Consider the following 57,671-nt stretch of genomic DNA (forward strand, 5'->3'; position numbering starts at 1 on the left):
CGCGCCGGACACCGTGGCGGCCGCCGTCGCCGCCCATCATCTCGAGATCAACCGCAACGACCTGCTGGTGGGCGGCGTGCGCCCGCACCTGTATTGCCTGCCGGTGGCCAAACGCGAGCAGCACCGGCAGGCGCTGCGCCGGGCCGCCACGTCGGGCAGCGCGAAGTTCTTTCTCGGCAGCAGACACCGCCCCGGACGCGCGCTCGACAAGGAAGCCCGCCTGCGGCTGCGCCCGGCATCTTCAGCGCCCCGGTGGCGCTGGAGAGCTACGCCGCCACCTTCGAGGCGGAAGGCGCGCTGCAACAGCTCGAGGCCTTCGCCTCCATCAACGGGCCGCGCTTCTGACGATCTGCCCGTGAACGAGGACACAGTGACCCTGCAGCGCCGGGAGCAGACCGTGCCCGATATCTGCGGCATGGGCGAGACGGCGGTGGTGCCGTTTCGCGCGGGCGAGACTCTGGCCTGGCGGCTGGCAGACTGATCGTGCCGGCGGTACGCCGCTCGCCCCAGGCGTTCTACTCCAGGCCCTTCACCATCGCTATGCTCGCCTGCGACCCCGCGAAGCGATGCTGCGCCAGGGCCTGGTATTCCTCGGAGTCGTACCACGCGCGCAAGCTGTTTTCATCGGGAAACTCGAGCAGCACGGTGCGGGTCCAGGGCCACTCGCCCTCGAGCACTGTCGGCGCCTCGTCCACGGCGAGCAGCGTGCCCTGGTATTTCGAGAAGATGTCCATGAACCCCTCTTCGTAGCGCTGGTGCCGGTCTCGATCATGGATCTCTGAAGTCACAGCGCTGCGCGCGTCCAGTCACTACGTCTGTGCCGGTGTCCGGTAATAGCAGGATGCACCGTGACTGCGTGGCGACGGTACAAATAGTGCTGCCGGTCATGCTCAGAATCCATGGTGGCCAGGTCAAAAGCAAATCCATGAGCATCAAAGGTGCAGTTGCCGGTTGCAGACCAGAACGCGGAGAATAGTCGTGTAAAGTATATGTGTAACTGTAGCGATGATGACGAGTATGGCCAGAGTGGAACTGGTGATGCGTGACCAGGATCGTGAGCGGTACGTGCATCAGGCACGCCGTGAAGGCCTGTCCTTGAGCGCGTGGCTTCGCGCCGCAGCGGAGGACCGGTTGAAACGCCAGGCACAAGCCGGGAAATTCGAATCGGTGGAAGACCTGCAGGCATTCTTCGTCGCCTGCGATACCCGAGCTGGGGACGGTGAGGAACCGGATTGGGCGGAGCATCGTTCGGTGATCGAAGCCGCACGGCGACGGGGTGCATCAGAGACTTGATTCTGGAAGCGGTGGCAGTCGACCCGTCTCGCCTACCCCGTATTCCGCAATCCGCTGGCAATCCCCGCCATGGTCACCTGCAGCGCCTGCTCCACCGCCTCCCGGTGACTGGGTCTCGCGTGGCCAGCGGGCCGGGCGCGTCCCGCCTGCAGCAGGTGCAGCGGATCCAGCAGCAAGGCGTCACGCACGTACAGCGATTCCGCCAGCTCCGGGTCGTTGGCCAGCAGGTTGCGCGGAACCGGTGGTGCGTAGCAGGTCGTCGGTGAGGCCGGCCAGGCGATTGCACAGGCCGTCGACAATGTGCTGCTGCTCGTCGTCCGTGAGTCGTTCGGCGTAGTAGCGCGCCAGGGTCGCGTCGGCCTTGGCCAGCACCATCTCCAGCATGTCGGTCTGCATGCGGTAGAACGGCCACTCCAGCATGTCGCCGAGCACCGGCCCTTCGCCGCGTTCCAGGGCCTCGTGCAGGGCGGTGTCGGTGCCGCAGCCACGCCGGCAGCATCAGCCGCACCTGGGTCCAGGCGAACACCCACGGAATGGCGCGCAGGCTGTCGATTCCGGCGCTGGGCTTGCGCCGCGCCGGGCGGCTGCCGAGTGCCAGGATGCCCAGCTCCTGTTCCGGGGTGAGGGAGCGGAACAGCTCGACGAAGCGTTCGTCCTCGCGGACTACTGCGCGGTAGGAGGCGAGCGCGGTGCTGGGACATGCCGGCAATGCTGTCGCGCCAGGCCTGGGTGGGCGCCGGCGGCGGTTTCAGGGTGGCTTCCAGCGTGGCGCTCAGGTAACGGCGCAGGGTCTGCACGGCCAGGCTCGGCAGGCCCAGCTTCCAGCGGATCATTTCGCCCTGTTCCGTCACCCGCAGCGATCCGGCCACGGAGCCCGGCGGCTGGGAGAGAATGGCCGCCTGCGCCGGGCCGCCGCCGCGGCACCCACGGCTCCGCCGCGGCCGTGGAGCAGCGCCAGCCGCACGCCGTACCGCTCGGCCACGGCCACCAGCCGGTCCTGGGCCCGGTACTGGGCCCAGGCGGCGGCGAACTGACCGGCGTCCTTGGCGGAATCCGAAGAGCCGATCATCACCTGCCAGGTAGCCGCCGGCGTAGCCGTGGATACCAGGGCAGGGACAGCAGGGCGTCGACGCTGGCGGCGGCGCCCTCGAGGTCGGCCAGGGTTTCGAACAGTAGGCACCACGGGCAGATCGCGCTCCAGGCCGCATTCGCGCAGCAGCAGGATCACCGCCAGCACGTCGCTGGGCGCGGCGGCCATGGATATGACGTACTGGGCGATTCCGGCGCCGTCACCGTGGGCGATGGTCCGGCAGGTGGCGAGGACTTCCTCGCTTTCGGCGCTCAGCGGCCAGCGGGCCGGGGAACAGGGGCGGCGTTCCAGTTCGGTGAGCAGGAACCTGCTCGCCGCTCCGGCTCCGGCCAGTCGGCGTAGCTGGCGTCGTCGCGCAGAATGTTCAGATAGCGGGTCAGGCTCGTCGAGCACGGCGGCGTGGCGTTCGGCGTCCTGGCGGATGTCCAGGCGCCACCAGGTGCGCGCCGAAGGCGGCCACGCGGGCGCGGGGTATCCAGCAGCGGGCCGTTGGCGACGGTCGCCATGCCGGCATCCACCAGCGAGCGGTGGCACGGTGCCAGGGGCTCGAACAGCTCGCCGCTGGTCAGATAGACGGCATCCGCCTCGCCGGGCGGGTCGGGATGCAGGGCGGCGGCCCACTCCGGGCGCGCAGCAAGCCGGTCGCGCACCTGCTCGAGCAGGGCGCGGGTCGGGTTCGCCCGGTCTCGCCCACCCGCTCGGCCAGCTCGGCGCTGCAGCGGCGCATGGACGGGGACGACCGCAGGGCTTCCACGTCGCGCAGGAACAGATCCGCCGCCATCCAGCGCCCGAGCATCAGCACTTCCCGGGTCACCGCGGCGGTGACGTTGGGGTTGCCGTCGCGGTCGCCGCCCATCCAGGTGGCGAAACGTACCGGCGCGGCATCCAGGGCCAGGGGGTCCAGGCCCCGTTCCGCGAGGGCATATGCATCGACCTCGCGCGTCAGCGCCGGCAGCGCGTCCCGCAGAGATACTACTCCACCACCGGCGAATCCCCAGCGCGCTTCGTCCTGGGGGCTCGGCCGGGTCTGGCGGCATTTCGGTTCGGTGCGCCAGGCCTCGGCGATCAATCGCGCAAGGTCGCGTTCCGTGTATCGCCGCCGGCGCCTTCCTGGTCGCGGGTGGCCAGGCGCGCGCTGCGGCGATGGCGTGGCATGTCCTGGATCAGCGCGCGCCGCAGCACTTCGGTGGGGTGGGCGGTGAGCACCAGCTCGATGTCGAGGTCCGCCAGGGTCTCCGCCAGGCGCGCGTGGTCGGGCAGCGACAGCAGCACCGTGCGGTCGCGGTGCGGCCGGGTCAGATGGTGCTGCTCGGCGATGTTGGCGAGATTGAGGAACTGGTTGAAGGCCCGCGCCACGTCGGCCATGTCGTCGGCGGGGACGTCGGCGAGGTACGGCGCTCAACCGTTCCCAGTCGGCGGCGTCGCCGTTGCGCGCGTCTTTGGCCAGCGCGCGGATGGTCTCGATGCGTTCCAGGAATGCCTCGCCGCGGGCGTCGGCGATGACCCGGCCGAGGATGTGGCCGAGCTCGCGGACGTCGTCACGCAGCCGCGGCGCTTCCAGGTGCCGGAGCTTGCTGGCCGGGTTGTCCGGGCTCCGCGCTCATGGCTGGAAGCATACGGCGGGCGGCGGCAGGGCGCTGACGCGGGCGGCGGGCTGCCCTGCTCGGGGGCGTGTAGGTGAAGCGCTGGCCGCCCGCGCTCGCTTCCAGCATCAGCCCGCCGGTGGTGATGATGAACGCGGCCATACTCCTTCGTAGCAGCCGCCGGCGAAGCCTGGCCGCCATTGCGGCCGCCGCCGGCGCCGGCCCCGGCGCCCTGGGCTGCGCGCGCCGGCCTGGGCGCTGGCCGTGATCACGGTGGCGTTCATCTGGCCGCTGAACTCGAAGCCGCCGGCCGCTGAATTCCTCGAACGCGCGCCGGTCCTGGAAAAAGATGATCTGTGAATGGGCCTGAGCGCCTGCCTGAAAGCCGACGGTGAGTTGCGTCAAGGTGGCTCACTCCACGGCCTGCCGTCGACATAGACCGCGGCCGGTGCCGCGTCTCCGCCGACGACGAACCCGGCCTTGGCGACGCGGGGGAAGATGGCGTAGCCGTACGAATCGTCGAAGAACCTGCGCGCTGGCCCCGGCATCGCGGAAGCGGTCGGCTGCTTCGGAAAACGCGTCTGCCTGGGCGGTTCGGGCGATCAGCAGCAGAATGGCGGCGGTGGCCGTTCGAATGGTGGCGGATGCTCCGTGGGTTGCTCGGCCTACTGGCGGATTGCTCGGGCGGCATCATGCTGCTGTCCATTGTTCGGCGATAACCGCCTGTCGGACAGGAACAGGCGGATGCGGCGGCGCCCCGCGCCCTACGGCCGGAACTGCAGGGCCCGCGGGCCCAGCTGTCCCGGTCGGCGTGCCACGATCCGGTAGGCGGTGGCCACCCACTTCGCGAACCAGCCGACGTGTATCCCGCGGGTCGATCCATCTCTTCCATCTGAAACTTCGATAGCGGGCCGGTGGGGCCGCGCGCACTCTCGATCCGGGCCATGGGCCTCGGCGCGCAGCGACTCCGGGTCTTCGGCTTCGGCAAGCTGGCGTTTGTAGGCTGCCTGGACGCACGCCTTCCGGCGGTATGGCCGCCCGCGTCGGCCGCGGGCCAGACCACCCGCACCGACGGCGCCGCCCGCGGCGGTGTGCGTAGTTGTTGCCGGCTGACGCCGAAGCTGCGCCGCATGATCACGGTGAAAATGGGCACTGCGGTATCTTGGGCGAAGGCGATCATCCACTGGCCGCCGGCGCGGATGGTGCCGGCCTGTTCGTGCTCGACGCCTACGGCGAAGCCGGGGTTGTCCACCAGGTTCAACAGCGGGATGTGGAACAGGTCGCACAGGTCGAGGTGCCGGGTGAGCTTCCTGCCAGCCATCCGCGGTGAGCGCACCGCCGTTGGGGTGACGGGAATCCGAGGCGATCACGCCCAGGGTGTGGCCGTTCATGCGCACGAAGCCGGTGATCTGGTCCGTCCCCCACAGGGGTCCGATCTCGAAGAACGAATCGGTATCGGCCATCAGCCTGATCGCGCGGCGCATGTCGAAGGTGGTGGTGCGTTTACGCCGGAATGCAGGGTGAACAGTTCTTCCTCGCGGCGGCCGAACGGATCACGGGCCCGGCGTTCCGGCGAGTCGCCGGGGTCCGACGGCAGCACCGGCGGCGCTTCCTCGGTAGACGGAGCCCGGCAGGTAGGACAGAAAGCGCCGGGCACTGGGCGAGGGCATCGGCTTCGGTATCCGCCGGATTGTCCACCGAGCCGCTGGCGGCAACTGGACGCGCCAGTCACCCAGGTCTTCTTCGCTGATGTCGTAGCCCATGGCGTGGCGGACCACCGGCGGGCGGGCCGCGAACAGCTTGCGCGATGTCGCGGACCATCACCGAGAAGTGGCCGAGCACGGCCTACGGCGGCGCCGATGCCTACCACGCTGCCGAGCAGCAGGTTTACCACCGGTACGTGGTGGCGAGTTGTTGCTGCGTATTGGGTGCTGCCCAGGTGCCCGGGCAGGAACGGTCTCCGCCCGTACCCGCCACCCGCGGGCGTCCGGCGGCGACGTGGCCGCTCGACTCCTGAGCGCGGCTGGCCCCTTCCCGCTGGCCGAGGCACCCCACTGGCGGCCACGCTGCCGCCGCCCGACGGAGCCGTCCAGCAGCCGCAGGGACGGTACTTCCATCTGCACGGAGAGTTCTTCCAGATAGCGGCTCTTCTGGCCCGATGGCACCGTCGGCATGGCCGCCCCGCGGGAGGTGAAGTGCCGTCGGCGCAGTACGACGGCCATGCGGCCGTCGATGGTGCGCCAGCCGCCCACGTGATTGGCGGGGGTGAAGGCCGCCACCCGGCCGTCTGCGTCATGGGAGGCGAAGCCCGCGGATGCTGCCCGCTTCGCGGAACGACCCGGCGTCGAGCACGGCGTCGATGCGCTCCCGGCAGGTGAGTTTGCCGCGGTCGCGCTGGCGGACCACGCCGGGTTCGGTCGAGCCGGCGGCCAGGCGTTCGTGGGCCAGCCGCTGGAGGGTGTGGACTTCATCGAGCACATCGGCCCAGGTGTCCTGCGCCGGGCGTTCGGCGGAGGATCGGGCCTGGCCGTCGGCGGCGGGCGTGATCAGGGCGATGACCTGACCCGCGGAGACATGGGCGCCCGGTTCCAGGGGCAGCATCGCGGCGATCTCGCCCCCGGAGTGCTCGGCGTTGATGACCGTTTCCATTTCATGGCACTGATGATTACCGGGTCGCCGGCGTTGACCTGGTCGCCCGGGCTACGCAGAGCTCTATGACATGACCATCCATCGGAGCGCATATGGGCTGCTGGTTTTCTCGGGAGCAGGCTGGAGGTCGCCGAACTGCAGGACAGGACTCCGCCCGCCCCGCGGTGTCCGCGAGAGCCAGGAGTTCCAATGCCCGGCCGTTCGCTGTCGGCGCGTTCTGCAGGGGCATCGCCGGCTTCGTCGAGCAGGTCGACGCGGGCGTCACCGTCGCGCACGGCTGGATGGTCGAGGATGGCGCGCAGCTCGGCCAGGTTGCGGGCAGCCCGGCGATGTGGAACTCGTCCAGAGCCCGCAGCGTCCGGTCGAGGGCGCCGTGGTAGGCGGTCTGCATGGCGTCGGCAGCCGCCGGGCCCAGGGCGCTGGACGTGCCGATGACTTTGGCCAGCAGCGGGTCGAACTGAGGCGGGGGCGTATAGCCCGGATAGCCGCAGGCGTCGACGCGATGGCCGGACGGCTCGTAACCGCTCGACAACCCGCGCCCCGGCCACCACCCTGGCTGCACGGCGAAACGCCGCGGCGCGGCTATGGCGTCCTGATCGGCCAGGCCGAGATCGGCGAGGCCTGGCACCGCAGCGATGCGCAGTCGCGCTTCCACCAGATCCACGCCCATGACCTGCTCGTGATCGTGTGCTCCACCTGATGCGCGGATTGCACTCGATGAAGAAGTGCTCGCCGCTTTCCGGCTCGACAAGAAATTCAACGGTGCCGGCGTTGACCAGAGCGGGCCTCGCGGACCAGGGCCACGGCATCGTCCAGAAGGCGCCGGCGCAGCGTCTCGGCAGGTTCGGCGCCGGGCGATTTCCAGGACTTCCGGCGACGCTGTTGCACGGAGCAGTCGCGTTCGAACAGGTGCACCACATTACCCGACGCATCCGCCAGCACCTGCACTTCGATGTGCGGGACGGGTCAGCAGCCGTTCGAGGAACAACGCTCCATCCGCCAAGGCGGCGGCTGCTTCACTGCGGCAGCGGGCGAAGGCATCGGTCATCTCGTCACCGCCGGACACCCGGCGCATGCCGCGCCCGCCGCCCCCGGCCGCTGCTTTCAGCATCACCGGATAGCCGATCTCGTCGGCCAGGGCCATGGCCTTCCGGCGAGTCGAGGGGTTCCCTGCTGCCCGGATCACCGGAATGGCCAGCGTATTGCGCCAGACCGCGGGCGCGCGCATTGTCGCCGAACAGGGCGAGCACTGCCGGCGGCGGGCCGACCAAGGTGAGGCCGGCGGCTGCACAGCGCTCGGCGAAAGCCGCGTTCTCGGCGAGAAAGCCGTAACCCGGGCGGCACGCAATCGCAGCCGCTGGCCTGGGCCGCCGCGACAATGGCGGCGGCGTCCAGATAGGCGCGCACCGGGTCGCCGTCTGCGGCGATTTCCCGGGCATTGTCGGCTATGCGCGTGTGCAGAGCAGCGCGTCGGCAGCGGCAAAGATTTGCCGCTCTCATGATGATTTTTGTGGATGATAAAGCTGCCCAGGAGCTGAATGATCCAGATGCTGTTGTGCCTGCAGAATGACTGGTTGCCTTACTCGATGGTGTTAGTGGATAAGAAAATGCGTTATTTATCGGAGTTACGTAACGAGATTTAAAGTATCATTTTATCTGGTTTCGTTCCTCTTGTGCGGAATCAATATTAAGCAGTGGCAGGGCAGCGGGGAGAAGAACTAAATCTACTATCTGTAATTTCTTGTCTCTATCCGTAGCTCTGCTGCGGATTGTTTATCCTTTATCTATTCAATTTAGCTAAAATAAACACCCGGCACTTTAAAAGTGCCGGGTGTTTTGATTCTATTATTCTTTAAAATCTAAGCTTTTCCATCCAATGTCTGGGTTTGCCCTCGTATCCAGATTGATAAAGGAATATTAAATCCTACCGATGCCTCGGTAGTCTAATCAAGATTAAAGCTCACTTTGAGTGAGCTTAGTAAATCATAGCCTGATGATTCATTTGGCAATCAGTTTAAATATCATTCTAAAAATAAATGTCCTCCACTTTAAAAGTGAGGGACATTTCTTATAAGTCTATTCCAGCTCCAGTATAAGCACCGAACGCGCAGGAATCTCTAAATTATCCAGCGAGTAGGTTTTGCCGGTAATAATATCAGTTCCTTCAGAAAAGCCATCTAACCGCTCGTAATAATAATCAGTATTTAACAACATAGCCTCTTCGTTTTTATTGAAGGCTACCATCACCGATTTTTCTTCATTATAACGGAAATACACGTAAATACCGTCATGTTTGGGCGCGTAATGAATAAGCTCACCTGTATGAATAACGGGATTATCTTTCCGCCAGTTGACCAGCTTTTTTACAAATGATTGAGCTTCTTTCTGTTTGTCAGAAAGCCCTTCACCGGTAAAGCCATTCTTGGTATCACTTTCCCAACCGCCCGGAAAGTCTTCGCGGATCTGCCCGTGATCATGTTCCTTTTCGTTACTCATTAACAACTCTGTCCCATAATAAAATTGGGGGATGCCGCGCATCGTCATAATGTATGCCAGGCCCATTTTATAGAGATCTAAGTCTTCATTAACCTGTCGATAGAAGCGATCCATGTCGTGGTTTTCGGCAAAAATGACGAGGTTATATGGATCGGGATAGGCATAATCGAAGGTGAGCGTTTCATAGACATCAATAAAGCCTTGATCCCAGCTTTCTTCTGCTGTCAATGACTCTATAAGAGAGGTTTGTAATGGGAAGTCCATCAGGCTGGGCAGACAAGAGCTAAAGTTGTTAGGTTTGTCGCTGCCTCGCTGCCATTTAGAAAGAACAAGCGGATCAACGCCCCATTCCTCACCTACAATATTAAAATTCGGATACTCTTCCATAATGCGACACGTCCACTCAGCCATGAACTCTTGTCCTGCATAGGGATGAGTATCATGCCGAATGCCTCTAAGTCCGGCATATTCAATCCACCAGAGACTGTTGTAAATCAGGTAATCAGCCAGCAGGGGATTGTCTTGATTCAAATCAGGCATTGATTTCACAAACCATCCGTCCGTCATTATTTTTTTGTCAATTTCAGCAGCGTAGGGATCATGCAGGGTCGTACGCCTGTGATTGGTTTGCTGATATTCATCGGGATAATGTACCCAGTCGTCGGTCGGCAGGTCATTCATCCACCAGTGGTTAGAGCCTGAATGGTTCATAATCATGTCCATGATCAGCTTTATCCCTCGCTTTTCGGCCTCCTTGCTCAGTTTTTTATAGAGCTCATTACTTCCAAATCTTGGATCTACTTTATAGTAATCTGTAGTGGCATATCCATGGTAGGAAGAACTCTTCATAGCATTTTCAAGTACCGGATTCAGCCAGATAGCCGTAAAACCCATCTCTTCGATATAATCCAGATGATCAATGATACCTTGAATATCACCGCCGTGACGCCCGTAGTCGTCATCTCTGTCGAGGCTATCAACATATCCTGCTACGCTGTCGTTATCGGGATTTCCGTTGGCAAAGCGATCAGGCGTAATCAGGTACATGACGTCAGAAGAGTTAAAGCCTTCTCGCTGGGCAGAATTCTTTTCCCGCTCTTTGAGCTCGTAGGAATAACTTAATTCCTGCTTGCCATCTTTTGATAAGGTAATATCAAACTGACCGGGATTAGTATCTTTGGAGATATTCAGGTAGACAAAAAGGTAGTTATCGTTTTCTACTTTTTGGATGCGTTTAATAGAGACGCCCTCATAGTCTACGCCAGGAGAGAGGTCGCCAATATTTTGGCCGTACATCATAAGTTGCAGCTCGGGATTTTCCATCCCAACCCACCAGTGGAGGGGTTCCACGCGTTCAATGGCATAATTTTGGGCGCTAACGGATCCAAAAAGAAAGAGCGAGAAGATAAAGGAAATAAATAACGATCGAATATTAGTCTTCATAATAATGCCAGATAAAATGATGGTCAATTTTTTTAGTGATAAAAACTACAATCGCTTTATATTCAATTTTTAAAAGAGAAATAGAGAGTGTTAACAATCTAAGTTAAGTACATAATTAACTAGGTCGGTCGGGTGGATCCGAAAAAGGAGTGATCTCCAATTGAGATGACGTACTGCTTTCATTGTTATTTTCATCAACGGCGGTAAGGCGATAGTAGTAGGTGGTTCCGTTTTCCAAATCGGTATCAGTAAAATTAGCATTCTGTATCAGATTTGATCCGTTGACGGGGTCCATACCCGAGATACTTGAGATGTTGCTGGTAGAACGATATAGATGATAGCCTGCCAGGTCATCTTCACTGTTGGCATCCCAGGTAAGCACTACTTCCTGGTCTCCGGAAGTTCCATCGAGATTCGACGGAGCCGCAGGAGCTTCATTATTGCCGTTTCCGCCATTGCCCGGGCCGGTCGATGAACCGCCACAGGATGTGAGCACCAAGAAGCCAAAGAGTATTAAAACAATTGATGGTATTAGAAATGTCCGTTTCATAAAATTCCTGGTTATTTGATTAACGTCATCTTTTGGATAAACCGTTGGTTTCCAATCTCAAAAACAGCAAAATACAATCCGCTGGCGCGCTGACTCCCATCAAACGTAACGGTATGTACACCGGCTTGACGGGTTTCATTATTGATTAACGTGCTGACCCGCTGGCCCAGAACATTAAATACCTGCACTTGTACCTCGGTTTGTTCCGGCAGCGAAAACCGCAGGGTAGTAGACGGATTAAACGGGTTGGGATAGTTAGGATTTATTGATATCTCCTTGGGAAGAAGTTCTTCTTGCTGTTCGTTGATGTAACGGGTATCCCCGATTACCAGCAACATAGAGGTTTTTTCTTTGTCGGGGATAATGGTTATTTCATTTTCATTACTCAGATCGTATTTACGACCGGATTCCGTATTTAACAATGCCATTTGTATGCCGGGATTATTGTCCCATCCCTTAGCGCTTATTGAAACCGGTTCTTTGGGCGTGGCCAATAAAATAACTTCCAATCGGTGTTCTTCCTTGTTTTGATTTCGGAAAACATGCGCTAATGAGCTGGTCCGTGACGACTTTTGTTTGTTATTATCGGCAGCAAACCGCAGTGATGTGCCTTCAAACCTCGAGGGTGGAGCTACTACATCAGCAGGCGGTTCTTCGGAGTCAACAAATGTCAAACTGCTTGACGATGTTTTCTCACCATCCTTTTGGGTAATGAGTTGAACTTCGTTTTGTTTAGCCTCTGTTTTGTTCTTGGATGAAGTTTCCTCGTATGGTATCAGCAGTTCATTTAATCCCTGATCATTTAAGAAGTAAAAAGCTTCTCCGGAACGAGCCGATATAAAGTCGGCAGCTTCGCTGTAGGATCCGTCAAATCTCCATAGAGGCTGCAGGTTACCGCCGTTTGCTGCCGATACTTGACTCCATGCCACATCGGTATGCAGGGGATTTGAAATAATATTCCACCCGTCGTGCAGCGGTATGGAAGCCTGATTATTCTCATTTAACTCTACAGTAGGGACGGTCTGATCGTAAGTGAAATCTTCTTTGCTGGTGACCCAGAAACCGTTACCGGAATTCATATTGAATGTAGAACTGCCATCATATTTAACCCAGTAGTTTTCTTGCTGACCATTATCCCAGTATGCTTGCCAGTCAACACTTGGGTCGCCATTTAATACATCTACAAGGGGTTCAACAGTTTGGCCGGGCAGGGCAATCAATCGGTAATCCTGAGGTGAAGAAGCGGCATCGAACGATTGCGAAATGTCCAGGTTTATCTGCGTGGGAACAAACCTAAGCAGATCCTCAGTAGGAGCTTGAAACTTCTGGGTGGTGTAAATATGAAATTCGCCGGCACTCATGGCAATCGTTGTATCGGTGTTGTTTACCGACAGCGTATCACCGGAAAAGAAATCATACCAATCGCCGCTTTGTGTAAACTGCGGCTGCATCTCAGTATCAGTAACGCCAAAGTTACCGGCTATACTTACTTCTAAATTCGGATGGCTGATTGTTATACGTTTTGTGGTTCCATTTACATCCATGGTAACATTGGAGGTTTCAGAAGTAAATGCTTCGTGCGAATTGCGAAGCCGGATAAGTGCTTTATAGGTATCGTAAAGTTTTTTACGATTCTCATCCTGGTAATATTCCCAGCGAATTGGTTTTTCACCCGTACGACCGCTTTGATTGATATCAACCTCGTAACCCAACTCACCAAATTGCCAGAGCATTTTAGGGCCTGGTACGGTGAAAAAGAAAGCAGAAGAGAGTTTAATGCGATTCAGAGCGGTATTTAATTCAGTAATATCATAGGAGCCGCTACTGTTACTATTGCCAAAATTAAGGTTTTCGTACATAATACGCTGCTCATCATGGCTCTCCATATATCCCACTAAATGAGCATTATTCCAGCTTCTATTTTCATGATAAATCCCCGAGAAATTACTTTCACTCTGATATCCCATAGAGGCTTGTTTGTAACTGTGATGCATATTGCCCCAGGTCATCATTCCGTAATTAGATAACTCTTGCTCTTCCTGATTTTCAGCAAAATGTTCCAGTATTACATATGCAGAATCGTCAGTCGCCCAAATTTTGTCGGCCATGCGTTTTAGTATTTGAACTCTGGAAGCATCATACTGTCCCCAAGCACCTACGTTACCCAGCGTATTGTTTTGGGTAAAACCTTTAGAGAGATCAAAACGGAAGCCATCGAAGTTAAATTCTTCAAGCCAGAACCTATTTACCCGATCAACAAAGTATTTCGTAGCCTGACTTTCGTGATTAAAATCGTAGCCAACATTAAAGTCATGCTTTGGTTCTCGATTGAGATAGGGATTTTGGGCTGTTGGTTTACCATAGTCCCCATCATTCCACAGTCTGGCAAGGGGAGAGGGGCCCCAGGCGTGATTGAGCACCATATCAAGTATAACGGCCATGCCACGGCTGTGGGCTTCATCAATCAGCCTTTTGAGATCCTCAGCCGGTCCGTAATATTTATCGGTAGCCAGATGAAAAGTGGGATTATAGCCCCAGCTGCTGTTTGCATCAAACTCCATGATAGGCATCAGTTCTATAGCATTCACGCCAAGTTGCTGTAGATAATCCAGGGAGTCAGTTACCGTCTTAAAGTCGTGGTTTGCAACAAAATCACGAACCAAGAGCTCGTACACTACCAGGTTTTCTTTGTCAGGGCGATCGTAGTTATTGTGTTGCCAGTTGTAGTCCTGCTTACCGGGCTGCAGTACGCCTACAATTTTGTCAGTTTTTCCCTCGGGATAGGGATTAAGATTGGGATAGGTTTCTGAGCTGATGTATTGATCGTTGAAGGGATCAAGAATCTTCTCAGAGTAGGGATCAGCCACACGAATTTCTCCATCCACGAAATACTGAAAGCCGTATTCTTTATTGGGATCGGGTATATCAAATTCAATCCAGAAGTAGCTGCTGTCGGCATTGACCTCCTCCTTATTCATAAAATAATTAGGATCAATTTCCCAATTCGTAAAATCTCCGATTACGTAGACAAATTCTTTATTGGGAGCAAAGAGCGAAAGCCGGACCGTATTGTCATCCACATAAGTGATACCATCTTGCAAACCCTGCGGACGTGCTTGCTGGGTGACTTCAGGGTTCACAACCAATTGCTGTGATACTTGGTCGGTATTTGTGCCGTCTGTGCCTTCAAGCCTGACTTCATAGTTGCCTGCATTTTGAGCGTTATAATTGTATTGCAGGCATTGTCTATTAGAACTTGTTGCTACCTGCTGATCTGTCTGATATAAAGGGTAAGTTGCTCGTTACCGGTATTTGTTGATGCCGTACCCTCAATGGTAATCGTACTGTCTTGTGATATAAAAGCGGGATCATCCGAGGGGGCCGTAATACTTACGTTAAATTCGTTTTGATAGACTTCGGCAAAGATATCTTCGCCGCCTGTCGGCTTTGCCTTCTCGTGATCCGTCAGCTGCTTCGAAACACAAACGCCATTTGTCTCGATCGTTTCGTCCCTCAGGGCACAGCCATAATATTCACGGATAGAAGGGGTTATCTCGAGAGTATAAAGATTCGGATTATCAGCATCGCGTTCCATTTTCGCTTTGGGAATATTTTCGTCCCATTCAGCCACTACATATTTCCAATCAGAGCTACTGGTGCTTTGATCAGTAATAACACCGGTATGAGCATAGACGTCCCCGGTATAGCCTTCCAATCCTCCGGTACCTTCGGTAGCGTCAAACGTAATAGTTACCGATTCGCCCGGGAGCGGAAATTCGGGATCCGTTGTAATGACTTGTGCCTGGGCGGTGATAAATAATCCCAGTAAAAACAGGAGTGTAGTGGAAATGCGCCGCATAAGAGAGACCATTAATTAATAAAAAGCCCACCCATCAATAGGATGAGTGGACTTTTTATCTGAAGGTTAATGAAAATATTGCATTAGTTCTGAATGATGGTGTAAGTGTATGGTGAACTGTTTAGATCAAGCTCAATAGTGTAATTGCCAGCAGAACCGATGGGAATTACTGTCTGAACCGCCAGCATTTTCAAGTAGTTCGTCAATCTGTCACCGTTGATCACCAATAGATTTATAGTTCCAAGCGTCATTAGGCCCGGAATTTGATTGTCGCCAGAACGGACAAGCATCATGTTGATAATCGACCATAACCTCTCGTATGCGTTCTGGATCGTATGTCATTAGTACTTGCATCAGAATCCCAGCCGTTTGATGTAGCAGAACCGATAAGACCCCACTGAGTATCGGTTACAGAATAAGCCATGCTATTGATGTCTACATTTATTTTATAGTATCCAGAATTAGAGGCTACGATATTACTACCCGGGGCTTCAAGTTCATCCTTGCTGTCGCCATCTTGGTATCCGCCAGTTGGTCGTCCATGTTATCGCCATCTAGCTAGTGAACTTGAATTGGTTACGTCGGAAGCTAGCCATGTAAACATAACCTTCATAAACATCTTGACCACTTACTGTAGTGAGGGCAGGAGCATCGCCTGGTGTCCAGTTACTGCCATAGCCACTTGCTGACTGATAACCACCCGGTACGTAAATAGTAGGGCAGTATTGGCAGACGGAATACGCCTGAATTTCCAGAGTAATTGGATCTGAGACTTGTTGACCCACAGAATCAGAAAGTGTAGCAATAACCCGGAAGTCAAGGCTTAATGGTTCCCCAAATGGATAACCCGCGCCTAACAATGTACTGTTCATTTCACCAACGGTGAGGGAAAATGAAGTTCTCGATGTGTTAGCTATTTGAACAGGATCTTCAAAGTTATGCCCAGTCGAGTCCATATGTATCTTAAATGATGGAGCTGATTTGAAGCCATAGTCCGGCTTGCTCCACTCTATCGTTATCAAGGTATCATTGGCATTTTCTTCCGTAAGTGTATAACTCTGTCCGGATTCCGGAGTTGTAATAGAAGGAGAGCCGGGATTTGTAGTATTTGCAACCGGACCAAGTTCACTCTTATCACAGGAGTTAACCACAAAGATAGCCAATAGTGCTATTGATAGTATACTTAGTTTCTTCATGATAATTCACTTTTTAGATTTAAAATCATTTTAACAGACTGGTTAGTATCCTGGGTTCTGTTCGAGGTTCAGGTTAGAGTTCACATCCGAAGCATGGAATTGGGAAAATCTCAGTATTTTTCATCGGTTCCGGCTCCTGCTTGGATCCTTGCCTTTCCATAGCCCAGACATAATCATCACCGGTGTACTGGCCAAACCTTCTCAGATCAGTTCTGCGATGCGCTTCCCAGTGGAGTTCTCTAGCGCGCTCGTCAAGAATGAAATCGAGCGTTAACTCACTGGAGCTGATGTTTGCTATGTCTGAACCATAGGAACGTTCTCTAAGGTCGTTGACTAAAGTCAAAGCTTTGTTTTCATCTCCGGAATTCCCGCGAAGGGTAGCTTCGGCATACATTAAGTAGACATCAGCTAGACGGAACATGGGGAAGTCGATATCAACAAAGGTCAAGTCAGATCCTGTCTGACCATTTTTGGTTATATTTTTCCATTTGCTGAGCGCATACCCATTGGTAAATTCAGCTAATTCTTTAACAGATGGAATTTCTTTTTCCTGGCCATCGGTGTATAATGAATTCTGCTTGTTCGCTATTTCAACCTCATAGGTCAAATCGTTGAGATTAACGGTGACTTTATGAAGACCGGGTTTTTGTGCTACTAAGTTATCACCGCCTAATTCAAGTGTTCCGTCGCCTTCATTGTCTCCCCAGTTTTCTGTCCAGTCATTAGGATCCTGATTAGCCTTAAATTTAAATTCAACTCCTGCACTGTTCACATAAAAGTAACCAGTATAGATGTCATCATTGTTATCAGAAACCAAGGGTGGAGCATCAGCAGGGCTCCAGTCGTTAGTATAACCACTGCCTGATTGGTAACCGCCGGGTATATATATTTCATCATCCCCATCAGGATTTTCAGTCATGTATCCATTGAAGCGGTCGCCGTTGTCAAGCTTATCAGCGAATTGCGGTGTAACACGGTGACCGGCCCAAGCGGCATCAAGTCCAAAGTTTTGGATGTTCATGCTACCGCCTACTGCTGCATGTGCAATAAAGGTCGTGCCGCCGAACGTTTGCGTATTTACACCATCAAAGGGGATGGCAAAGATTACGCCATTAGCTTCATGGTTATCTGCGCGAAACAGATTTCCATAGTCACTTTCCAATGTATACCCTCCTTGATCGATAACGTTATTTGCGTAGGTTACAGCATCATCATACCGGGCTTCGTCGATATAGACTTCCGCATTTAGGTATAATTTTGACAGAACTGTCCACGCAGCTGCTTTATCGGCACGGCCATAATCGTTTTGTTGAGGGTCCGGCAATAGTTGTGTGGCGGGATTTTCTCCGTCCCCAACAACCGCTTTAAGTTCGCTTTCTATGAAGTTAAAGAGCTCTTGGGCTCCGATGGGTTCCGGTTGAAAGGCCCCAACAGGATCATCTTCTGTAACAAAGGGGACCCCACCGCCAAACATATCAAGCGCGTGCCAGTAGCTGAGAGCTCGTAAGAAGCGAGCCTCTGCAAGATACTGCTGAACTTGCTGATTGTCATTGCCTTTTGCGTTACGAATAAACTCGTTAGCCAGAGAAATTTGATAGTAAATGCGACTGTAAAGACCCATTACAAAATCATTGGAGGCTGTCCATCCTTGATAATTATAGGAGGGAAGGCCGGGGTCATTCCATCCGACAACGGCTTCGTCCGTTGGAATTTCCTGGGCTACCCAGAGCTGACGAAGATAGCTTGAGAAGCCTTCGTCAATGCCCTGAATATCGGGATCACCAGCGGGGCCTTGCTGCCCCGTAGTGGCAAAACCTGCATACAACTTAGCCAGTACCTGACGGTACTTATCGGGCCCGGTATATACTGATTCTGATGTTTCAACATCGTCATCAATCGGACTAGTATTGAGATCGTCCGTACACGAAGTAGCAGTAACAGCCATCAAGGCAATCAGTGCTACCGAAACTATTTTAAATTTTGTGTTAAACATAATGGTCGGTTTTTAAAATATTTCAATTAAAAATTCAGGCTAAGGCCGAGAATAAAGGTACGAGGCCGTGGATATACGTTGTTATCAATACCACTGAACACCTCGGGATCAAGCCCGCTGTAATTGCTTATCACAAAAGCGTTTTGCACCGTTCCGGATACACGCATTGATTTAACCTGTTCAAAAATAGAACCAAAGCTATATCCTATTGTGATATTATCCATGCGCAGGAATGATGCATTCTCTACATAATGGTCAGACTGATATTGTGCGTTGCTAAAGCCCATAGTATTAATGTCCGTAAGGGCATTATTTAAATATCCCTGGCTGTTGAACATAAATTCATACACCGTGTGATTAGACGCTACGTTATTGTATACATAGTTGCCGACATTCGCTCGGGCAGAGAATGATGCATCCCAATTTTTGTATTCAAACTTGGATGACAATCCAAAGGTGAAATCGGGAGCGGGATCTTCATATCGGTATTTGTCATCTGCCGTAATTTGTCCGTCTTCATTACGATCAACATAAACACCGTCTAAAGGATTTCCGTTTTCATCATATACCTGCTCATAGACGTAGAACGAACTTCTTGGGTGGCCTACACTGTGAATCTGAATAGTATTGCCAACTCCGCCGGAAATTCCTCCGGTTTCTACACCAATGTAATCTTCTGATTGTACGTTTGTAAGCTTGGTAATTTCATTTACGTTATGAGTAGCGTTAAATCCTATTTCAAGATATGAATCTTCCGTAGAAATAACTCTACCCGTAACGTTTAGCTCAAGCCCTTGTACTTCCAGCGTACCAATATTTGATAGAATCCGGTTGGTAAAGTTAGTGCCGGCGGGTACGGGAATTACGTTCAGAAGATCATCGGTTCTGCGATGATAAGCTTCAACAGAACCAAACAATCGGTCATTGAAGAATCCGTAATCAAAGGCGATATTATAAGTGGTCGTTTCTTCCCACTTCAGGTTGGCATTATATCCCTCAGGTCGAAGTGTGGTTACAAATTCATTACCGAATAGGTAACGGGCCGTGGGTTGACTCGCGGTATATCGTGCCAGGTAGGGATAATCACCCTGACCAATTCGCTGCTGACCGGTTATACCGTAACCCAAACGTAACTTCAGCTCGTTGAGATCCTCAAAACCATCCATAAAGGGTTCTTCATGGATTTTCCATGCTAGAGCAGCGGAAGGGAAGAGTCCCCAGCGCTCATCTTCTGCAAAGCGAGAAGTTCCATCCTGACGCAGTGTACCTGTAAATAAGTACTTGTCATTGAAGGTATAGTTAACCCGACCAAAGAATGAAACGATGTAATGCTCAGTTTTAAAGTCGGTATCCTGATCAACAACCAAGGTATCAGAGGTATTAAAGTTCGTTACGAAGTTGGAACTTTCCTCATAATGGTGTTCCCAGGAGTAACCAGCTGTTGCATCTAACTTGCTGTTAATAGACTCTAAATCTTTTTTGTAATTCAGATAGAAGTCGAGGGTTTCATTCTCTTTCCGCTGATCATAAGATGTTCTGGTACCATTGGGTTGTCCTTGACCTACATATGCATAGGCAGCTTGGTCTGTCACGATATAATTACCGTCAGCTACATCAGAATAATCAAAACTCGTGTTTAATGTCGCTACCAGATTTTCTTCGAATGGAAGGGTATAATCAATTTTGGCACTACCAATTGTTCGATAAACAGTTGATTCATCCTGGGTTTGCTCCAGCATTGCCAATGGGTTGGATGGTGCTATCGAAATGGGATTGCCATTCTGATCAGTCCATGCGAAATAATTACCAAAGTCATTTTCTGCTGTTACTGGTTTAGTTGGATCAAAAGTAATGGCTGATCCAATAGCTCCGCGGTTTGCAAATCGGTTAGCGACACGAGATCCTTTTAAGTTAAGATCAACTTTCAGATCGTTATCCAGGAACGAGGGATTAACAGCAATCGATCCGGTTAAGCGATCCATGTTAGAAGTTTTAAGGATACCGTTATTGCCGTTAAATCCTAATGAGACTCGATAAGGAACTTCACTAACAGCACCAGAAAAACTTAGGTTATGTTCCTGGCTGATGGCATCCTCATAAATTTGACTCTGCCAGTCGGTATTTGCTTCTCCAAGTAATTGTACGGCTGAAGGGTTCAAATTTTGTTCAACAGTTGTGCTAAACTCATCAGCCGAGAGAATATCTAACTCTTTTGATTTTGTTTGATACGAAAGATTGCCGGTATAACTGGCTTCAAAACCACGTTCTACACTTCCCCGTTTCGTGGTAATAAGTACCACTCCATTAGAAGCACGCGAACCATAAATAGCCGTTGCAGAAGCATCTTTCAGAATTGAGATCGACTTAATGTCATTGGGATTAATCGTATTGAGTGGGTTTCTCATTCCTGAAATACCTCCACCATCCAGCGGAACCCCATCAATTACAAAGAGGGGATCGTTGCTGGCCGAGAGAGAAGAACCTCCGCGAATTCGTATTGTAGCACCGCTACCGGGCGCACCGTCATTTGATGTTACAGTGACACCGGCCGCCTTACCCTGAAATAGTTCTTCGGGAGAAGTAATAGCACCTTCATTAAAATCTTCAGAATTTATGGATGTAACTGATCCGGTATTGTCGTCGACATCCTGCGTTCCGTAACCGATAACAACAACATCATCGAGTTGTTGCACATCGGGTGAAAGGGCAACATCAATAGTTGTTCGACCATTGATTGGGACTTCTTGCTTCACGAATCCTACAAAAGAATAAACCAGCGTATCTTGCAACGATGGTACATTTAAAGTATAGGTTCCGTTTGCATTGGTAGCAGTTCCGCGTTCGGGCATATTTTTAACAGTAATGTTAACACCCGGCAGGGTTTCTCCTGATTGAGCGTCTGTTACCGTTCCCGATACAGAAGTCTGTGCTAACCCGGGAAGCGAGAGCCCCAGAATCAGACACGACGTAATTAGTAGCTTTTTGATTGGTATCATAGAGATTGGTTTAGATTATTGTGGATAAGTCTTGAACATACTCTTTAATAGAGGATAAAATGTGTTGACCATTGTTAATTAAAACTATAGATGAAAGCGCTTACATGCCGAATAAAAAAATTTAATTTTCAATAGGATATGTAAGCGCTTTCATATCTCCTGATATCTAACAATTTATAAGGAGAGATTCAAGTAAATACGTACTCAATCGGTAAATTTTTTATACTTTAAACAAGTCGTTTACCTTGAGAAGGTTCGTGATAAAAAATATGTCCCTTTTTAATGAAATGATTCTGCTTGTTCTTGGGTTCTTAATTGTTCAGAATTATAAAACTATTTATGAGGTCGATGGAAAAACTACGAAATACTGTTCACACGTTAGGCGATTTAAAGGAATCAGGCTGGGAGTCCATTTCGGTTAAGGAAGAAATACGACAAAACTTGATCGAGAAAATAAAATCAGGGGAAACACTTTTTCCCGATATCATGGGATATGACAAGTCCGTTATCCCACAGCTGCAGCATGCGCTGTTGGCAAAGCACGACATTATATTGCTGGGATTACGGGGACAGGCGAAGACTAAAATACTGCGCCAGCTGACTTCTTTTCTGGATGAGTACATACCCATTATCGAGGGATCGGAGATCAATGACGATCCATTTAATCCGATATCTAAGCAAGCCAGGGAGCTGGTAGAAGAAAAAGGAGACGATACGCCCATTCGCTGGATCCATCGCAGTGAGCGATATGGCGAAAAACTGGCGACGCCCGATACCGCCGTGGCCGATCTGATCGGTGATATTGACCCCATTAAGGCAGCGGCCGAAAAGTTGACATTGGCTGATGAAAACGTCATAAATTTTGGGCTGGTACCACGCACGAATCGTGGAATTTTTGCTATCAATGAGCTGCCAGATCTACAGCCGCGCATTCAGGTGGCACTCCTTAATATTATGCAGGAACGTGATATACAGATTCGAGGCTTTAACATTCGTATTCCACTGGATGTTCTGATGGTGTTTTCTGCCAATCCCGAGGATTATACTAACCGCGGAAGTATTATTACGCCACTGAAAGATCGTATCGATTCTCAGATTTTAACGCATTATCCCCAAGAGCTGGAAACGGGAATGAAAATTACCCAGCAGGAAGCCTGGATTTCGCGCGATGGAGCTGTGGACGTGACGATTCCGCCGTTGATCAAGGAATTGTTGGAACAGATTGCTTTTGAAGCGAGGGAATCAGAATATATCGATCAAAAGAGCGGTGTGTCTACCCGGATGACAATCACAGCAATGGAGCAGCTTATTTCTGCAGCTGAACGGCGGGCACTGGTGAATAATGAGTCGGAAACGGTGGCACGTATCACGGATGTATTTCATATCGTACCTGCATTGACCGGCAAGCTTGAATTGGTTTACGAAGGTGAGCAGGAGGGAGCTTTGAATGTGGCAAAGCATATCATTGGTAAAGCGATTAAGAAAACATTTGCTCGGTACTTTCCCGATCCCGCCGAACAGAAAAAAAGTGATAATAATATATATCAACCGGTGCTCGATTGGTTTGCCGATGGGCATAGCCTAAACATTAGTGATAACATGAGTCGAAAAGAGTATGAATCATTGCTTGATGATGTCGATGGGCTCTCATCATTGGTAGAGGAAAACTCGTTGATCGACAAGGACAACGATCAGTATGTACTTATGGATTTTGTTATTGAGGCACTACACCAGCATTCGATGATAGGTAAAGAGGATCTGGATAATGCTCGCAGCTATTCCGATATGCTGGGTAGCATGCTCGGATCTATTGATGATCTGGATGATTTTGAGGATTTTGAACAGTGATTATGATTGCAAGTAGGCTGCTAAGACCTTATATTTACCGACCGAATTAAGCAATAAAGAAATTATATAGTCCCATGAAAGAAGGAATTCACCCAGAGTACAAAGAGATTACGGTTGTGATGAGCGATGGTACTGAATTTAAAACCCGTAGTACGATAGATACCGAAGACGGTGTGTATCGCAGCGAGGTTGATTCGAAGAACCATCCTTTCTATACCGGCAACATGAACTTCCAGAAGAAAGCCGGTCGTATCGATCGCTTTAAGAAGCGTTACGGCAAGCAAGACGATTAACGTTTGGAAGCTCAAGGAATTTAGGGATGCATTTCATAAGGAGATGCATCCCTTTTTTATTTGATTATTCTTTTAACGCATGACTTCTTTTTATGAACGTTATTAAATATACCGTAGGACCATTTGCTGAAAACACCTACCTGATTACTGAGGGGGAACAGGCCCTGATTATAGATCCCGGTTTTTTGGAGGATTCGGAATATCAAAAATTAAAAAACACTATTGATGATCGTGATTTAGATCTATTTGCTGTAGTATTAACACATGCTCATGTAGACCATGTGTTGGGTTTGCAAAGAGTAGTCGATGATTTTGATCTTCCTGTTTATTTAAGCGAAAAGGATCGATATCTGTGGAATAACTTTGGTTCGCAGGCAGCCATGTTTGGATTTAGCTCCGATGGTTTTTCTTTTGATCCTGATATTTTACCAATTACAGACGAGTGGAACATTGGGAACTTTTCTTTTGATGTAAGATACACGCCCGGCCATGCTCCTGATCACGTTTCACTTTACAGTAAATCCGACGGCATTGTTATTGCCGGCGATGCGCTTTTTAGAGAGGGTATAGGTCGTACTGATCTTTATAAAGGAGATTTTAAGGTGTTAGAACGATCTATACGAGAGCAGCTGTATTCTCTGCCGGATGGTACGGTGGTGTATCCGGGTCATGGAGAAAAAACAACGATTGGGCATGAGAAAAAGGCCAATCCTTTCGTAACAGGATAGAGGTGAGGTGTTATTCTTCCTCGTTGTTGTCTTGCTCTTTTGTGTTTTTGAGCCGGATAATCTCTTCCTGATATTGTTCTCTTTGCTCGGGTTTCAATTCTTTGAGTCGTTCATAGGTACGGATAGCAGCATCGATCTTGCCCTGCCGTTCATGGATTTGGGCTAGCGTTACCGAGACAATATCATCAACATCATCAGCTGAGATCTTCTTATTTTTCTTATCCTTTGATTCTTCTTTCTCGTCCGGTCGTATCCGCTTTGATTCAACCGAAGCGAGTTTTTGAATGAGCGAATCCAAATTTAAAACAGGGCCCGGTTCATCTATTGATTGGCTATTTTTTTTGGATGATACCGTTTCAGCATCAGGTGTCCACGCTTCAAAGGTATTGGGATGACTCAGATAATAATGTAGTTTTTCGAAAAAGGGGCTTCCGGGAGCGAATATGCGAGCTTTTACGGCTTCTTCAACAGCCTGCTCGTTCATATCCTCTAAGTGATAAAACCATGCCAGCAAAAAATGTCCAACGGCATCAGGACCTCTTTTCTTGAGCTGCTTTTTTAATCGTTTCGTAGCTTCGATGGGCTCCTTGTCAAAATGTTCGGCATAAGAAGCCAGCGACTTTGGAATTTTAAACGGTAACTGAGGCATTTGTTAAATTTTACTGATTCCCAACCAATTTTTTTACGCCTATTATATAAATAGATTTGTGCTGCTCATCAAAATATTCTTCCACATTACCAACCACTTACGGCATCATTAAACATATTGTCAGCTATTTGATTGAGGGCTTCTACGGCAGCGTTTGTTTCTCCTTCAATAGGATTTTCGTTGGTATCATAGGTGTCTGATCCACGGAACGTACTGCTCCATTCGGCTTGCTCCTTATCGGTATATTGAAAGGTAGCCCGCACAGATATACTTACTTCGTTTAAACTGCTCTGGCCTTCGCCGGTTACACTAAAAGGTTCATTGGCATAGCTGATAATAGATCCTTCCAATACGGCATCAGCGCCATCTCGGGAATTCGAAAGCTGCAGTCTTGTTTGATTGATAAATCGATTAACCAAAGCGGTATTCAGCTGATCACTCAGATTGCCCGTGCCGCCCGAAGATTGATCAGCAAAGAAGGGTATATAGACAGAGTTTACATCATCAGGTATAGAAGTTCCCGTAAAGCTATATCGAAAACAGCCGCTTAGAACAAAAGCGATGAGTAGTACAGCAAGAAGTCCCCGTTTTTTATTGCAGATCATATTGGTCCAGCTTACGGTAAAGGGTTCGTTCGCTTACGCCCAGCGCTTCGGATGCCTTGCGGCGATTACCGTCAAATTTTCTTAGGGCTTGTTCAATTAAAAATTGCTCTGCTTTTTCTATTGAGGGAACTTCATCTTCATTAAAAAACTGATAAAATAAGTTGTCTTCGTCAGATTCCTCTTCCGAAATATCGGCTTCGGCAAAAGATTCAACGCCGCCAATCTCCTCATCTGCAGCGTCGCCGATATCTACATCCATTTCAACATCACCCATATTACCTTGGTTAAACTCATCTTGGATATTTTGGGGCAGAGCCTTCATATTTTTTTGCGAAAATGTTGAATAAAGGAAGGTTCCCAGCATCTTTTTCAGGTCGCCAATATCACTTTGAAGCTCTACAAGGGCCCGGTAAATAAGTCGCTGATCGTCATTTCCGAAGGCTCCGTTTGATCCTTCCTGGGAATCTTTACCAGCAAGAACCGGGAGGTTGTCGGCCGAGCCTTCGTGTTGTCGTCCTTTGAGATACTTCTGTAATTTTTCGGTATCGATAAATTGAGATTTTTCAAGCACTACCAGCTGCTCGGCCACATTGCGAAGCTCACGGACGTTACCGGGCCAGCGGTACGATATTAAAAGCTCTTTGGCATCATCCGAAAAGCCCTTGAATACCGAATCGTACTTAGCAGAAAATTCGGTAACAAACTTTCTAAAAATGGGGATAATATCATCGGGTCGCTCGCGGAGCGGGGGAAGTTTTACTTTAACGGTATCGAGACGGTAGTAGAGATCTTCGCGAAAATCATTATCCTGAACCAGCTGCCATAAATCCTTATTGGTAGCAGCTAACACCCGTACATCAGTTTTGCGAAAGCTGCTTGATCCAACTCGAAAGTATTCTCCTGTTTCGAGTACCCGGAGTAATTTTACCTGGATGTTAGGAGGAGTATCGCCAATTTCATCCAGAAAAATAGTCCCGCCGTTTGCTTTCTCAAAATATCCTTCGCGCGCTTCATGAGCTCCAGTAAAAGCACCTTTTTCGTGTCCAAAAAGCTCACTTTCAATAATGCCTTCGGGAATGGCCCCGCAGTTGACGATAACCATATTGTTTTTGCTGCGGTGACTTATTTCGTGAATGGCTTTGGCCGTCACATCTTTACCAACGCCACTTTCACCTTCTAACAGCACGGTAATATCGGTGTCGGCTACCTGTATAACTTTGTCGATAACCTGCTTAAGCGCAGCAGATTCTCCAATAAGTCCAAATCGTTCTTGAAATGCTTCACGATCCATAGGGGAGAAGCTCGTTTAAAAAGTATTTGTTTTAAAAAAACAATTTTGTTTTAGTAAAGGTAATAATTACTGCTTTAGATACATAAAGATTCCACAGCAATATAACAACGAGAGCTGCTTTAAAAGCGTTTCTCAGGAACTATCTGTTGACTGTTTATAAATGGACTGATTGAATAAAATAATTCAGTCAAGAAATTTATGCAGCTACTGTTTCCCGGCTAAACTCCTGAATACTGCTTTTTTTAATGAAGTCACCCATCAACGTAGCTGATGTGCAGTCCGATATTGTAACCTCAACATAATCACCTTTTTCAATGTGATCAGGTCGATCAAAAACGACCATTTTATTGGTATCTGTTCGTCCGCAAAGCTGTTCGTCGGATCGCTTGCTAGTGCCTTCAACAAGCACAAGATGTCGTCTGCCAATTTCTTTTTTGTTCAGCTCCTCCTGAATGTTCATCTGCTGTTCGATAATCTCAGAGAGGCGGCGTTTTTTGACTTCTTCAGGAACGTCGTCTTCATACTTTCTTTGTGCCAGGGTACGTCCGCGTTCGGAGTAGGCAAACATGTAGGCCAGATCGTATTTTACCTCGGCCATCAGCGACATGGTATCTTCGTGCTCTTCTTCGGTTTCTCCGCAAAAACCGGTAATAATATCCGTGGATAAAGTGACGCCCGGAATGATATCACGCATTTTTTCAACAAGATCTAAATACTGCTCACGAGTGTAGGGGCGTCGCATCCGTTCCAGCACATCATTGTTTCCGGATTGTGCCGGAATGTGGATATAGTTGCAAAGATTTGGCTGTTCGGCAATAATTTCGAGCAGTTCTTCGGGAAAGTCCTTCGGGTGTGGTGAGGAGAAGCGAATTCTCATCTCCGGATCAACTTGACTGGCTTTATACATCAAGTCAGCAAACGAGTTATCACCATCGTCGTAGGAGTTTACGTTTTGACCCAGCAGAGTTACTTCTTTATATCCTTGATCGCTAAGCTCCTGCAATTCTTCGATAATACTTTCAGCCGTGCGGCTTCGTTCACGTCCACGCGTAAACGGTACCACGCAAAAGGCACACATATTATCGCAACCCCTCATAATAGTAACAAATGCGCTGACACCGTTGTCATTGCGACGAACGGGTTTAATGTCGGCGTAGGTTTCTTCAAGCGAAAGAATAGTGTTTGCGGCCTTTTGTCCGTCCTCAACATCAGAGAGTAGCTTCGGCAAATCGCGATAGGCATCTGGACCCACAACGAGATCAACGAGCTCTTCCTTCTCCATTATTTTTTCGCGGATGCGTTCGGCCATACAGCCCAGTACGCCCACCGTCATTTCACGATCTTTCCGTTCTCTTTTGAGGGCTTTAAATTCTTTAAGGCGATTCCAGACGCGTTCTTCGGCATTTTCGCGAATAGAACAGGTGTTGATAAAAATGATTTCGGCATTGTCGGGCTCGTCAACCGGCTGCATGCCTTCCTCCATCAAAATGGAATTGACGATCTCGGTATCAGATACGTTCATCTGACAGCCGTATGTCTCGATATAAAAGTTGCGTTGATCCACTGTAAGGGGCTGTTTTATTCCTGATTATTTAGACTGATAAATATAAGAATAGATTCGCTCTTTATGAAAGTTTTGAAATGATAATATCTTAAGTCCCCGGCACTTTATAAGTGCCGGGGACTTAACAGCTTATATTGTAACCAGATGTAAATAGAAGAGGAAAAGGTTTACCAAGTTTAGAAAATTAGGTAAACCTTAGAATCAGTTCGGCCAGGTTTCGGGGGTTTTGCGCCATTCGGCCAAGGTTTCCAGATCCGATTCGTTTACGTAATCGTTTTTGCTTGCTACATCAATAAGTGTAGCATAATCGGTGAGCGTAAACATGGGTACGCCGACTTTCTTGAATCGCTTGTTGGCTTTGTCAAATCCGTAGGTGAAAATACTCAGCACGGCTTCAATTTCGGCGCCGATAAACTGCAGAGCTTCTACAACGGAGATTGCTGATCCACCGGTAGAGATTAAATCTTCGATGACGATCGTTGTTTCTTCTTTTTGGATCCCGCCCTCGATCTGGTTACCTAGTCCATATGCTTTGGCCTTGGCGCGGACGTATGACATAGGTTTGTCCATGTTTTCGGCTACCCAAGCAGCATGCGGAATACCTGCCGTGGCTGTTCCCGTGATAACTTCTACATCGGGATATTTCTGGGAAATAAATTCGACCAATTTTTTTGCAATCTTTTTGCGGATTTTAGGATATCGCATTGTCAGACGGTTATCGCAATAGATGGGCGAATTCCATCCCGATGACCACGTAAAGGGATCGTTGGGGCGGAGGATAACCGCGTTAATGTCGAGTAAATCAAGTGCAATTTCTTTGGCAAATGTTTGATCAATAATCATATACAAGTATTAATAGTTCGCGTGCTAATCAACGTTAATAATAACGAAAAGACTTTACCGATTGATTAGTATATTATTAAATAATTTCTAAAATATATAAAAGTCCCTGCATACATATCAGTGCATAAACTCCGGCCAGTAGGTCATCAACAAGAATGCCCCAACCGCCGGGAATTTCTTGCAATTTGTTGACGCCAAGTGGCTTCTGAATGTCAAAAAAGCGAAAGAAGATAAATCCAACGAGCAGTAAAAGTAAATCTTGTGAAAGAATTCCGCTAAAGGGAACAGCGATAAAGGTCATAGCCTGACCGGCAAACTCGTCCATCACCAGGGGAGAGGGATCGCCCCCCCATTCTTCTTCGCACTCTTCGGATACCCAAACAGTAATATAGGAAAATAGTATTGTCAACAGAGCCATTCCGTACCACGGGCTATATAATCCCACAAAATAGATGGGGAAAAGTGCGAAAAAGCTACCCCATGTACCCGGGGCGTTTGGTAAAAATCCGGCGTTAAAGAAACTACCGAGTATCGGTTTTAGTTTTGGCATCTTTCTGTAGTGAAAATATTTTTCTGTTAATAAAAGCATATTCTATTCCCGAATAAACGGTGATGGCCACGATGATCATCATCAGCCAGCCTAAAATTCCTGATTGCAGGAGCTGTACACAGTAACTGCTGAGCCACACATCCGTTTCGATAAAAACGCCCACCATAAGTACTATATAAAGGAAAAACATCTGGCTTAAGGTTTTTGCCTTAGCCGTAAGGCGGGTATCCATCGTAATGTTGCGGTAATCAGCCAACATGCGCATACCGGTGACAAATATATCCCTGAAAACAATAACTCCAATAGCCCACCAGGGAAATTGGGCAGTATCAATAAAGGGCAAACAGATAAACCCTGCAAAGGTCAAAAACTTGTCGGCCAGGGGATCTAAAAATACTCCGTATTCAGTTTCAGCACTGTACATGCGGGCGATATACCCGTCAAAAAAATCGGTGACCACGGCTACGGCAAAAATACCTACACTTAGGGCACGCCACACCACTTCATCCTGCACATACAGGATTAAGAAGATGGGAGCCAAAATAATACGGATAGTACTCAATATGTTGGGTATTTGACGCACGGCTCAAAGATAGTAATTGTTATAGAGAATTAAATCTTTTTTGTGACACAATAATTAGCTTCGAAAAGCTGCCAGAGTTTAATATTTTGATCAACGATTTTTGCTCAACATAAAATATCGATGCTATATGCAATGCCGGATAATATCTATAGGAAATGAATTACTTATCGGTGATACGGTAAATACTAATGCCAGCTGGCTGGGCGATGTGCTTACCGAGGCGGGAGTTGATGTGACCCATATTTATACGATTGGCGATGATCTGGATACGATGAAGGATATTTTATCGGAGGCATTATCGTCAACCGACCTTATTATTACAACCGGTGGACTTGGTCCCACCCACGACGATATTACGAAACGGGCCGTGACCGAGCTTTTTGATTGTGAACTGGTTCTAGAAGATTCTGTACTGGAGTTCATTAAAAAGGTGTTTAAGAAGCGCAACATCCCATTTAGTAAGTCGAATTATCACCAAGCCGAAGTACCTGATTGCTGTGAAGTGCTTTTTAATACACAAGGAACGGCTCCGGGCATGTGGTTCGATCGCGATTCGGTGAATCTGGCGGTGCTGCCTGGCGTACCCCACGAAATGAAACACCTGATGAATGAAAAGGTAATACCAAAGGTGAGGAGCATTAATGGGGATACGGAATTTCGTCGTTCACACTATATTACCACGGCCGGGATTGGCGAAAGTACGCTCAGCGATAAGGTCGTGGGTCCGCTTGGGGATGTATTACCCGATCATGTTAGCGTAGCCTATCTGCCGAGTACACAGGGGACCAAGATCCGAATAAGTGCTTACGGCAATTCGGATAGAGAAATTGATGAGCGAATAGATCCTGTTCGAAATCATATCATGCAGAAAGCCGGAAAATACATAATTGGTGAGGGCAAAGATCTTAATCTGGCGAAAGCGGTTGGCAAATTATTAGCCTCAAAAGGGATATCATTAAGTGTTGCGGAGAGTTGTACCGGTGGTTACCTGGGAAATGCTATTACGGACGTACCGGGCAGCAGTCGATATATGATGGGAGGTGTTATTGCTTATGCGAACGAGGTAAAAGTAGACCATCTTGGGGTTTCGGCGGATGATCTAAATCGGCAGGGCGCCGTAAGCAGACCGGTGGCACTGCAGATGGCAAAAGGCGTTGCGGAAAGGTTGGGGGCCGATATCGGTATTTCTACAACTGGTATTGCCGGACCGGGCGGTGGCACGGAAGAAAAGCCGGTAGGAACGGTTTGGATTGGATACTGGAGTCGTGATGAACATTTTGCTGTTAAAGCTCGCTTTACGAATGATCGACTGATCAATAAAGAGCGTTCGGCGGCCGTTGCTTTAGAAATAGTCAGACGATCGATCATGGGAATAGAAGGAATGCCATACGGGCTCAAAAAATATCCGGCTTGAAATTATTACGCACCACATACATGCTTTTGATATTGCTTACGGCTTGTCTTTCAACAGCCGTGGCCCAAGTCGATTCTACCACTGTCGACTCGGTAGCATTGGATTCTGCTGCAACGGATACGCTCTTTTTATATCCGCCGGAATTTCCTGCGGTAAATATTGATACTGTTACTTTTGATACTGCGGTAACAGATACGCTTTTTCGTTTTCCGTTGAATATAGCAGCCCTGCAGGATACCCCCGATCAACCTGCATCACAAGAAGAGGAAAAAGAACTTTTCAAGGTGAATCCTTGGGAATTTCATGCGCCGCTGGGAGCCAAACGCACGGCTACCGACAGTACCCTGCGGTGGCAGAATTGGCCGGACTGGACCTATAAACTTAATCAAGAGCCGGGTGTTATCAGCTACCGGCTGGGGACAAATATTCGATCTAATGCCGTACAGCGCAATGCGCACGAACCGCGTCACCAGCAGTTGTATTGGGAGGATATATCGTTAAATGATCCTGTTTCGGGAATTGTTAACTGGGAGCTTATTCCCGAAAATAAGATAGCTGATTTTTATTCTGATGATTTGGGTACCGTGCACGAGTCAAGATTTTATCATCACCAGTATTATATAAATAAGCCGCTTTCCAGGCTGATCTACAGCGAGAGTAAGTTCAATTATCGCAACCTGGAGTTTGAGGTGAGTCACAATTTATCGCAGCGGACAAATGTGGAATTAAGCTACTGGGATCGGCGTTCCGGGGGAGAATATAGCAACTCCGAAATTACCGGACGTCAAATTTACCTGAAGGCCAGTCATCATTTAGACCAAAACAAATACCTGAAACTTAACTACATCACCAATAATTACGATATCGGTCAGCCTTTTGGATACAATATGTCGGATATGCGGACCTTTAATTTTGATCGCTACTCGGCTTCAGCGGTTCAGAATTCAGCTATAACTAATCAGAAAAACAATATACTTACGTTAAATTATTATCAGCGTAATTCCGACAGCACTCAAACAGAAGATAATTTCAGGGCGGGACTTTTTCACCGAAGCGATGAACGCCTTTTAACATTTCCGGGTGACAGTACCGGATATAGCCTAACAACAGTTGGCCTTAATGCACGGAAGTGGTGGCAATGGGGCGGTCTGCAGCTCGAGGCCGGAGCCAAGGCCGATTATTCCATTAATCAAACGCCGGAAAATAGAAGTTTTGCCGCTGATAATTGGGCTACGGCTAAAGCGGATGGAAGTTTGTTATTAGATTTTATTCCGGTTATCGATTTAATGGGTGATGCTGAAGTGCAAATGCGCTCCGATGGATTCCAGTCGTACCAGGTAAATGCTGAAGCAGAAATTCCCATCGGTGGATTTTTGCTCAAGGCAGGAGCATCCTCAGGCACTATTATGCCCACACCGCAGCAATTGTATTGGAATTCCGATCAGTTTCAGGGTAATCCCGATCTTGAAAATGAAAAATTACAGGATATACGGGGAACACTGAGCTATCATTTTACTCCCGATACCAAGATTGGCATTCGGGGACAGCACAAAGAGGTTACTGACGGCGTTATGATGGCAGATAGTCTTTTTGCCAATGTAGATAATTATGCTTCACAATCAGCTACGGCCTTTTTTGAATGGGATTTGACGCACTTTGAATTTGAAGGATCGGCCGTTTTTCATCGCTTTACGGATAGTTATTTATCGCCATCCGGTACTATCCCTATGTCTTCGCAAGAGCGGATTTGGTTGAAAGGAAGCGCCTACTGGAAAGGCTATCTATTTGATCGGGCTACTTATGTAAAAGCGGGGGTTTCGGGGATGGCCGCACCGTTTCGCTATCAAGCCGACCATTATTATCCTGAATTAAATTACTGGCAGTCGATAAGTGACGATCAGCAATTGCCGATGTTCAACAGGCTGGATGTCAATATTTCGGCCCGTGTGCGTTCTATTATGTTTATTTTACGGTGGGAAAATGTGCTTGACGATGTTAGTCAACTCGGCTACTTTGAGACTGCTCGTTATCCCATGTCGCAACGCCGATTTATATTTAGCGTGCGAGCACTTTTTAGAAATTAAAATATCATTGATTGATGAGTTTAGGTTACGTCGTTAAAGAAGGTTTGGCCGGAATTAGCCGGGCAAAACTTGCAGCATTTACTTCAATATTCTCACTTTTTATTGCGGTATTGCTGTTGGGTTTACTTGCTCGCTTGGGTTACAATGGCTACGAAGTGGCACAATCGCTAAAAAAGTCGATAGATGTAGAAGTGTTCTTGATGGATTTGGATGAGCGGACCACAGATAAGTTGTCTGAGCGTTTGAAGGGGGAAGAGCTTGTTCAGGAAGTGACGTATATTTCCAAAGACAGTGCGGCCGCTGTTTTTGAAGAAGAGTTTGGCTCAGCAGGGAGTTCGCTGGCAGATCTCAAATTCTTGCCTGCTTCTTTTAAATTGAGTATTGATCCTAATGCTCAAATTTCACAGGTCGATTCGCTGGTTAATCAGATTCAATCCTATAGCGGGGTGGATGAGGTGCGTTTTAATCAAAAGCTGCTGAAGCGTATAGAATCTAATTTCCAAACGGCAGCCATGGTTGGCGGGGGACTGGGGATTCTTATTTTGCTGGCTTCAATGATTTTAGTCTTCAACACTATCCGGCTAACAATTTATGCCAAGCGCGATCTTATTCGGGCGATGAAACTTGTGGGGGCTACCAATGGATTTATTCGTCGTCCATTTGTTGTTGAGGGTATTATTCAGGGCTTAATTGCCGGCCTACTGTCGGTAGGCGTTATGTATGTTGGATTTCACTACTTACTCCCGGAGTATCTCCCGCAGTTGGGCATCTTGGAATGGCCTTTTGGACGCTGGTACTACCTCAGTGGGGCAATGTTGCTGTTGGCGATGTTTATGGGATTCTGGGGCAGCCAGTGGGCAGCACGAAGATTTATTAAAGAAACCTCTATTTCGGAGTAACTAATTCTATTGCTTTGCTAATTTTACCTCTCTTTACAGCTCATGCTTGCTCAGGAGTATAGCTTCTTCGCAACCTGAGAGAGTGCAACTCCATCGCCACTAAAAACCGTGGCTCTTATAATGATACGTTCAATCGGTAAGAATATATACGTTCCGCAGCGGAGCTACGGAACGAGATGTGAGTGCTGGATCTACTGTAGCTCAAAAACGTTGAATACTACGCCACTCAGATTTCGAGATAGAGCTTAAGGTGTAAAATCTGAGTAATCAGTAAAATCTGTGTTCTACTTCCGCTTGTCTTTTATATAAACTGCTTTTGATTGTCCCTCACCGGTAGAGCGCTCCTCAATCTGAAAGAGTTTGGTCGCCTCCACAAGGTTACTGAGCTTTCGGTATCCATAATTTCGGGGATCAAATTCCGGAGATTGTTTGGCAATATAGCTGCCAGCCTGACCCAAGTGCGCCCAGCCGCTTTCATCAGAGGAAGCCTCAATGGCGTTACGCAACAGGTTGACAAGTTTAGTGTCTTGTTTTAGTTCATTGGTCGACATGCGTTGTATAGAAGAATCCTCATCAGTTTCTTCCTCACTGCGAAGTACTTCGGTATAAATAAATTTATCGCAAGCCGCCACAAAGGGATCCGGGGTTTTTTGCTCTCCAAATCCATATACATACAAACCAGCTTCGCGGATGCGGGCTGCTAACTTGGTGAAGTCACTATCACTCGAAACAATGCAAAAACCATCGAACTGATCGGTGTAGAGCAAGTCCATGGCATCGATGATCATAGCGCTGTCAGTCGCATTTTTACCGGTCGTGTAGCCAAATTGTTGGATAGGTTGAATGGAATGATCAAGCAGATGATCTTTCCATCCGCGTAGTTTAGTGGAAGTCCAGTCGCCGTAAATGCGTTTAACATTGGCCGTGCCATATTTTGCAATTTCTGCCAGTAAGCCTTCGATAATTGAGGGCTGAGCGTTATCGGCATCAATTAAAACAGCTAATTTATGTGATGTTTTCTGATCCATAGGGGTTGCTATATTCAATTAAAATCATGTGGACTTTAAATTACGATTTTAATTCTTAACTCCAAGAGAGGCTGCATGGGGTTTTGGCGGGCACCATTACCAATGGTGGTGCACCGAAGGGTAATGATATTAAGCACAGTGGATAAAGCTAATTTTAGATAAAAGTGCCTTTTTAAACAGTCAGGAGGGGAGGGTAAGCAAATCCTTAATATTGAGTTAACAAAAGAATCAAAATTTTAAAATACCTTTATACATAAAATTTCAGCACGCATAATCACATAAACGGTCAATTCAAAAAAAACGAGATAATGGTTAAAAAAATATTTGCTCTTATATTATTCAGCGGCATGTTCCTATACTCCTGTGGATCGGGGGGACCGGCTAATGAAATACAAATCGATGGTTCCAGTACTGTTTTTCCATTAACTGAAGCCGTTGCCGAAGAGTATAGAAGTGAGGCTCCTAACGTTCGTGTTACTGTAGGACGATCCGGAACCGGTGGTGGATTTCAAAAGTTTATCCGTGGTGATATTGATATCAATAACGCCTCTCGAGAAATTCAGGAAAGTGAAGCTAAAGTAGCCGAGAAAAATGGGATAGAATATCTTGAATTGTCCGTTGCCTATGACGGCTTGTCGGTGGTTGTACATCCCGATAACGACTGGGTTGATTATCTTACCGTAGAGGAACTAAAGAAGATTTGGGAGCCCGAAGCACAAGGTGAGATAATGAACTGGAATGACGTGCGTGAAGAATGGCCCGATCGTCCACTCAACTTATACGGCGCCGGTACAGCATCTGGCACATTTGATTACTTTACCGAGGCCATCGTAGGCGAAAGTGGAGCAAGCCGCGGTGACTTTACGGCCAGCGAAGACGATAATGTACTTGTTCAGGGCGTAAGTACTGATCAAAATGCACTGGGCTTTTTTGGACTTGCCTACTATGAAGAAAATAGTGATAAACTAAAGCTTGTACCTGTTAAAGATGGGGACAAAGAACCTGTTACCCCAACTATTGAAGCGGTAGCCAATAATAGATATACCCCACTATCCCGTCCGCTTTTTATTTATGTAACGAAAGAGGCTGCACAACGACCTGCTACTCAAGACTTTGTCAAATTTTACCTGGAGACCGCTCCCAAGGTAACTAAACAGGTTGGTTATGTGGCTATGCCCGATTCTGTCTATCAAGTGCAGAAAAATAAATTTGAGGCCTTTTACGCCCAGCCAGATACTGCAACTTCTTCTGCAGAATAAAATAATCAGCTGCTGCCGTATATTCGGCGGCAGTTTTTTATTAACAGATTTATGCAGGTATGAGAACTAAAGAAAAAATTATAGAGAAAGTTCTGGCGGCGTGTGCTCTCATCACGATACTTACGACTATCGGAATTATTCTAATTCTCGCGGTTGAAGCCTTCAGTTTTTTTCAGGAAGTATCGTTTGTAGAATTTTTTACTTCAACACAATGGACGCCGCTTTTTACGCAAAAAAGCTATGGTATACTTCCACTTCTTTCGGGTACCGCATTAACAACGTTGATAGCCATTACAGTGGCGTTGCCCGTAGGTATTATTGTGGCCGTTTATCTTAACGAATACGCGAACGAAAAACTGAGGCGTGTTTTAAAGCCATTGTTAGAAGTTTTGGCTGTTGTACCAACAGTTGTTTATGGCTTCTTTGCACTGATGATTGTGACACCTTTTTTAAAGATGTTTATTCCTAATTTGGCAGGCTTTAATGCTCTTTCTCCCGGCATTGTTATAGGAATTATGATTATTCCGTTTGTCTCTTCTCTTAGCGAGGATGCGTTGAGTTCGGTACCTGATTCGCTTCGCCAGGCCTCATTTGGTATGGGATCTACCAAGTTCCAGACTGCCTTTCGGGTGATGGTTCCGGCGGCATCTTCCGGAATTATTGTGTCGGCTATTTTGGCATTATCGCGAGCCGTAGGAGAAACAATGATTGTAGCTATTGCTGCAGGTATGCAGCCCCGCTTTACATTTGATCCGACAGTTCCCATCCAGACCATTACCTCATATATTGTTCAGGTTAGCATGGGCGATGTCCCGCATGGATCCATCGCTTACCAAACGATTTTTGCCGCAGGTATTACACTTTTTGTGTTCACTTTTATCCTGAACAACATCAGCTATTGGATTAAATCGAGATATCAGGAAAAATATGAATAACGCTCAAAAAAGCAGATTACTTGATAAAGGATTTAGATACTTTGGAATCGGTGTAACGGTTTCATGTGTGTTGGTATTAGCGATATTTATAGGATTTGTCATCTATATGGGGCTTGACCGACTCAGCTGGGAGTTTTTGATAAATCTGCCATCTCGTTTTGCTGAACAGTCCGGTATTTACACGGCTTGGATTGGAACGGTTTGGGTGCTGGTATTTACCACCCTGATATCATTTCCGCTGGGTGTTGGGGCTGGAATCTACCTGGAAGAATACGGTAAAAAAAATAAGCTGGCTACCTTATTGGAAATCAATATTGCCAACTTGGCCGGCGTACCTTCTGTCATATATGGTCTGTTGGGTCTGGAAGTATTTGTTCGTATGATGAAGATGGGTAATAGTATTTTAGCCGGTTCGCTGACGTTAGCTCTGCTTATTTTACCAATCATTATTGTGTCTACACGAGAGGCACTTAGTGCGGTACCCAGTACTGTTCGTGATGCATCGAATGCACTGGGAGCCTCAAAGTGGCAGACCATTTGGAACCAGGTATTGCCTGCTTCGTTCGGAGGAATACTAACGGGGGTTATTTTGGCTTTGTCCAGGGCAGTAGGCGAAACAGCCCCGCTTATAATAGTTGGGGCATTAGCTTATGTACCCTTTGCACCATCGGGTCCGTTGGATGAGTTTACCGTACTTCCAATTCAGATTTTTAACTGGGTAACGCGTCCACAGCACGAATTTTTAATTAATGCCGCTGCTGCTATTATCGTATTATTATTAATTACCTTTGTCATGAATGGCATTGCAGTATATCTGCGTAACAAATGGCAGCGAAAAATAAATTGGTAAGCAACATTTTTTTAATCAGGTTATCATAACCATGGAATCAGAGACAACACAGAGTTCGAAACCGAAGACAACAAAAGTTGAAACGAAGCCAAAGCTTAATTCCAAGAATCAATCATATAAGTTACAGGCTAAAAATGTGGATGTCTTCTATGATGATTTCCAAGCTATTGAAAATATCAGTTTGAATATTATAGAACAATCCATCACTGCTTTTATTGGTCCCTCGGGATGTGGTAAATCAACGTTTTTGCGGCTGTTTAATAGGATGAATGATTATATTGATGGGTTTCATATGAATGGTGATATATATTTGGATAACAAAGATATATATGATTCATCTATAAATGTTGAAGAGCTTCGAAAATTGGTTGGAATGGTTTTCCAAAAGCCAAATCCTTTTCCAAAATCTATTTATGAAAATGTAGCCTATGGACTCCGTATTCAGGGTATAAAGGATGAAGAATTTATTGAGAATCGCGTCATCGAATCCCTAAAACAGGCCACGCTGTATAGCGAGATAGAAGGTAAGCTGGATAAACAGGCGCTGACATTATCCGGTGGACAGCAGCAGCGATTATGTATTGCACGGGCTTTGGCGGTAAAACCCTCGGTAATACTGATGGACGAGCCTACTTCGGCGCTTGATCCTATATCATCGGGTAAAATTGAGGACTTGATTCACGAGTTAAAGAAAGAATTTACCATTGTTATTGTAACCCATAACATGCAGCAGGCAGCGCGCGTCAGTGATAATACCGCTTTCTTGTATATGGGAAAATTGATAGAATATGGGGATACACAAAAAATATTTACCAACCCGGAAAAAGATCGCACACAAAATTATATTACGGGTCGATTTGGATAAAAATTCATCAGCTTGTAAACGACTAAAAGATATTTAAAATGGCACCACAATACTTAGACAGCGAACTTAAATTATTAAAGGATAATGTGTTAGAGCTGATGTTTTTGGTTAAAAATCAGCTCGAAAAGGGACAGAAAGCTCTCCAGGAATTTGACGAGGAGCTGGCTCACGAAATTATGGCCAACGAAAAGAGGGTAGATAGTCTGGAGCTAACTATCGATCGGGATTGTGAGAATTTGTTAGCTCTTCACAATCCTGTGGCTGTTGACCTGCGTTTTGTGATGGCAGCCTTTAAAATTAATTCTGATTTAGAACGCATCGGCGACCACGCTAATAGTATTGCCAAATACATTGTAGATATCGGTCATAAAATTGATGATAAAACCGTTAAGGCAATGCGCCTGGAGGAGATGTATGATACATCCAACAAAATGGTCAGCAATATTTTCAATGCGTTCATTACCGAGGATACCGACTTGGCCCGTAAGGTGTTTCGGCTGGATGAAACCCTTAATCAAATTAATCGGGAGGTGTCTGGATCTACGGCTGAACTTATTGAACAGGATGTAAGCCAGACCAAAAATTACCTATACCTCTTTTCTATTGTCAGAAAACTGGAACGGGTGGGAGATCTTTCCAAAAATATTGCAGAAGAGCTCATCTTTTTTATTGAAGCAAAGGTGCTTAAGCATAAGAAGATGAAATCAAAAAATAACAACGGCAATAATTCTGAGAATTTGTAGGTTTTTATTTTTATTGGGATGATTTCTACTAACGGACTCAAAAGTGATCAACGTCCGATAGTAGTGACTTAGCAAAAACGATCAGCACACAAAATATATTTCAATGAAGCGTATTATACTGTATGCCATACTATGGCTATGCCTGTATACTACATCTGCATTTGCCCAGGTTTCGGTAGGGGATCAGGGTGAATTCAGCGGCCTTGTTTACAGTGACTATTACTGGATGGCCCAGCATCATAACGATGATATCGAGGGTAAAAATGGTTTTTGGTTTCGCCGGATTTACGCGACCTATGAACATGGATTAAGCAATGGATTTTCTACTCGTCTGCGACTCGAAATGAATTCGTCAGGAGATTTTCAGTCCGACTCAGAAATGATACCCAACGTAAAAGATGCGTATTTGAAATGGCAGAACGAAAATCACCAGTTTTTAGTGGGCATTTCAGGATCACCACTTTTTGGCACAACTGAGGATGTCTGGAGCTATCGTTCTATACAAAAAGCTCCTCAGGATTTATATGATTTTGGGAGTTCCCGTGATTTTGGCCTTTCATTTAAAGGAGAGTTCGGGAATAATGAAGCCTTTAACTATCATCTGTTTTTAGGTAATGGAAATAGCAACAAGCCAGAAATTGACAAGGGTAAAAAGGTGAGTTTGGCGCTCTCCTATAACTTTACCGGCAATATAGTAATCGAAGGCTATGGGGATTATCACAGCCGCACGAACAACCCCGATAGTTATACCGCACAAATATTTGGTGGATATAAATCCGAACAATTGAATGCAGGATTACTTTATTCATCACAATATCGAGAGTCTGAACTGGGCAACCCGTCGCAAGATCTGGATTTGGTTTCTGTTTTTACCAACTTCACAATCAATGAAGATATAAGTGGATATATCCGGGCTGATCATCTTTTTGACGGATATCCCAATGGGGGTGATAATTCATATATTCCCTTTGCAGAGAATGTGGAGTCTACTTTTATAGTAGGGGGATTGGATATTAGCCTATCCGATCAGGTTCACCTGATGCCAAATATTGAGAGTATTATCTACGGTGAAAATTTGCAGGAGAACATACCTGACACTGATATTATTCCGCGCCTAACTTTATTTTATGAGTTTTAATTATTGCGGATAATCTCTTGTAATAAATCTTATTGGTGTTACAGTTAACATTAAAGAGTAATCCTGATTACATTAGCTGTGCATCCAAATCCCAATAAAACAGATATACTGTGAGCTCTGAAGTAACGCTAAAACATATTGCCGAGGCTTTGGGGGTTTCGGCTATGACGGTTTCCCGGGCGTTAAACGACCGCGACAATGTAGATAAAGAGACCAAGAAGCGCATTCGCAATAAAGCGCAAAGCATGGGCTATACGCCTAACCGGGTAGCTAAAAGCCTGGTATCGCGAAAAACACACACTATAGGGGTCGTTATACCCGAAATTACGCACGCTTTTTTTCCCGAAGTAGTGCGGGGTATTGAGGAGGTGGCTTATAAATCTGATTATCAACTTTTTCTTACTAACGCCAACGAGCAATTTGAACGTGAAAAAGAGGCTATTGAAACGCTTCGAGCACAGCGCGTGGATGGTATATTAGTATCTTCATCTCTTACTCGCGAAGATTACGCTTTTTATGAAAGTATTATAGAGGGTGGGGCAAAGGTTGTCTTTTTTGACCGTTGTATAGAGGATATCGGAGCCAGCTGTGTTAGCGTAAATGACCGGGAGAGTTCACAGAAAATAACCGAGCATCTCATACTTGAGCATCAATACAGTAAGATTGCCCATCTGAGCGGTCCGCAAAAAGTATCGATTGGACGAGAACGCCTGCAGGGATTTTTGGATGCCATGAATGCACAAGATATTCCCATTAATGAAGATTGGATTGTTCAGGCCGGTTTCCGTGAAGATACCGGATACGAGGCTATGTGGAGTCTTTTGCAAAATAATGCCGGGAATTTACCTCAAGCCGTAGTGGCTGTAAATGATCCAACCGCTATTGGAGCTATCGATGCCATCCGGGATTTTGGGTTATCTATCCCCGAAGATATTGCCATCGTTGGTTTTACGGACGACATCCGCTCACCGCTTTTGGATCCGCCGCTAACCACCATCCACCAATCGGCCTACGAAATAGGAGAGGAGGCGGCAAAAAAACTGATACAAACGATTGAAGAAGAGGATACTGAGATCGAAAAAATTGAGGTGCCGACTACGCTCCAAATTCGATCATCGTGTGGATGCAGTTATGACTAAGTCCTGCCGGATAAGTTTAATTTAAGTCCAAGCTAAAAATAATTTGATTCACTCGAACATACTCCTATATTTTTAACTGAATATGTTATCGTTAACATATAAGATTTCCAACTTCCTGTGATTGGTTTCATTTAATTGAAATAGTGCTATGCTTCGAAGTTATGTACTTATTGGGTTTTTAAGTTTGATAGTGATCAGTTGCGGAAGTGACTCTACCATAAATAAGGGTAGTGGGGACGATGATAACGGTTCGAATAAACCGCCTGAGGAAACAACCGGTGATTTTGTGATGGGGGCTGACTTGTCGTATGTCAATCAAATTTTGGATCATGGAGGCACCTACCGGGATTCAAGTGAAGTAGAAAATCCCTATAAATTATTCAGTGAATATGGGACTGACGTGGCCCGATTTCGTCTTTGGCATGATCCGGAATGGACGGCTACGGTGTATGAAGGAGAAAATAATCCTATGTATAACGACCTTGCGGATGTTACCGAGGCCATCAGTCGGGCCAAGGAACATGGTATGGCCATTAACCTCGATATCCATTATTCCGATACCTGGGCCGATCCCAGTCAACAAAAAATTCCCGAGGCATGGCGCAATATAACCAGTCTGGATGCCCTTAAAGATGCCGTGTACAATTATACCCGAGAAACTCTTGAGCATCTTGATGAGCAGGGATTAATGCCTGAATACGTGCAGATTGGCAATGAAACGAATTGCGGACTGATGTACAGTAATGCACCGCAGAATTTTCCGAGGCTCAATGTCTGTGATGGTAATAATTGGGCGAATGCCGGAGAATTGATCAATAGCGGCATTGAGGCCGTCCGGGATGTGGCTTCCAATTCAGATGTGGATACAAAAATCATTTTGCATATCGCTCAACCTGAAAACGTATCCTGGTGGTTCGATAATATGACGACGACAGGCAATGTTACTGATTTTGATATTATTGGATTCTCCTATTACACACCGTGGTCCAAGGTGCCGCTGGAACAAATTAGCGATCATGTTTCTGATTTTAGCGATGCTTTTGACAAAGAAGTGATGGTTGTCGAGGCAGCCTATCCGTGGACGATGGACTATGCCGATGATTATAATAACAAATTTGGCCAAGATGCCCTTGTCAGTGGATATCCGGCCACCAAAGAAGGGCAGCGCGATTTTATGATTGATCTCACTAAAGAAATTATGGATGGCGGCGGAACTGGTCTCATGTACTGGGAGCCGGCTTGGATTACCTCAAATATGAAAACCCAGTGGGGAACAGGTTCAGCTTGGGAAAATAATACGTTCTTTGATTTTGAAGGCAATGTCCACTCGGGCATCGAATATATGCAGCATGAATATGAACGCAATTAATGGTTTAATGATCTCAACAATATTAAAGAGGTGCTTCGTATTTCTCATTCCGTTGTTTCTTCTTATTGGGTGTGGACTCGAAAAAAACTCATCAGAATTTACGGATAATACCACGCTCAATTTTAATGCTGATTGGCAGTTTGTCCGCGATGTGGATACGACCGTTACTGATGACTTTTTCAGCAAACAGAGCGAACTGGAATGGGAAGATGTCGCGCTGCCGCATACGGCACATATCGAGCCGTTGGTTATTGAAGATCAGCAGTGGCAGGGAACAGCTTTCTATCGCAAATTTTTTGAGGTCGCATCCAAAAACAGCGACAAAAGAATTGCTATAAAGTTTGGTGCGGCTATGCACGAAGCCGATGTGTATCTCAATGGCGAAAAGCTGTCCAAGCATAAAGGTGGTTATCTGCCATTTGTAGTGGATATTACCGATGAGGTAAAGTTTGATCAGGAAAATGTGGTGCTGGTGAAGCTTAATAACGAAGATAATCCGACCATTCCGCCCGGGAAGCCCATTGAAAATCTGGATTTCAATTATTTTAGCGGGCTCTATCGTAACGCATACTTGTTGGTTGATGATAAGCTTCATATCTCTGATCCCATTGCTGCTGATCGCGTGGCCGGTGGAGGGCTGTTGGTACGCAGTTCGGAGGTGACAGATAAGTCGGCGACCGTTCACGTTCAAACTGATCTGCTTAATTCCGGCGATCAACCGCAGTCAGGAGTGGTGAGAACGGTACTGCGTGATGAACAGGGCAAGGTAATTGGAGAGAAACAGACTACCGCTAAACAAATTGCCGTAGGGGACTTTATGGAAATTGAGCAGAAATTTATGGTTTCCAATCCCAACTTATGGTCACCTGATAATCCATATCTGTATACCGTCACGGTAGCGCTTGAAAAAGAGGGAGAAGTGGTTGATACCAAGCAAGAGAATATCGGCATTCGCACCTTCCATTTTAATGATGAAGGGCAGTTTGTACTCAATGGAGAGGTACTGCAACTAAGAGGCACTAATCGCCATCAATCTTATCCATATATCGGCTATGCGCTTTCGGATAATGCCCAGTACCGTGATGCCTACAAGATAAAACAGGCAGGCTTTAATTTTATCCGCACGGCTCATTACCCACCGTCGCCTGCTTTTTTGGATGCTGCCGACGAGCTGGGACTACTGTTTATGAATGCCATTCCCGGCTGGCAGTTTTTTGGGGATCAGGAGTTCCGGCAGCTGGCCTATCGCGATATCCGTGATATGATTCGACGCGACCGCAATCATCCCAGCATTGTGCTTTGGGAGGCCTCACTGAACGAATCTGACATGACGAAGTCGTTCATGGATAGTGCGCATGCCATTGTTCACGAAGAACTGCCTTTCGAAAATACGTATTCTTCGGGGTGGATAGATTATGCCTACGACGTGTTTATTCCGGCACGTCAACACGCTGATCCGCCCGAATACTGGAATAATTATGAAACTGATAAACCCTATTTAATTGCTGAATATGGCGACTGGGAATACTATGCACATAACGCCGGGTTTAATCAGGATGAATTTGAGGATCTTAACGGAAGAAGCCCGGAATTCGCGTCAGCTTCGCGGCGACGGACAAAAACGATTGGCCCAGCAAGCACTCAATTTTCAGGAAGCACATAACAGTAATCGAAAGGGCAACTCTTTTGGGGATGCCAACTGGGTGATGTTTGATTATAACCGCGGGTATGCCGATAACCTGGAAGCTTCGGGTATTCGCGATATATTCCGCATTCCTAAATTTTCCTATTACTTCTATCGTAGTCAGGCCGGACCTAATTTAGAGCTCGGCGCCAAGTTTGGAAAGCCAATGATTTACATAGCCAATTATTGGTCGGATGGAGATTTTACGACTGCCAAAGTATACAGTAATACCGAAGAAGTAGAGCTGTTTTTGAATGGAGAATCATTAGGACGTCAACTGCCCGACAGTAATCGCGTTTCCAGTCATTTGAATCATCCGCCGTTCAATTATCATATTGACGAATTTGAACCGGGAACGCTTCGGGCTGTCGGCTATATCGATGGGGAAGAGGTTGTCGAACATATCCAAACCACGCCGGATAAACCCTCTGCTATTGACTTGGAAGTAGATTTTAGCAACAAACCGCTCGAAGCCGGACAAAAAGATGTAGTGTTTGTGTATGCTTCAGTGGTGGATGAAAACGGAACTGTGGTTCCCGATGCCGAACATGAGATCCGTTTTGAAATTGAGGGTAATGCAGAGCTGATTGGGCAGAATCCCATCAGTGCCGAAGCGGGCGTTGCTACTATTTTATTGCGAGCTGGAAATGAGAAAGGTTCCGTATCCATTACCGCAATAAATAATGAATTAGAACAGGCAACTAAGGAAATTAAAATAGAATGATTATTTAGTAGCCTATTTAACTCAGTGTCACCCTGAATTTATTTCAGGGTCTATTACAACAGATGCTGAAACAAGTTCAGCATGACATGATGGGCTTTAATTAAAAGATGATTCAATCCTCCTGTCCTCCTTCTCCAAGGAGGAACTTATGTTATAAGGGATATCCCTCTTGGAGAAGAGGGACTAAGGGAGATTGATGATAATATGGATGACAAATAGCTACTAAATACAGATTATTATGAAAAATCAATTCATCGTTTCATTTTTGTTATTAATTGTATTCATCTCCTCAATTCAGCTATTATTTGCACAAGACTCTACTGAAGCCGAAGGCACCGTTGATATCACCTATGCCGTAGGTGCTGATATGTCATTTTTGAAAAGTGCCGAAGAGAATGGCAAAGAGTTCAAGGACAATGGCGAAGTTAAACCGGGTCTGGATATTTTTCGAGACCACGGCTACAACTGGATACGCCTGCGCCTGTTTCATTCTCCTGATGAGCTTCCCAATGATTTGGAATATACGATCGAATTAGCACAAGAAGCTGAAAAACGAGGATATAAATTCCTGCTGGACTACCATTATGCCGATAGCTGGGCCGATCCAGGAAAACAGCCTATTCCTGCCGCCTGGAAAGGATTGTCGGTAGATGTATTGGCCGATTCTGTCTATCAGTACACAAAAAATACGATTGAAGCCTTTCGGGAAGCTGGAGTGATGCCGGAGATGGTGCAGATCGGCAATGAAACCCGAAATGGCATGCTTTGGCCCACCGGTAAACTTCCCGAAAATTGGGACAATTTTGCCAAGCTGGTGAAAGCCGGAGTGGATGGTGTGGATGCCGGACGAGGTCAGGCCGCACGTCCGCTGATTATGATCCATTACGACCAGGGCGCCGATGCTGATGGGACAAAAAAGTATTACGACAAATTCAATTCTTACAACATTCCCTATGATATTATCGGGTTGTCGTACTATCCCTGGTGGCACGGAAATCTGTTAGAGTTTCGCGAAAACCTGCTATCGCTCGTCAATAATTTCACCAAGGACATCATTTTGGTAGAAACGGCTTATCACTGGCAGCCATCGGAGTATGAGGATACCATTGCACCATATCCCGAAACGCCCGAGGGACAACGCGAGTTTTTGGAATCCGTTAATGAAACGCTGCTTAATATCTCATCCCCAAAAATAAAAGGCATTTTTTGGTGGGAGCCGGCCGTACAAGGTGGCTTAGGGGCACGGAGTTTCTTCGATGAAGAGGGTAACGCCTTACCAGTGATGGATGTATTCAATAAATATCGTTTGGGACAAAAGGAGGAAGAGGGAATTCCGGATTGAAGCATTATTTAAACCCGTCAATATATTAATTGAAGGTTCGAATTCTTATGGATCCAGATATTATAAATGTGGAACAGCAGGAACTGGAAGCCTTGCCGGTTATTGAGCTCGAAAATGATGAGTTAAGGATTGCTATTGTCCCCGATTTGGGTGGTAAAATGATCAGCCTTGAGAGTAAGCAGAGGGGCACACAGTTTTTAAAAGAACCTGCCGAAGATTTTCATATTTATTCACAACCTGATTATGGAGAGGATTTTTTACCTCCCTATGCTGCCGGATTTGATGAATGTTTTCCAAATGTTTCTCCTTCGAAATATGAGTTCAAAGGAGAGGTGCTTGAACTTCCTGATCATGGCGAACTTTGGACAAAATCCTGGAAATATAAAGAAGGCGAGAATTCTATCTCGTTATGGACACATGGGGAGCAGTTAAATTATCGTTTTGCAAAACATATCGAACTTGAGGGTCCAACTATTCAAATCACGTATGAACTCGAGAGCCTGGAAGAAGTGCCATTTGAGTATATTTGGTCTGCCCATCCCTTGCTGAATATTGCAGAAGGCGACCAGCTGTTACTTCCAGGTCAGATATCTGAAGTGGTATTAAATTGGGCATCAGATCCGAATGTCGGTGATTTGGGAGATCGGCTGGCATGGCCAGAAATACTTGGGAATAATTCAAATATTGATTTTAATTACGTACAGAATAAATCAATGGAATTTGCGGTCAAGTTATTTTCTGACCGTTTGACAAATGGCATCGCCGGATTGTATAAACAACAAACTGACGAAACACTCTTGTTTTCATTCGACACAGAACAGGTTCCTTTTTTAGGACTTTGGCTTTGCTATGGAGGATGGCCGGCCGATACCAAAGAGAAAGAGTATACATTGGCTTTAGAACCCTGTAATGCTCGTCCCGATTCACTTGTTGAGGCATGTAAGTGGGGTGACCAACAGCAAATATCTCCCTTGAGCATCAAGTGTTGGGAAGTGAAAATATCTGTTGCTAATGGTAAAAAACATCTTTAAACGTTTAAACTTATAGTACAATTTTATGGAGTTTTCTTTAATAGATACGATTGTTTTCTGTGCCTATGCCTTAATGATTGTAGCGCTAGGGCTATGGGTCTCGCGTGAGGAAAAGGGACATCAAAAAACGGCAGAGGACTATTTTTTGGCCGGTAAATCACTGCCTTGGTGGGCTATTGGAGCTTCCCTTATTGCCGCTAATATTTCGGCCGAGCAAATTATCGGAATGTCCGGTTCAGGTTTTGCGGTGGGATTGGCTATTGCTTCGTACGAATGGATGGCCGCGGTTACACTTATTATCGTAGGAAAATATCTGCTTCCCATCTTTATCGAAAAGGAAATTTTTACCATTCCGGAATTTGTAGAAAAACGTTTTAACACGACACTTAAAACGATTTTAGCTGTCTTTTGGATTGCGCTATTTGTCTTTGTAAATCTTACCACTGTACTTTATTTGGGGGCATTAGCTCTTGATACTATCATGGGTACGGGCAATGGCGATCTGATGATATACGCTCTTATCGGTTTGTCGGCTATTGCTGCTGCGTACTCCTTGTATGGCGGACTTGCGGCTGTTGCCTGGACTGATGTGTTGCAGGTTGGGTTGCTGGTTTTGGGCGGCTTAGTAGTAACATTTGCCGGGCTTTATAATCTCACACCCGACGGAGGCATTTTTAACGGCATAGCTCATCTGTATGAGGTGGCAGGCGATAAATTTGATATGATTCTTGATCAATCGAATCCTGAATTTAGTAACCTCCCGGGTATTGCGGTACTAATAGGAGGAATGTGGGTTGCCAATTTATATTACTGGGGATTCAACCAGTATATTATACAACGTACATTGGCTGCAAAGTCATTAAAAGAATCCCAAAAGGGAATTATTTTTGCCGGCTTTTTGAAACTTGTTATTCCACTGATTGTCGTTATCCCGGGCATTATTGTGTACGTTCTGTTTACTCAGCCTGAGGGGACTACCCAAATTTCGGGGGTTGTGGATGTCTTCACCAAGGCAGACGGAAGTATTCAATATGATAATGCTTATCCATGGCTGATGAAGGTTTTTCTGTCGCCCGGATTTTTGGGATTAGTGGTTGCAGCTCTTGCCGCAGCTATTGTTTCGTCTATGGCTTCGATGCTTAATTCAGTGGCGACGATCTTTACGATGGATATTTATATTCCGTATTTCAATCCAGATGCCACAGATAAACAGACGGTAAATATGGGGCGAATTTCGGCTTCTGTAGCACTTGTAACAGCCATTATAGTTGCACCGCAACTTGATAATGTACCCCAGGTTTTTCAGTACATCCAAGAGTACACCGGAATGGTAAGCCCGGGAATATTGGCAGTATTTTTAATGGGACTGTTCTGGAAGAAAACGACGTCCAAAGGTGCCATCTACGGGGTACTTTCTTCAATTGTAATTGCGGTATTTTTGAAGACCCCGGCTGTACAGCTTCCGTTTTTGGATCAGATGCTGTACACACTCATCCTTACTATTGTCATTATTATGGGCGTCAGCTTGACGACGAATCCGCATGATGAAGATCCCAAAGCTATTCACACGACCTCTGAGATGTTTAAAACCAGTCCGGCTTTTAATATTGGAGCGTATGTTATTCTGGTAATTGTAGCGGTATTGTATGCCGTATTCTGGTAAGCATAATGCTAACGTTTAAATTATTGGTTGATGGAACAATTGATTCAACAGATTAAAAAGGAGTTTCAACATCGTTTTGGCGACAGTTATAAGCTGATAAAATCGCCTGGACGTGTGAATTTAATTGGCGAACATACCGATTATAACGATGGATTTGTACTTCCCGCCGCGATAGATAAAGGAATTGTTTTGGCGATAAATCCCAATAATACGAATACCTGTCGTTTTTATGCCGTTGATAAAAAGGAATCGTTTGAAACTGAAATTTCCGGTAATCTCAAAAAAAGTGACCAGGGGTGGCCCAACTATTTACTGGGCGTGGTCGATCAGCTCCGAAAGCATGGTTTTGAGGTTGACGGATTTGATTGTGTATTTGGTGGTAACGTGCCCATTGGAGCGGGCATGTCGTCGTCGGCAGCGTTAGAATGTGGGGTACTTTTTGGATTGGCTGAGCTCAACGGTTGGGATATTCCACCTGTAGAGATGGCGAAGATTGCCCAAAAGGCAGAAAACGAATTTGTAGGCGTACAGTGTGGTATCATGGATCAGTTTGCCAGTTTAAATGGTAAAGAAGGATATGCTCTGAAACTGGATTGTCGCAGCCTTGATTATGAATACTTTCCTTTCAACCGGGATGATATCCAGATAGTTTTGTGTGATACGCAGGTGCGTCGGGAGTTGGCTTCATCAGAATATAATATGCGCCGGGAGCAGTGCGAGCAGGGCGTGGAAATTTTGCAGCAGTGGAATCCCGAAATTGAGAGCCTTCGAGATGTTGAACTGACCCTGCTATTTCAGCATGAACAAGATATGGATCCGACTATTTTTAAGCGATGTAAATATGTGGTTGAAGAAAACAAACGGGTTATCCAGGCTTGTAATGACTTGCACCAAGGTGCGATGGATTCATTTGGACAACGTATGTACCAGTCGCATGCCGGTCTTCGCCATGAATATGAGGTGAGCTGTGAGGAGCTGGATGTACTGGTTAATATCGCCCGCAACCTAGAAGGGGTATTTGGCGCGCGCATGATGGGTGGCGGATTTGGCGGTTGTACTATCAATGTAGTCCAGGAAGATCATGTTGATTCTTTTACGAATCAGATCAAAGAAAAATATGAGAAGCAGATGGATAAGGAGATAAAAGTATATCGAACGAAAGTATCTTCCGGTACGCATTTAATATCCAGCTAGAATGTAATTTCGTCTTAATTAACATTAAATAGATAAGTCTATGTCACTTGATCTCGATAATCATTCGCATCGTCGCTGGAATCCATTAACCGGGGAATGGGTGCAAGTATCTCCTCACCGTGCCAAGCGACCTTGGCAGGGACAAGAGGAAGAAACACCGGGCGATGAAAAACCTGAATATGATCCCGAATGTTATTTGTGTCCTGGGAATGATCGCGCGGGGGATGCCAGTAATCCGGAGTATGAATCGACCTTTGTATTTACGAATGATTTTAGTGCGTTAAAGCCTGATGTGCCATCTGAAGTGATTAACACAGATGACCTGTTGGTGGCAAAGGGAGAAAAGGGCATCTGTCGTGTGATTTGCTTTTCGCCCCGACACGACTTAACGCTGCCCGAGATGGAGTTATCCCAAATTCGAGATGTGGTTGATTTATGGGTTGACGAATACACGCAGCTGGGCAATCGGGACTATATCAACTACGTGCAAATTTTTGAAAACAAGGGTGAAATTATGGGATGCAGCAACCCGCACCCACACGGACAGATCTGGGCGCAAGATACTATTCCTGATGAACCTGCCAAGGAACTGGCTCGACAAACCGAGTATTACAAAAAACATGGGAATACGTTGCTCTCTGATTATTTAGATCTGGAAATGAAGCTTGATGAGCGTGTGGTAGTATCTAACGAGCATTTTGCAGTGCTGGTCCCGTACTGGGCCTTCTGGCCGTTTGAGACGTTGTTAATTAGCCGCACTCCATTTGGTCGGTTTACAGATATGACCGAAAGTGAGAAGGATGCGTTAGCTGATATTGTAAAACAGATAACGGTAAAATATGACAATATTTTTGAGGTATCGTTTCCATACTCGGCCGGATTTCATCCCGCCCCAACGGATGGAGAAGAGCATCCCGAATGGCATTTTCATATGCATTTTTATCCACCGTTATTGCGTTCAGCAACTGTTAAAAAGTTTCGGGTGGGATATGAAATGCTTGGAACCCCTCAGCGCGATATAACCCCTGAAGCCAGTGCTGAACTCATTAAGGAGCTATCTGGTGTACACTATAAAAGGCGATAAATCGCTTGGTAATAAAGTTTAATTAGATTAATCAGTTTTACTTCTATAAGGCTTTGCAAAACCATTCTGTCATCGCGAATGTAATGTGGCGATCTCCTTTTAGAATCTTTAATCGGGAGATTGCCTGCCTATGCCGAAGCTTTTTTACACAGGTGCCATATACAGAAAGGCTCCGCGCAGGCAGGCTTCTCAGGCTCGCAATGACAAGCTAAATTTTGAGGGTTTTGCAAAGGCCTCTTCTATTCTAATAGTTCTTCCGGTTGCCAAGGCTCATTACGATTTTGATAGGTATTGGAAATTTTGATCACATCATCCTGAGTTATTTGCGAATAATCACCATTACTCCTATCCCGCAGATAATTGATTATGGCTGCTATTTCTGCCGTGCTGAGTCGGGCCTTAAATGAGGGCATACTACCATTATAGGTATTTCCATTTACTTGAATCTCTCCGCTCAATCCATCTCTGATTATTCGTACAGGAACTGATTTATCTCCTGTTATCCATTTTGAATTTAGAAGTGGAGGAAAGGCAATGCCCAACCCTTGGGCATTTTGGCCATGACAAGAAGCACAATTTTGAGTGTAAAGGTTAGCTCCATTTAGGAGGGAAGGATCTGCATTTTCATTTATAGGTTCATTTGAGGATTGATTGTTTTCCGGAACCATGTTCTTCATCTTGCCGTATCCGTCACCCATTTGTCGATGTTGCCTTGCTCTTTCAGGATGATTCATCTGCTCATGTCGGCGGGCCATCTGTTGATGCATGCTCTGCATTTGACTATACCATTCTTGGCTCATTCTATTTTGCATATGTCTACGCATCTGTCGGCGCTTTTTCATTTGTTTGTCCCCCTGGTTCATACCCATGCCTTTTTTTCTTTGGCCGGACATCATGTGTTTGTGATTTTCAGCCATTTGTTGATGCATCTTTTGCATCTGCAAGTAGAGCGTTTTCATTTCATCTGGCATTGAAGCAGAATCCTGTTTGAATTTCTCAAGCGTAGTTTTATAGGATTTCTGCATTGATTCAAAGCTAGATTGCATCTGTCGATGTTGGGATTTGCTCATCTGGGAAGAGTCGCCCATCTGACATCCTGATAGCGAAACAAATACTAAGAGAAGAAGGATTCTGAAAAACATAACCAGTAATTTCATAAATAGGTAATTATCACAATTCGAATACTTCGTTTAATAAAATACAGGAAGCAGTGTGAATCATAAATATACTTCATCTTTTATAAAATATTAGGTCTAAATTAATGGTTAAAGAAGGTTGTCATCAAAGGTAAAAGATGTGTATATTTAGCGCTCTCGAATTGATGTAATGCCCATTAATTTTGGGTGCTTAGCTCAGTTGGTTTAGAGCGCTACCCCGACACGGTAGAGGTCACTGGTTCGAATCCAGTAGCACCCACATACAGCTAAAGCCTGTTGCCCAATTGGGTATAACAGGCTTTTTCATTTTGACGCGAAAACGGTAATAGAAAGAAATGGCTCAACGCAGAGAAGCACGAGAAGCAGTTTTACAGGCCCTTTACGCTAATGAAATTGGAAAAGGAAGATGGGAGGATATTATCAAATCGGTGATAAAACCGAGGCTGTCGAATGATACCGAGATATTTAAATTTGCCGAACGATTGTTTCTTAAAATTGTAAATAATCAAGAACAGATAGACGAAATTATCCAGGAGCACTTAAATAACTGGCGATTGGGTCGGCTTAATACGATTGATCGGTTGTTGTTGCGTATAGCTATTACTGAGTTCCTTTATTATGAGCAGATTCCGACCAAGGTATCAATAAATGAGGCTATTGAAATTGCTAAGAAGTATTCGACAAAGAAATCCGGTAATTTTATTAACGGTATTTTAGATTCTGCACTCGAACAACTCAATAAAGATGGCCGTATCAATAAAAAGGGACGTGGACTTATTGAAACCTCATATAAATCATAAGGATTTACTATTGTGAGTGAACAGAAATATATAGCGGTTGGTGATATTCATGGTTGTTTCCATTCGATGAAAGCACTCCTGGAAAAATTGGAGCCTTTCTATGACCGGCAGTTCGTTTTTGTCGGAGATTATATAGATCGGGGTCCCGGTTCCAAACAGATCATTGATTATCTGTTGGAATTTAAGGAAAGAGTAGACTGTGTTTTTTTACGGGGTAATCATGAACAGATGTTATTGGATGCTATCCATCACAATAAAAAGGACTTATGGTTAATGAATGGGGGCAGGGCAACTATTGAGTCTTATGAGCCAGAACGGGGCGAAATAAAACTTCCTGATAGCCATATGGAATTTTATGAAAACACACGCTTGTATTACGATACGGAAAAATACTTTTTTGTCCATGCCGGACTTTCACCCGCGAGAACGATAGCCGATAGTATAAAAGATGAGAATGAAGTACAGGAATTTTTGTGGGAACGCTCCCATCTAAATGCTTTTGAAACTCCCTGGGAAAAGACGGTGGTATTTGGACATACGCCCAGACCGAAGCCCATCCAAAAAGAGAATATGATTGGAATTGATACCGGCTGTGTTTTTGACAGAGTGGGATATGGAAAATTAACAGCTGTGAAGTTGCCCGAAGAAGAATTTCTGCAACAAACAGCAATCGACTGAATTTTTGCTAACTAATTTGATTAATATTTTTAAGTTTTTGTAATACATGAGTTTACGATGTGGAATTGTAGGACTTCCTAATGTAGGGAAGTCTACTTTATTTAATGCTTTAAGTGATGCCGGTGCCGATGCGGCAAATTTTCCTTTTTGTACTATTGATCCCAATATAGGCGTGGTGCCCGTTCCCGATGAACGGCTTGATACGTTGTATGATATTGTGGGATCAGAAGAAAAAATTCCCACCAGTGTAGAATTTGTTGATATCGCCGGACTGGTGAAGGGGGCATCAGAAGGGAAGGGGAAAGGGAATGCTTTTCTATCCCATATACGCGAAGTGGATTTGATCGTGCATGTTGTCCGCTGTTTTGATGATGAAAATGTGGTTCATGTGGAGGGAGATGTAAATCCAAAGCGTGATATTCACATTATTGAGGATGAGCTTATCTTGAAAGATTTGGAAACGGTTGAGAAGCGCTATGAGAAACTAAAAAAAGAAGCCAAAAGTGGAGAAAAAGAAACGCTGGAAAAGTTAGATGTTGTAGAACGTCTGAAGGAACATCTTGAATTAGGCAATGCTGCCCGTGCATTCGACGCCGATGAAGAGGAGCGCAAAGCTTACCGAGAACTATTTCTGCTTTCCGATAAACCGGTGCTTTATGCCTGCAATGTTTCAGAAGAAGATCTCGATGACGGAAACGAATGGGTAGAAGAGGTTAAAGAAATTGCTTCCCGTTTTGATGATGAAGTTGTAACCTTCTGTGCAAAAATAGAGGAGGAAATTGCAGAACTCGACGAAGAGGAGCGGCAGATGTTTTTGGATGAACTTGGAGTAGAAAGTGCCGGATTGGAGCGCTTGATTCGTGCCGCTTATAAAGAGTTGGGACTAATTACTTATTTCACCACGGGTCCTAAAGAAACACGAGCCTGGACCGTGCGAAAAGGAGCCAAAGCACCCGAAGCGGCAGGCGTAATTCACAGTGATTTCGAACGTGGATTTATCCGTGCTGAAACTGTTAGTTATGAGACCTACAAAGAGCTCGGTTCAGAAAAGGCTATTAAAAATGCCGGAGAAATGCGTCAGGAGGGAAAAGATTACATTGTCCAGGATGGAGATGTAATGCTTTTCCGCTTTAATGTCTGACGCTGAATAAATTAACTGCCATAAGCTAATTTATAAATCATATTGGGGAAATTTCCGAAGAAATCGGTCCGATGATTGTAGCCATTATTCTTTTGTATCATCCGAACAGCAACTATATTTTTTAGGATAAATCACTAAATATTGTCCACCGTCCCCGGCCGCCTTATAGCCAATAATAGGTCCACTTATTGATTTATCATAGGGAGCAATACTTTGCCCTAATGTAGCTTTTCTAAAACGGGCCAGTTGTTTTCTGTTATCAAATTGACCCATGATAGCATCTACTACACTGCCTTGGCTGTCGTATTCTCCTTTAATGGAGTGGCTTATATTCCTTCTCAACGACCTGTCCCAATGCAAAAGAAGGCAATACACAGAACAGTACAAATTTTCATTAAAGTAAGCTTTCTCATAATGTGAACGCATTTTATTATAAATAGCGTCTTGATTACGAGTGGAGAAAGCCTCTGTTGCACGGTAATTTTTGATAATGTGTCCAGTCGTTAATAGCTATGATAAGATGAGATATAAAGTTTTATTCTGAAGTGGAAATTGCAGATAATGAGATAAAAAATGAACAGAAGAGGGGCATTCAGACAAAACTATTCAAGAAAAGATGAATGTTCAGATCTATTGTTAATCCTGTTTAGCAGCAGTCGTATCAGTTTCGACGAACGAGAATGTTGCCGTATCGGCAGGCACATCAGAAGGTTCTATTCTATCGTGAACTACCCAGGCATTGGGGTAACGCTTTTTGATCAGGCGGGAAAATTTATTGGCTTGTTCTCTAATTTGAAAATCGCCTACATGTACTTTGAAATGCGGTTGCCGGAATGATACATATGCATCTGCTTCATAACCGGCAATGGTAGAATCAGACCACATGCGAAACGAATTAGCAACCGAATCGGCCTGTTCAACATTGCGGGTAGAAAGAATCTGTATTCGATAACCATCATATGGATTTCGATTGACCTGCTCTCCGGCCGAATCAGCCTTCAGATAGATATCGGGGATATCCTGTTTTTGGGATAGATATACGTCACTCAGGCTACTCCGGGTTTCATCAAGTACTACTAAAAATTCAGATAATGGCTCGTCACGGTCAGTGCCCGTGGGATCTTCCTGCTCCGGAGTTGTTTGCTCCGTTGTTTTACAGCTGATGATTCCAAAAACCAACAGGATAACAAAAGAAAATGAAATGTAGCGAGAAAAATGCTTCATAAATTTATAGACCAACAGGATGCCAGGTAGTTTTCGTTTCTTGGAAATCAGTAATGTAATAAGGGGATTGCGCTTCTTCTGACAGCCAATCCTCAACGGGTTTACGTCGGACCCGCTTAAGGTT

At 46.6% G+C, this 57,671-nt stretch carries 57 protein-coding genes, 1 tRNA gene and 7 pseudogenes (1 of these 65 running past the window's edge); 28 read left to right on the forward strand and 37 right to left on the reverse strand.

From position 1 onward, the window contains the following. Window positions 1-481: pseudogene (locus U5J89_RS12420) on the forward strand (dihydroorotase); the annotation flags it as partial. A gap of 34 nt (window positions 482-515) precedes the next feature. On the opposite strand, the gene U5J89_RS12425 reads toward U5J89_RS12420, so the two are convergent. Then, on the reverse strand, window positions 516-788 hold the full coding sequence (locus U5J89_RS12425; RefSeq protein WP_322575959.1) for a DUF1330 domain-containing protein: 273 nt from the start codon (window positions 786-788) through the stop codon (window positions 516-518). A gap of 229 nt (window positions 789-1,017) precedes the next feature. Here U5J89_RS12425 and U5J89_RS12430 point away from each other — a divergent pair, with 229 nt between their 5' ends. After that, complete coding sequence (locus U5J89_RS12430) at window positions 1,018-1,293, forward strand: hypothetical protein (RefSeq protein WP_322575960.1); 276 nt, start codon at window positions 1,018-1,020, stop codon at window positions 1,291-1,293. A gap of 32 nt (window positions 1,294-1,325) precedes the next feature. Here the strand turns inward: U5J89_RS12430 and U5J89_RS16035 are convergent, their stop codons facing one another. The 15 genes and pseudogenes from U5J89_RS16035 to U5J89_RS16075 all read right to left on the reverse strand — a co-directional run. Further along, the gene (locus U5J89_RS16035) at window positions 1,326-1,481 is read right to left on the reverse strand and encodes a phosphoenolpyruvate carboxylase (protein ID WP_416208539.1); all 156 of its coding nucleotides are present in this window, start codon (window positions 1,479-1,481) and stop codon (window positions 1,326-1,328) included. Next, complete coding sequence (locus U5J89_RS12435; protein WP_416208532.1) at window positions 1,474-1,725, reverse strand: phosphoenolpyruvate carboxylase; 252 nt, start codon at window positions 1,723-1,725, stop codon at window positions 1,474-1,476. Before U5J89_RS12435 ends, U5J89_RS16035 begins: the two co-directional genes overlap by 8 nt. A 109-nt stretch (window positions 1,726-1,834) precedes the next feature. Continuing rightward, window positions 1,835-2,002 (reverse strand): annotated as a pseudogene (locus U5J89_RS16040) (phosphoenolpyruvate carboxylase); the annotation flags it as partial. Window positions 2,003-2,042: 40 nt separating this feature from the next. Continuing rightward, a pseudogene (locus U5J89_RS16045) lies at window positions 2,043-2,162 on the reverse strand (phosphoenolpyruvate carboxylase); the annotation flags it as partial. Continuing rightward, window positions 2,141-2,776: a phosphoenolpyruvate carboxylase gene (locus tag U5J89_RS12440; RefSeq protein ID WP_416208533.1), complete on the reverse strand. Its 636-nt coding sequence runs from the start codon at window positions 2,774-2,776 to the stop codon at window positions 2,141-2,143. The pseudogene U5J89_RS16045 and the gene U5J89_RS12440, both read right to left, overlap by 22 nt. Window positions 2,777-2,948: 172 nt before the next feature. After that, window positions 2,949-3,452: a phosphoenolpyruvate carboxylase gene (locus U5J89_RS12445; protein ID WP_322575962.1), complete on the reverse strand. Its 504-nt coding sequence runs from the start codon at window positions 3,450-3,452 to the stop codon at window positions 2,949-2,951. Continuing rightward, a complete protein-coding gene (locus U5J89_RS12450; RefSeq protein WP_416208534.1) occupies window positions 3,449-3,748 on the reverse strand; it encodes a phosphoenolpyruvate carboxylase in 300 nt (99 codons plus the stop codon). The genes U5J89_RS12445 and U5J89_RS12450 overlap by 4 nt, the downstream gene beginning before the upstream one ends. Before the next feature lie 498 nt (window positions 3,749-4,246). Then, window positions 4,247-5,287: a carboxyl transferase domain-containing protein gene (locus tag U5J89_RS16050; RefSeq protein WP_416208540.1), complete on the reverse strand. Its 1,041-nt coding sequence runs from the start codon at window positions 5,285-5,287 to the stop codon at window positions 4,247-4,249. Between the two features lie 58 nt (window positions 5,288-5,345). Then, window positions 5,346-5,450, reverse strand: a pseudogene (locus U5J89_RS16055) (hypothetical protein); the annotation flags it as partial. A gap of 808 nt (window positions 5,451-6,258) precedes the next feature. After that, the gene (locus U5J89_RS12460; RefSeq protein WP_322575964.1) at window positions 6,259-6,615 is read right to left on the reverse strand and encodes a hypothetical protein; all 357 of its coding nucleotides are present in this window, start codon (window positions 6,613-6,615) and stop codon (window positions 6,259-6,261) included. 16 nt (window positions 6,616-6,631) lie between these two features. After that, a complete protein-coding gene (locus U5J89_RS12465) occupies window positions 6,632-7,285 on the reverse strand; it encodes a hypothetical protein (protein ID WP_322575965.1) in 654 nt (217 codons plus the stop codon). A 31-nt stretch (window positions 7,286-7,316) separates the two neighbouring features. Then, window positions 7,317-7,424 (reverse strand): annotated as a pseudogene (locus U5J89_RS16060) (hypothetical protein); the annotation flags it as partial. Next, window positions 7,372-7,759: pseudogene (locus U5J89_RS16065) on the reverse strand (hypothetical protein). The pseudogenes U5J89_RS16065 and U5J89_RS16060, both read right to left, overlap by 53 nt. Beyond that, complete coding sequence (locus U5J89_RS16070) at window positions 7,668-8,054, reverse strand: biotin carboxylase N-terminal domain-containing protein (RefSeq protein ID WP_416208535.1); 387 nt, start codon at window positions 8,052-8,054, stop codon at window positions 7,668-7,670. Before U5J89_RS16070 ends, U5J89_RS16065 begins: the two are co-directional and overlap by 92 nt. Beyond that, a pseudogene (locus tag U5J89_RS16075) lies at window positions 8,005-8,115 on the reverse strand (hypothetical protein); the annotation flags it as partial. The gene U5J89_RS16070 and the pseudogene U5J89_RS16075, both read right to left, overlap by 50 nt. Between U5J89_RS16075 and U5J89_RS12475 the strand changes: the two are divergent. After that, a complete protein-coding gene (locus tag U5J89_RS12475; protein WP_322575967.1) occupies window positions 8,063-8,185 on the forward strand; it encodes a hypothetical protein in 123 nt (40 codons plus the stop codon). The pseudogene U5J89_RS16075 and the gene U5J89_RS12475 sit on opposite strands and share 53 nt — an antisense overlap. A 506-nt stretch (window positions 8,186-8,691) precedes the next feature. On the opposite strand, the gene U5J89_RS12480 is transcribed toward U5J89_RS12475, so the two are convergent. The 9 genes from U5J89_RS12480 to U5J89_RS12520 form a co-directional block, all read right to left on the reverse strand. Continuing rightward, complete coding sequence (locus U5J89_RS12480) at window positions 8,692-10,554, reverse strand: glycoside hydrolase family 13 protein (RefSeq protein WP_322575968.1); 1,863 nt, start codon at window positions 10,552-10,554, stop codon at window positions 8,692-8,694. A gap of 115 nt (window positions 10,555-10,669) precedes the next feature. Next, complete coding sequence (locus U5J89_RS12485) at window positions 10,670-11,104, reverse strand: fibronectin type III domain-containing protein (protein WP_322575969.1); 435 nt, start codon at window positions 11,102-11,104, stop codon at window positions 10,670-10,672. An 11-nt stretch (window positions 11,105-11,115) separates the two neighbouring features. Next, the gene (locus U5J89_RS12490; RefSeq protein WP_322575970.1) at window positions 11,116-14,244 is read right to left on the reverse strand and encodes an alpha-amylase family glycosyl hydrolase; all 3,129 of its coding nucleotides are present in this window, start codon (window positions 14,242-14,244) and stop codon (window positions 11,116-11,118) included. 122 nt (window positions 14,245-14,366) lie between these two features. Continuing rightward, on the reverse strand, window positions 14,367-14,963 hold the full coding sequence (locus U5J89_RS12495) for a hypothetical protein (protein ID WP_322575971.1): 597 nt from the start codon (window positions 14,961-14,963) through the stop codon (window positions 14,367-14,369). Window positions 14,964-15,046: 83 nt separating this feature from the next. Beyond that, a complete protein-coding gene (locus U5J89_RS12500; protein WP_322575972.1) occupies window positions 15,047-15,256 on the reverse strand; it encodes a hypothetical protein in 210 nt (69 codons plus the stop codon). Further along, window positions 15,253-15,387, reverse strand: a complete 135-nt coding sequence (locus U5J89_RS12505; protein ID WP_322575973.1) for a hypothetical protein — start codon at window positions 15,385-15,387, stop codon at window positions 15,253-15,255. The genes U5J89_RS12500 and U5J89_RS12505 overlap by 4 nt, the downstream gene beginning before the upstream one ends. 130 nt (window positions 15,388-15,517) lie before the next feature. Continuing rightward, window positions 15,518-16,114, reverse strand: coding sequence for a SusE domain-containing protein (locus U5J89_RS12510; RefSeq protein WP_322575974.1), 597 nt, complete (start codon window positions 16,112-16,114; stop codon window positions 15,518-15,520). Window positions 16,115-16,232: 118 nt separating this feature from the next. Further along, a complete protein-coding gene (locus U5J89_RS12515; protein WP_322575975.1) occupies window positions 16,233-18,152 on the reverse strand; it encodes a RagB/SusD family nutrient uptake outer membrane protein in 1,920 nt (639 codons plus the stop codon). A gap of 26 nt (window positions 18,153-18,178) precedes the next feature. Then, entirely contained in the window at window positions 18,179-21,148 is a 2,970-nt protein-coding gene (locus U5J89_RS12520) for a TonB-dependent receptor (RefSeq protein WP_322575976.1), read from the reverse strand. A gap of 348 nt (window positions 21,149-21,496) precedes the next feature. On the opposite strand from U5J89_RS12520, the gene U5J89_RS12525 reads away from it, so the two are divergent. The 3 genes from U5J89_RS12525 to U5J89_RS12535 all read left to right on the forward strand — a co-directional run bounded on the left by U5J89_RS12525 (window position 21,497) and on the right by U5J89_RS12535 (window position 24,017). Then, window positions 21,497-22,996 (forward strand): sigma 54-interacting transcriptional regulator, encoded by a 1,500-nt coding sequence (locus U5J89_RS12525; protein WP_322575977.1) that lies wholly within the window; start codon window positions 21,497-21,499, stop codon window positions 22,994-22,996. Window positions 22,997-23,070: 74 nt separating this feature from the next. Then, on the forward strand, window positions 23,071-23,289 hold the full coding sequence (gene rpmE / locus U5J89_RS12530) for a 50S ribosomal protein L31 (RefSeq protein WP_322575978.1): 219 nt from the start codon (window positions 23,071-23,073) through the stop codon (window positions 23,287-23,289). Window positions 23,290-23,381: 92 nt separating this feature from the next. Continuing rightward, window positions 23,382-24,017, forward strand: a complete 636-nt coding sequence (locus U5J89_RS12535) for an MBL fold metallo-hydrolase (RefSeq protein WP_322575979.1) — start codon at window positions 23,382-23,384, stop codon at window positions 24,015-24,017. Window positions 24,018-24,027: 10 nt separating this feature from the next. Here the strand turns inward: U5J89_RS12535 and U5J89_RS12540 are convergent, their stop codons facing one another. The 7 genes from U5J89_RS12540 to U5J89_RS12570 all read right to left on the reverse strand — a co-directional run bounded on the left by U5J89_RS12540 (window position 24,028) and on the right by U5J89_RS12570 (window position 30,102). Beyond that, entirely contained in the window at window positions 24,028-24,666 is a 639-nt protein-coding gene (locus tag U5J89_RS12540; RefSeq protein WP_322575980.1) for a hypothetical protein, read from the reverse strand. An 86-nt stretch (window positions 24,667-24,752) separates the two neighbouring features. Next, on the reverse strand, window positions 24,753-25,271 hold the full coding sequence (locus U5J89_RS12545) for an LptE family protein (protein ID WP_322575981.1): 519 nt from the start codon (window positions 25,269-25,271) through the stop codon (window positions 24,753-24,755). Beyond that, entirely contained in the window at window positions 25,258-26,562 is a 1,305-nt protein-coding gene (locus U5J89_RS12550; protein WP_322575982.1) for a sigma-54 dependent transcriptional regulator, read from the reverse strand. The genes U5J89_RS12545 and U5J89_RS12550 overlap by 14 nt, the downstream gene beginning before the upstream one ends. Window positions 26,563-26,758: 196 nt before the next feature. Then, complete coding sequence (gene miaB, locus U5J89_RS12555) at window positions 26,759-28,126, reverse strand: tRNA (N6-isopentenyl adenosine(37)-C2)-methylthiotransferase MiaB (RefSeq protein WP_322575983.1); 1,368 nt, start codon at window positions 28,124-28,126, stop codon at window positions 26,759-26,761. A gap of 201 nt (window positions 28,127-28,327) precedes the next feature. Beyond that, window positions 28,328-28,969 carry an orotate phosphoribosyltransferase gene (gene pyrE / locus U5J89_RS12560; protein ID WP_322575984.1) on the reverse strand — a complete coding sequence of 214 codons (642 nt, stop codon included), beginning with the start codon at window positions 28,967-28,969 and terminating at the stop codon, window positions 28,328-28,330. Between the two features lie 76 nt (window positions 28,970-29,045). Beyond that, a complete protein-coding gene (locus tag U5J89_RS12565) occupies window positions 29,046-29,519 on the reverse strand; it encodes a phosphatidylglycerophosphatase A (protein ID WP_322575985.1) in 474 nt (157 codons plus the stop codon). Further along, on the reverse strand, window positions 29,491-30,102 hold the full coding sequence (locus tag U5J89_RS12570; RefSeq protein WP_322575986.1) for a CDP-alcohol phosphatidyltransferase family protein: 612 nt from the start codon (window positions 30,100-30,102) through the stop codon (window positions 29,491-29,493). Before U5J89_RS12570 ends, U5J89_RS12565 begins: the two co-directional genes overlap by 29 nt. Before the next feature lie 127 nt (window positions 30,103-30,229). Between U5J89_RS12570 and U5J89_RS12575 the strand changes: the two genes are divergently transcribed. From U5J89_RS12575 to U5J89_RS12585, 3 genes are read left to right on the forward strand one after another with little or no spacing between them, the layout of a single operon-like run. Continuing rightward, complete coding sequence (locus U5J89_RS12575; RefSeq protein WP_322575987.1) at window positions 30,230-31,516, forward strand: competence/damage-inducible protein A; 1,287 nt, start codon at window positions 30,230-30,232, stop codon at window positions 31,514-31,516. Continuing rightward, complete coding sequence (locus U5J89_RS12580; RefSeq protein WP_322575988.1) at window positions 31,513-33,600, forward strand: putative porin; 2,088 nt, start codon at window positions 31,513-31,515, stop codon at window positions 33,598-33,600. Before U5J89_RS12575 ends, U5J89_RS12580 begins: the two co-directional genes overlap by 4 nt. 14 nt (window positions 33,601-33,614) lie before the next feature. Further along, on the forward strand, window positions 33,615-34,499 hold the full coding sequence (locus U5J89_RS12585) for a cell division protein FtsX (protein ID WP_322575989.1): 885 nt from the start codon (window positions 33,615-33,617) through the stop codon (window positions 34,497-34,499). A 284-nt stretch (window positions 34,500-34,783) separates the two neighbouring features. Here the strand turns inward: U5J89_RS12585 and U5J89_RS12590 are convergent, their stop codons facing one another. After that, window positions 34,784-35,527: an NYN domain-containing protein gene (locus U5J89_RS12590; protein WP_322575990.1), complete on the reverse strand. Its 744-nt coding sequence runs from the start codon at window positions 35,525-35,527 to the stop codon at window positions 34,784-34,786. Window positions 35,528-35,835: 308 nt separating this feature from the next. Between U5J89_RS12590 and U5J89_RS12595 the strand changes: the two genes are divergently transcribed. The 15 genes from U5J89_RS12595 to U5J89_RS12665 all read left to right on the forward strand — a co-directional run bounded on the left by U5J89_RS12595 (window position 35,836) and on the right by U5J89_RS12665 (window position 52,547). Next, on the forward strand, window positions 35,836-36,786 hold the full coding sequence (locus U5J89_RS12595; protein WP_322575991.1) for a PstS family phosphate ABC transporter substrate-binding protein: 951 nt from the start codon (window positions 35,836-35,838) through the stop codon (window positions 36,784-36,786). A 59-nt stretch (window positions 36,787-36,845) separates the two neighbouring features. Continuing rightward, on the forward strand, window positions 36,846-37,721 hold the full coding sequence (pstC, locus tag U5J89_RS12600; RefSeq protein WP_322575992.1) for a phosphate ABC transporter permease subunit PstC: 876 nt from the start codon (window positions 36,846-36,848) through the stop codon (window positions 37,719-37,721). Then, window positions 37,714-38,571 (forward strand): phosphate ABC transporter permease PstA, encoded by an 858-nt coding sequence (gene pstA / locus U5J89_RS12605; protein WP_322575993.1) that lies wholly within the window; start codon window positions 37,714-37,716, stop codon window positions 38,569-38,571. Before pstC ends, pstA begins: the two co-directional genes overlap by 8 nt. Before the next feature lie 31 nt (window positions 38,572-38,602). Next, window positions 38,603-39,436: a phosphate ABC transporter ATP-binding protein PstB gene (pstB, locus tag U5J89_RS12610; protein WP_322575994.1), complete on the forward strand. Its 834-nt coding sequence runs from the start codon at window positions 38,603-38,605 to the stop codon at window positions 39,434-39,436. A gap of 38 nt (window positions 39,437-39,474) precedes the next feature. Beyond that, a complete protein-coding gene (gene phoU, locus U5J89_RS12615; protein ID WP_322575995.1) occupies window positions 39,475-40,179 on the forward strand; it encodes a phosphate signaling complex protein PhoU in 705 nt (234 codons plus the stop codon). Between the two features lie 103 nt (window positions 40,180-40,282). Beyond that, entirely contained in the window at window positions 40,283-41,317 is a 1,035-nt protein-coding gene (locus tag U5J89_RS12620) for a hypothetical protein (RefSeq protein WP_322575996.1), read from the forward strand. 110 nt (window positions 41,318-41,427) lie between these two features. After that, complete coding sequence (locus tag U5J89_RS12625; RefSeq protein ID WP_322575997.1) at window positions 41,428-42,456, forward strand: LacI family DNA-binding transcriptional regulator; 1,029 nt, start codon at window positions 41,428-41,430, stop codon at window positions 42,454-42,456. 148 nt (window positions 42,457-42,604) lie between these two features. Then, complete coding sequence (locus U5J89_RS12630) at window positions 42,605-43,825, forward strand: glycoside hydrolase family 53 protein (RefSeq protein ID WP_322575998.1); 1,221 nt, start codon at window positions 42,605-42,607, stop codon at window positions 43,823-43,825. 7 nt (window positions 43,826-43,832) lie between these two features. Then, window positions 43,833-45,488 (forward strand): glycoside hydrolase family 2 protein, encoded by a 1,656-nt coding sequence (locus U5J89_RS12635; protein WP_322575999.1) that lies wholly within the window; start codon window positions 43,833-43,835, stop codon window positions 45,486-45,488. After that, window positions 45,388-46,233: a DUF4982 domain-containing protein gene (locus tag U5J89_RS12640; RefSeq protein ID WP_322576000.1), complete on the forward strand. Its 846-nt coding sequence runs from the start codon at window positions 45,388-45,390 to the stop codon at window positions 46,231-46,233. Before U5J89_RS12635 ends, U5J89_RS12640 begins: the two co-directional genes overlap by 101 nt. Before the next feature lie 238 nt (window positions 46,234-46,471). Next, on the forward strand, window positions 46,472-47,575 hold the full coding sequence (locus U5J89_RS12645; RefSeq protein WP_322576001.1) for a glycoside hydrolase family 53 protein: 1,104 nt from the start codon (window positions 46,472-46,474) through the stop codon (window positions 47,573-47,575). A gap of 47 nt (window positions 47,576-47,622) precedes the next feature. Further along, on the forward strand, window positions 47,623-48,606 hold the full coding sequence (locus U5J89_RS12650; protein ID WP_322576002.1) for a DUF5107 domain-containing protein: 984 nt from the start codon (window positions 47,623-47,625) through the stop codon (window positions 48,604-48,606). A 25-nt stretch (window positions 48,607-48,631) separates the two neighbouring features. Next, window positions 48,632-50,269, forward strand: a complete 1,638-nt coding sequence (locus tag U5J89_RS12655; protein ID WP_322576003.1) for a sodium/sugar symporter — start codon at window positions 48,632-48,634, stop codon at window positions 50,267-50,269. 30 nt (window positions 50,270-50,299) lie between these two features. Beyond that, window positions 50,300-51,463, forward strand: coding sequence for a galactokinase (locus U5J89_RS12660; RefSeq protein ID WP_322576004.1), 1,164 nt, complete (start codon window positions 50,300-50,302; stop codon window positions 51,461-51,463). Window positions 51,464-51,503: 40 nt separating this feature from the next. Then, a complete protein-coding gene (locus tag U5J89_RS12665; protein ID WP_322576005.1) occupies window positions 51,504-52,547 on the forward strand; it encodes a UDP-glucose--hexose-1-phosphate uridylyltransferase in 1,044 nt (347 codons plus the stop codon). A 239-nt stretch (window positions 52,548-52,786) separates the two neighbouring features. On the opposite strand, the gene U5J89_RS12670 is transcribed toward U5J89_RS12665, so the two are convergent. After that, window positions 52,787-53,704: a c-type cytochrome gene (locus tag U5J89_RS12670; protein WP_322576006.1), complete on the reverse strand. Its 918-nt coding sequence runs from the start codon at window positions 53,702-53,704 to the stop codon at window positions 52,787-52,789. Between the two features lie 184 nt (window positions 53,705-53,888). Between U5J89_RS12670 and U5J89_RS12675 the strand changes: the two genes are divergently transcribed. From U5J89_RS12675 to ychF, 4 genes are all read left to right on the forward strand, one after another. Continuing rightward, window positions 53,889-53,963, forward strand: a tRNA-Val gene (locus U5J89_RS12675). 76 nt (window positions 53,964-54,039) lie between these two features. Continuing rightward, complete coding sequence (gene nusB / locus U5J89_RS12680; protein ID WP_322576007.1) at window positions 54,040-54,504, forward strand: transcription antitermination factor NusB; 465 nt, start codon at window positions 54,040-54,042, stop codon at window positions 54,502-54,504. 12 nt (window positions 54,505-54,516) lie between these two features. After that, window positions 54,517-55,182, forward strand: a complete 666-nt coding sequence (locus tag U5J89_RS12685; RefSeq protein ID WP_322576008.1) for a metallophosphoesterase family protein — start codon at window positions 54,517-54,519, stop codon at window positions 55,180-55,182. Between the two features lie 46 nt (window positions 55,183-55,228). Continuing rightward, window positions 55,229-56,323: a redox-regulated ATPase YchF gene (gene ychF / locus U5J89_RS12690; protein WP_322576009.1), complete on the forward strand. Its 1,095-nt coding sequence runs from the start codon at window positions 55,229-55,231 to the stop codon at window positions 56,321-56,323. 84 nt (window positions 56,324-56,407) lie between these two features. Here ychF and U5J89_RS12695 read toward each other — a convergent pair whose 3' ends face one another. From U5J89_RS12695 to U5J89_RS12705, 3 genes are all read right to left on the reverse strand, one after another. After that, entirely contained in the window at window positions 56,408-56,665 is a 258-nt protein-coding gene (locus tag U5J89_RS12695) for a hypothetical protein (RefSeq protein ID WP_322576010.1), read from the reverse strand. A 294-nt stretch (window positions 56,666-56,959) separates the two neighbouring features. Continuing rightward, the gene (locus U5J89_RS12700; RefSeq protein WP_322576011.1) at window positions 56,960-57,547 is read right to left on the reverse strand and encodes an SPOR domain-containing protein; all 588 of its coding nucleotides are present in this window, start codon (window positions 57,545-57,547) and stop codon (window positions 56,960-56,962) included. Between the two features lie 4 nt (window positions 57,548-57,551). Continuing rightward, window positions 57,552-57,671 carry the final stretch of an aldehyde dehydrogenase family protein gene (locus U5J89_RS12705; protein ID WP_322576012.1) on the reverse strand. Its footprint extends 750 nt past the window's final position, so the window shows 120 of its 870 coding nt (coding positions 751-870); its start codon lies off the right edge, out of view — the gene reads right to left on this strand; its stop codon occupies window positions 57,552-57,554.

This window comes from Fodinibius sp., assembly GCF_034521915.1.
Lineage (GTDB): Bacteria > Bacteroidota > Rhodothermia > Balneolales > Balneolaceae > Fodinibius.

Coding starts and splice junctions, on each gene's coding strand:
- U5J89_RS12520 (WP_322575976.1), bottom strand. CDS start 21,148: ATGATACCAATCAAAAAGCTACTAATTACGTCGTGTCTGATTCTGGGG.
- ychF (WP_322576009.1), top strand. CDS start 55,229: ATGAGTTTACGATGTGGAATTGTAGGACTTCCTAATGTAGGGAAGTCT.
- U5J89_RS12630 (WP_322575998.1), top strand. CDS start 42,605: ATGCTTCGAAGTTATGTACTTATTGGGTTTTTAAGTTTGATAGTGATC.
- U5J89_RS12585 (WP_322575989.1), top strand. CDS start 33,615: ATGAGTTTAGGTTACGTCGTTAAAGAAGGTTTGGCCGGAATTAGCCGG.
- U5J89_RS12495 (WP_322575971.1), bottom strand. CDS start 14,963: ATGCGGCGCATTTCCACTACACTCCTGTTTTTACTGGGATTATTTATC.
- U5J89_RS12655 (WP_322576003.1), top strand. CDS start 48,632: ATGGAGTTTTCTTTAATAGATACGATTGTTTTCTGTGCCTATGCCTTA.
- U5J89_RS12430 (WP_322575960.1), top strand. CDS start 1,018: ATGGCCAGAGTGGAACTGGTGATGCGTGACCAGGATCGTGAGCGGTAC.
- U5J89_RS12540 (WP_322575980.1), bottom strand. CDS start 24,666: ATGCCTCAGTTACCGTTTAAAATTCCAAAGTCGCTGGCTTCTTATGCC.
- U5J89_RS12650 (WP_322576002.1), top strand. CDS start 47,623: ATGGATCCAGATATTATAAATGTGGAACAGCAGGAACTGGAAGCCTTG.
- rpmE (WP_322575978.1), top strand. CDS start 23,071: ATGAAAGAAGGAATTCACCCAGAGTACAAAGAGATTACGGTTGTGATG.
- U5J89_RS12645 (WP_322576001.1), top strand. CDS start 46,472: ATGAAAAATCAATTCATCGTTTCATTTTTGTTATTAATTGTATTCATC.
- phoU (WP_322575995.1), top strand. CDS start 39,475: ATGGCACCACAATACTTAGACAGCGAACTTAAATTATTAAAGGATAAT.
- U5J89_RS12595 (WP_322575991.1), top strand. CDS start 35,836: ATGGTTAAAAAAATATTTGCTCTTATATTATTCAGCGGCATGTTCCTA.
- U5J89_RS12665 (WP_322576005.1), top strand. CDS start 51,504: ATGTCACTTGATCTCGATAATCATTCGCATCGTCGCTGGAATCCATTA.
- pstC (WP_322575992.1), top strand. CDS start 36,846: ATGAGAACTAAAGAAAAAATTATAGAGAAAGTTCTGGCGGCGTGTGCT.
- U5J89_RS12475 (WP_322575967.1), top strand. CDS start 8,063: ATGCGCGTGTGCAGAGCAGCGCGTCGGCAGCGGCAAAGATTTGCCGCT.
- U5J89_RS12620 (WP_322575996.1), top strand. CDS start 40,283: ATGAAGCGTATTATACTGTATGCCATACTATGGCTATGCCTGTATACT.
- U5J89_RS12515 (WP_322575975.1), bottom strand. CDS start 18,152: ATGTTTAACACAAAATTTAAAATAGTTTCGGTAGCACTGATTGCCTTG.
- pyrE (WP_322575984.1), bottom strand. CDS start 28,969: ATGATTATTGATCAAACATTTGCCAAAGAAATTGCACTTGATTTACTC.
- U5J89_RS12590 (WP_322575990.1), bottom strand. CDS start 35,527: ATGGATCAGAAAACATCACATAAATTAGCTGTTTTAATTGATGCCGAT.
- U5J89_RS12460 (WP_322575964.1), bottom strand. CDS start 6,615: ATGGAAACGGTCATCAACGCCGAGCACTCCGGGGGCGAGATCGCCGCG.
- pstB (WP_322575994.1), top strand. CDS start 38,603: ATGGAATCAGAGACAACACAGAGTTCGAAACCGAAGACAACAAAAGTT.
- U5J89_RS12700 (WP_322576011.1), bottom strand. CDS start 57,547: ATGAAGCATTTTTCTCGCTACATTTCATTTTCTTTTGTTATCCTGTTG.
- U5J89_RS12550 (WP_322575982.1), bottom strand. CDS start 26,562: ATGGATCGTGAAGCATTTCAAGAACGATTTGGACTTATTGGAGAATCT.
- U5J89_RS12670 (WP_322576006.1), bottom strand. CDS start 53,704: ATGAAATTACTGGTTATGTTTTTCAGAATCCTTCTTCTCTTAGTATTT.
- U5J89_RS16050 (WP_416208540.1), bottom strand. CDS start 5,287: ATGGCTGGCAGGAAGCTCACCCGGCACCTCGACCTGTGCGACCTGTTC.
- U5J89_RS12480 (WP_322575968.1), bottom strand. CDS start 10,554: ATGAAGACTAATATTCGATCGTTATTTATTTCCTTTATCTTCTCGCTC.
- U5J89_RS12485 (WP_322575969.1), bottom strand. CDS start 11,104: ATGAAACGGACATTTCTAATACCATCAATTGTTTTAATACTCTTTGGC.
- U5J89_RS12525 (WP_322575977.1), top strand. CDS start 21,497: ATGGAAAAACTACGAAATACTGTTCACACGTTAGGCGATTTAAAGGAA.
- U5J89_RS16070 (WP_416208535.1), bottom strand. CDS start 8,054: ATGCCCGGGAAATCGCCGCAGACGGCGACCCGGTGCGCGCCTATCTGG.
- U5J89_RS12660 (WP_322576004.1), top strand. CDS start 50,300: ATGGAACAATTGATTCAACAGATTAAAAAGGAGTTTCAACATCGTTTT.
- U5J89_RS12545 (WP_322575981.1), bottom strand. CDS start 25,271: ATGATCTGCAATAAAAAACGGGGACTTCTTGCTGTACTACTCATCGCT.
- U5J89_RS12575 (WP_322575987.1), top strand. CDS start 30,230: ATGCAATGCCGGATAATATCTATAGGAAATGAATTACTTATCGGTGAT.
- U5J89_RS12465 (WP_322575965.1), bottom strand. CDS start 7,285: ATGGGCGTGGATCTGGTGGAAGCGCGACTGCGCATCGCTGCGGTGCCA.
- U5J89_RS12500 (WP_322575972.1), bottom strand. CDS start 15,256: ATGATGCTTGTCCGTTCTGGCGACAATCAAATTCCGGGCCTAATGACG.
- pstA (WP_322575993.1), top strand. CDS start 37,714: ATGAATAACGCTCAAAAAAGCAGATTACTTGATAAAGGATTTAGATAC.
- nusB (WP_322576007.1), top strand. CDS start 54,040: ATGGCTCAACGCAGAGAAGCACGAGAAGCAGTTTTACAGGCCCTTTAC.
- U5J89_RS12635 (WP_322575999.1), top strand. CDS start 43,833: ATGATCTCAACAATATTAAAGAGGTGCTTCGTATTTCTCATTCCGTTG.
- U5J89_RS12450 (WP_416208534.1), bottom strand. CDS start 3,748: ATGGCCGACGTGGCGCGGGCCTTCAACCAGTTCCTCAATCTCGCCAAC.
- U5J89_RS12565 (WP_322575985.1), bottom strand. CDS start 29,519: ATGCCAAAACTAAAACCGATACTCGGTAGTTTCTTTAACGCCGGATTT.
- U5J89_RS12535 (WP_322575979.1), top strand. CDS start 23,382: ATGAACGTTATTAAATATACCGTAGGACCATTTGCTGAAAACACCTAC.
- U5J89_RS12505 (WP_322575973.1), bottom strand. CDS start 15,387: ATGGCTTATTCTGTAACCGATACTCAGTGGGGTCTTATCGGTTCTGCT.